This is a genomic window from Tessaracoccus luoxuelianae (assembly GCF_055326245.1).
In genome coordinates this window covers 57672-113235 of sequence record NZ_JBUZNO010000010.1, presented here as the reverse complement: position 1 = coordinate 113235, position 55564 = coordinate 57672, and the positions used below count along the sequence as shown (strand labels likewise).

General features: G+C 70.5%; 52 protein-coding genes, 1 tRNA gene and 1 pseudogene (2 of these 54 only partly in view). 28 read left to right on the top strand and 26 right to left on the bottom strand.

The features are described 5' to 3' along the window. Positions 1 to 487, bottom strand: partial view of a uroporphyrinogen-III C-methyltransferase gene (gene cobA / locus ACZK39_RS14490; protein ID WP_182799206.1) — the 5' portion only. It extends 260 nt beyond the left edge of the window; the window shows 487 of its 747 coding nt (coding positions 1-487); its start codon is at positions 485 to 487; its stop codon lies beyond the left edge, outside the window. 85 nt (positions 488 to 572) lie between these two features. Here cobA and ACZK39_RS14485 point away from each other — a divergent pair, with 85 nt between their 5' ends. The 3 genes from ACZK39_RS14485 to serB all read left to right on the top strand — a co-directional run bounded on the left by ACZK39_RS14485 (position 573) and on the right by serB (position 4039). After that, positions 573 to 1565 (top strand): class I SAM-dependent methyltransferase, encoded by a 993-nt coding sequence (locus ACZK39_RS14485; protein WP_182782032.1) that lies wholly within the window; start codon positions 573 to 575, stop codon positions 1563 to 1565. A 105-nt stretch (positions 1566 to 1670) separates the two neighbouring features. After that, positions 1671 to 3086, top strand: a complete 1416-nt coding sequence (locus ACZK39_RS14480; protein ID WP_463613704.1) for a S1C family serine protease — start codon at positions 1671 to 1673, stop codon at positions 3084 to 3086. 77 nt (positions 3087 to 3163) lie between these two features. After that, the gene (gene serB / locus ACZK39_RS14475) at positions 3164 to 4039 is read left to right on the top strand and encodes a phosphoserine phosphatase SerB (protein WP_463613703.1); all 876 of its coding nucleotides are present in this window, start codon (positions 3164 to 3166) and stop codon (positions 4037 to 4039) included. A 171-nt stretch (positions 4040 to 4210) separates the two neighbouring features. On the opposite strand, the gene ACZK39_RS14470 is transcribed toward serB, so the two are convergent. Then, positions 4211 to 4807 (bottom strand): histidine phosphatase family protein, encoded by a 597-nt coding sequence (locus ACZK39_RS14470; RefSeq protein ID WP_463613702.1) that lies wholly within the window; start codon positions 4805 to 4807, stop codon positions 4211 to 4213. A gap of 240 nt (positions 4808 to 5047) precedes the next feature. Here ACZK39_RS14470 and scpC point away from each other — a divergent pair, with 240 nt between their 5' ends. The 4 genes from scpC (at position 5048) to ACZK39_RS14450 (ending at position 9524) form a co-directional block, all read left to right on the top strand. Then, entirely contained in the window at positions 5048 to 6562 is a 1515-nt protein-coding gene (gene scpC, locus ACZK39_RS14465; protein ID WP_459056121.1) for a succinyl-CoA:acetate CoA-transferase ScpC, read from the top strand. Between the two features lie 78 nt (positions 6563 to 6640). Then, a complete protein-coding gene (locus tag ACZK39_RS14460) occupies positions 6641 to 7234 on the top strand; it encodes a MarC family protein (RefSeq protein WP_182782027.1) in 594 nt (197 codons plus the stop codon). A gap of 12 nt (positions 7235 to 7246) precedes the next feature. Further along, positions 7247 to 8419, top strand: coding sequence for a M20 metallopeptidase family protein (locus ACZK39_RS14455; RefSeq protein WP_463613701.1), 1173 nt, complete (start codon positions 7247 to 7249; stop codon positions 8417 to 8419). Between the two features lie 130 nt (positions 8420 to 8549). Further along, positions 8550 to 9524, top strand: coding sequence for an ATP-dependent DNA ligase (locus tag ACZK39_RS14450; protein WP_463613700.1), 975 nt, complete (start codon positions 8550 to 8552; stop codon positions 9522 to 9524). Between the two features lie 42 nt (positions 9525 to 9566). Here the strand turns inward: ACZK39_RS14450 and ACZK39_RS14445 are convergent, their stop codons facing one another. Then, entirely contained in the window at positions 9567 to 10166 is a 600-nt protein-coding gene (locus ACZK39_RS14445; protein WP_463613699.1) for a class I SAM-dependent methyltransferase, read from the bottom strand. Positions 10167 to 10230: 64 nt separating this feature from the next. On the opposite strand from ACZK39_RS14445, the gene ACZK39_RS14440 reads away from it, so the two are divergent. The 7 genes from ACZK39_RS14440 to ACZK39_RS14410 all read left to right on the top strand — a co-directional run bounded on the left by ACZK39_RS14440 (position 10231) and on the right by ACZK39_RS14410 (position 15458). After that, positions 10231 to 10806 (top strand): hypothetical protein, encoded by a 576-nt coding sequence (locus ACZK39_RS14440; protein ID WP_463613698.1) that lies wholly within the window; start codon positions 10231 to 10233, stop codon positions 10804 to 10806. Between the two features lie 19 nt (positions 10807 to 10825). Further along, positions 10826 to 11386, top strand: a complete 561-nt coding sequence (locus ACZK39_RS14435) for a type II toxin-antitoxin system PemK/MazF family toxin (RefSeq protein ID WP_463613697.1) — start codon at positions 10826 to 10828, stop codon at positions 11384 to 11386. 116 nt (positions 11387 to 11502) lie between these two features. Continuing rightward, positions 11503 to 12516, top strand: a complete 1014-nt coding sequence (locus ACZK39_RS14430) for a methionine ABC transporter ATP-binding protein (protein ID WP_463613696.1) — start codon at positions 11503 to 11505, stop codon at positions 12514 to 12516. After that, positions 12513 to 13193: a methionine ABC transporter permease gene (locus ACZK39_RS14425; protein WP_182782020.1), complete on the top strand. Its 681-nt coding sequence runs from the start codon at positions 12513 to 12515 to the stop codon at positions 13191 to 13193. Before ACZK39_RS14430 ends, ACZK39_RS14425 begins: the two co-directional genes overlap by 4 nt. Positions 13194 to 13286: 93 nt before the next feature. Continuing rightward, positions 13287 to 14135: a MetQ/NlpA family ABC transporter substrate-binding protein gene (locus ACZK39_RS14420; RefSeq protein WP_182782019.1), complete on the top strand. Its 849-nt coding sequence runs from the start codon at positions 13287 to 13289 to the stop codon at positions 14133 to 14135. A 97-nt stretch (positions 14136 to 14232) separates the two neighbouring features. Beyond that, positions 14233 to 14892, top strand: a complete 660-nt coding sequence (locus ACZK39_RS14415; protein WP_459056113.1) for an HAD family hydrolase — start codon at positions 14233 to 14235, stop codon at positions 14890 to 14892. Between the two features lie 11 nt (positions 14893 to 14903). After that, positions 14904 to 15458, top strand: coding sequence for a dihydrofolate reductase family protein (locus ACZK39_RS14410; protein WP_463613695.1), 555 nt, complete (start codon positions 14904 to 14906; stop codon positions 15456 to 15458). Positions 15459 to 15472: 14 nt separating this feature from the next. Here the strand turns inward: ACZK39_RS14410 and ACZK39_RS14405 are convergent, their stop codons facing one another. After that, positions 15473 to 16549 carry a GNAT family N-acetyltransferase gene (locus tag ACZK39_RS14405; protein WP_463613694.1) on the bottom strand — a complete coding sequence of 359 codons (1077 nt, stop codon included), beginning with the start codon at positions 16547 to 16549 and terminating at the stop codon, positions 15473 to 15475. A gap of 225 nt (positions 16550 to 16774) precedes the next feature. On the opposite strand from ACZK39_RS14405, the gene ACZK39_RS14400 reads away from it, so the two are divergent. Further along, on the top strand, positions 16775 to 17719 hold the full coding sequence (locus tag ACZK39_RS14400) for a DUF368 domain-containing protein (protein WP_459056110.1): 945 nt from the start codon (positions 16775 to 16777) through the stop codon (positions 17717 to 17719). Positions 17720 to 17735: 16 nt separating this feature from the next. Here the strand turns inward: ACZK39_RS14400 and ACZK39_RS14395 are convergent. After that, positions 17736 to 17809: transfer RNA gene (locus ACZK39_RS14395), tRNA-Gly, on the bottom strand. An 85-nt stretch (positions 17810 to 17894) separates the two neighbouring features. Here ACZK39_RS14395 and ACZK39_RS14390 point away from each other — a divergent pair. Further along, positions 17895 to 20639, top strand: coding sequence for an FAD-binding and (Fe-S)-binding domain-containing protein (locus ACZK39_RS14390; protein ID WP_463613693.1), 2745 nt, complete (start codon positions 17895 to 17897; stop codon positions 20637 to 20639). 107 nt (positions 20640 to 20746) lie between these two features. On the opposite strand, the gene ACZK39_RS14385 is transcribed toward ACZK39_RS14390, so the two are convergent. After that, positions 20747 to 21874, bottom strand: a complete 1128-nt coding sequence (locus tag ACZK39_RS14385) for a 6-phosphofructokinase (protein WP_463613692.1) — start codon at positions 21872 to 21874, stop codon at positions 20747 to 20749. 427 nt (positions 21875 to 22301) lie between these two features. On the opposite strand from ACZK39_RS14385, the gene ACZK39_RS14380 reads away from it, so the two are divergent. Genes ACZK39_RS14380 through ppgK form a run of 4 tightly spaced genes read left to right on the top strand, consistent with a single transcriptional unit; the run spans position 22302 to position 25711 of the window. Beyond that, positions 22302 to 22964, top strand: coding sequence for a DUF1707 SHOCT-like domain-containing protein (locus tag ACZK39_RS14380; protein ID WP_182781948.1), 663 nt, complete (start codon positions 22302 to 22304; stop codon positions 22962 to 22964). Further along, a complete protein-coding gene (locus tag ACZK39_RS14375; protein WP_182781947.1) occupies positions 22961 to 23452 on the top strand; it encodes a PH domain-containing protein in 492 nt (163 codons plus the stop codon). Before ACZK39_RS14380 ends, ACZK39_RS14375 begins: the two co-directional genes overlap by 4 nt. Next, on the top strand, positions 23452 to 24837 hold the full coding sequence (locus ACZK39_RS14370) for a PH domain-containing protein (protein ID WP_463613691.1): 1386 nt from the start codon (positions 23452 to 23454) through the stop codon (positions 24835 to 24837). Before ACZK39_RS14375 ends, ACZK39_RS14370 begins: the two co-directional genes overlap by 1 nt. Before the next feature lie 49 nt (positions 24838 to 24886). Then, positions 24887 to 25711, top strand: coding sequence for a polyphosphate--glucose phosphotransferase (ppgK, locus tag ACZK39_RS14365; protein ID WP_463613690.1), 825 nt, complete (start codon positions 24887 to 24889; stop codon positions 25709 to 25711). Positions 25712 to 25775: 64 nt separating this feature from the next. Here the strand turns inward: ppgK and argS are convergent, their stop codons facing one another. Together argS and ACZK39_RS14355 are read right to left on the bottom strand one after the other, a co-directional pair. Next, positions 25776 to 27410, bottom strand: a complete 1635-nt coding sequence (gene argS / locus ACZK39_RS14360) for an arginine--tRNA ligase (protein ID WP_182799222.1) — start codon at positions 27408 to 27410, stop codon at positions 25776 to 25778. 163 nt (positions 27411 to 27573) lie between these two features. After that, the gene (locus tag ACZK39_RS14355) at positions 27574 to 29169 is read right to left on the bottom strand and encodes a xylulokinase (protein ID WP_463613689.1); all 1596 of its coding nucleotides are present in this window, start codon (positions 29167 to 29169) and stop codon (positions 27574 to 27576) included. A 157-nt stretch (positions 29170 to 29326) separates the two neighbouring features. Between ACZK39_RS14355 and ACZK39_RS14350 the strand changes: the two genes are divergently transcribed. Next, positions 29327 to 30670 (top strand): UDP-glucose dehydrogenase family protein, encoded by a 1344-nt coding sequence (locus tag ACZK39_RS14350; protein WP_463613688.1) that lies wholly within the window; start codon positions 29327 to 29329, stop codon positions 30668 to 30670. A gap of 55 nt (positions 30671 to 30725) precedes the next feature. Here the strand turns inward: ACZK39_RS14350 and ACZK39_RS14345 are convergent, their stop codons facing one another. The 4 genes from ACZK39_RS14345 to ACZK39_RS14330 form a co-directional block, all read right to left on the bottom strand. Further along, complete coding sequence (locus ACZK39_RS14345) at positions 30726 to 31469, bottom strand: L-ribulose-5-phosphate 4-epimerase (protein ID WP_463613718.1); 744 nt, start codon at positions 31467 to 31469, stop codon at positions 30726 to 30728. A 67-nt stretch (positions 31470 to 31536) separates the two neighbouring features. Continuing rightward, positions 31537 to 32169, bottom strand: a complete 633-nt coding sequence (locus tag ACZK39_RS14340; protein ID WP_182799225.1) for a SanA/YdcF family protein — start codon at positions 32167 to 32169, stop codon at positions 31537 to 31539. A 40-nt stretch (positions 32170 to 32209) separates the two neighbouring features. Beyond that, a complete protein-coding gene (gene pgi, locus ACZK39_RS14335; RefSeq protein WP_463613687.1) occupies positions 32210 to 33883 on the bottom strand; it encodes a glucose-6-phosphate isomerase in 1674 nt (557 codons plus the stop codon). Between the two features lie 151 nt (positions 33884 to 34034). Next, positions 34035 to 35117: a VldE C-terminal domain-containing protein gene (locus tag ACZK39_RS14330; protein ID WP_182783353.1), complete on the bottom strand. Its 1083-nt coding sequence runs from the start codon at positions 35115 to 35117 to the stop codon at positions 34035 to 34037. Positions 35118 to 35285: 168 nt separating this feature from the next. Here ACZK39_RS14330 and ACZK39_RS14325 point away from each other — a divergent pair, with 168 nt between their 5' ends. Further along, positions 35286 to 36497 carry a hypothetical protein gene (locus tag ACZK39_RS14325; RefSeq protein ID WP_463613686.1) on the top strand — a complete coding sequence of 404 codons (1212 nt, stop codon included), beginning with the start codon at positions 35286 to 35288 and terminating at the stop codon, positions 36495 to 36497. Here the strand turns inward: ACZK39_RS14325 and ACZK39_RS14320 are convergent. Beyond that, a complete protein-coding gene (locus tag ACZK39_RS14320; RefSeq protein ID WP_459056100.1) occupies positions 36494 to 37105 on the bottom strand; it encodes a hypothetical protein in 612 nt (203 codons plus the stop codon). The two genes, ACZK39_RS14325 and ACZK39_RS14320, sit on opposite strands and share 4 nt — an antisense overlap. An 87-nt stretch (positions 37106 to 37192) precedes the next feature. Between ACZK39_RS14320 and ACZK39_RS14315 the strand changes: the two genes are divergently transcribed. Continuing rightward, a complete protein-coding gene (locus ACZK39_RS14315; RefSeq protein ID WP_459056099.1) occupies positions 37193 to 38557 on the top strand; it encodes an MFS transporter in 1365 nt (454 codons plus the stop codon). A 45-nt stretch (positions 38558 to 38602) separates the two neighbouring features. Here ACZK39_RS14315 and ACZK39_RS14310 read toward each other — a convergent pair. Continuing rightward, positions 38603 to 38830: pseudogene (locus ACZK39_RS14310) on the bottom strand (VanZ family protein); the annotation flags it as partial. Between the two features lie 131 nt (positions 38831 to 38961). After that, the gene (locus ACZK39_RS14305; protein ID WP_182783349.1) at positions 38962 to 40050 is read right to left on the bottom strand and encodes an LCP family protein; all 1089 of its coding nucleotides are present in this window, start codon (positions 40048 to 40050) and stop codon (positions 38962 to 38964) included. 109 nt (positions 40051 to 40159) lie between these two features. Between ACZK39_RS14305 and ACZK39_RS14300 the strand changes: the two genes are divergently transcribed. Next, entirely contained in the window at positions 40160 to 41014 is an 855-nt protein-coding gene (locus tag ACZK39_RS14300; protein WP_182783348.1) for a cytochrome b5 domain-containing protein, read from the top strand. Positions 41015 to 41021: 7 nt separating this feature from the next. On the opposite strand, the gene ACZK39_RS14295 is transcribed toward ACZK39_RS14300, so the two are convergent. From ACZK39_RS14295 to ACZK39_RS14280, 4 genes are all read right to left on the bottom strand, one after another. After that, complete coding sequence (locus ACZK39_RS14295; protein WP_182783347.1) at positions 41022 to 41414, bottom strand: DUF302 domain-containing protein; 393 nt, start codon at positions 41412 to 41414, stop codon at positions 41022 to 41024. 73 nt (positions 41415 to 41487) lie between these two features. After that, complete coding sequence (gene trxA / locus ACZK39_RS14290; RefSeq protein ID WP_182783346.1) at positions 41488 to 41883, bottom strand: thioredoxin; 396 nt, start codon at positions 41881 to 41883, stop codon at positions 41488 to 41490. Positions 41884 to 41907: 24 nt separating this feature from the next. Further along, positions 41908 to 42363, bottom strand: a complete 456-nt coding sequence (locus ACZK39_RS14285) for a hypothetical protein (protein WP_463613685.1) — start codon at positions 42361 to 42363, stop codon at positions 41908 to 41910. Positions 42364 to 42561: 198 nt separating this feature from the next. Then, positions 42562 to 44436 carry an ABC transporter ATP-binding protein gene (locus tag ACZK39_RS14280; protein ID WP_463613684.1) on the bottom strand — a complete coding sequence of 625 codons (1875 nt, stop codon included), beginning with the start codon at positions 44434 to 44436 and terminating at the stop codon, positions 42562 to 42564. 102 nt (positions 44437 to 44538) lie between these two features. Between ACZK39_RS14280 and ACZK39_RS14275 the strand changes: the two genes are divergently transcribed. Together ACZK39_RS14275 and ACZK39_RS14270 are read left to right on the top strand one after the other, a co-directional pair. Beyond that, positions 44539 to 44994: a MarR family winged helix-turn-helix transcriptional regulator gene (locus ACZK39_RS14275; RefSeq protein WP_463613683.1), complete on the top strand. Its 456-nt coding sequence runs from the start codon at positions 44539 to 44541 to the stop codon at positions 44992 to 44994. After that, positions 44972 to 46069: an alpha/beta hydrolase gene (locus ACZK39_RS14270; RefSeq protein ID WP_463613682.1), complete on the top strand. Its 1098-nt coding sequence runs from the start codon at positions 44972 to 44974 to the stop codon at positions 46067 to 46069. The genes ACZK39_RS14275 and ACZK39_RS14270 overlap by 23 nt, the downstream gene beginning before the upstream one ends. A 99-nt stretch (positions 46070 to 46168) precedes the next feature. On the opposite strand, the gene ACZK39_RS14265 is transcribed toward ACZK39_RS14270, so the two are convergent. The 4 genes from ACZK39_RS14265 to ACZK39_RS14250 form a co-directional block, all read right to left on the bottom strand. Next, positions 46169 to 46978: an isocitrate lyase/PEP mutase family protein gene (locus ACZK39_RS14265; protein ID WP_463613681.1), complete on the bottom strand. Its 810-nt coding sequence runs from the start codon at positions 46976 to 46978 to the stop codon at positions 46169 to 46171. Between the two features lie 31 nt (positions 46979 to 47009). Beyond that, positions 47010 to 47714: a hypothetical protein gene (locus ACZK39_RS14260; protein WP_463613680.1), complete on the bottom strand. Its 705-nt coding sequence runs from the start codon at positions 47712 to 47714 to the stop codon at positions 47010 to 47012. Between the two features lie 107 nt (positions 47715 to 47821). Next, the gene (locus ACZK39_RS14255; protein WP_463613717.1) at positions 47822 to 49222 is read right to left on the bottom strand and encodes a glycosyl hydrolase; all 1401 of its coding nucleotides are present in this window, start codon (positions 49220 to 49222) and stop codon (positions 47822 to 47824) included. A 99-nt stretch (positions 49223 to 49321) separates the two neighbouring features. Then, positions 49322 to 50410, bottom strand: coding sequence for a hypothetical protein (locus tag ACZK39_RS14250; protein WP_463613679.1), 1089 nt, complete (start codon positions 50408 to 50410; stop codon positions 49322 to 49324). A 211-nt stretch (positions 50411 to 50621) separates the two neighbouring features. Between ACZK39_RS14250 and ACZK39_RS14245 the strand changes: the two genes are divergently transcribed. Further along, the gene (locus tag ACZK39_RS14245; RefSeq protein ID WP_463613678.1) at positions 50622 to 51071 is read left to right on the top strand and encodes an HIT family protein; all 450 of its coding nucleotides are present in this window, start codon (positions 50622 to 50624) and stop codon (positions 51069 to 51071) included. 10 nt (positions 51072 to 51081) lie between these two features. Then, positions 51082 to 51942 carry an exodeoxyribonuclease III gene (locus tag ACZK39_RS14240; protein WP_463613677.1) on the top strand — a complete coding sequence of 287 codons (861 nt, stop codon included), beginning with the start codon at positions 51082 to 51084 and terminating at the stop codon, positions 51940 to 51942. Between the two features lie 25 nt (positions 51943 to 51967). Here the strand turns inward: ACZK39_RS14240 and ACZK39_RS14235 are convergent, their stop codons facing one another. The 3 genes from ACZK39_RS14235 to ACZK39_RS14225 form a co-directional block, all read right to left on the bottom strand. Next, complete coding sequence (locus ACZK39_RS14235; protein WP_463613676.1) at positions 51968 to 52570, bottom strand: TetR/AcrR family transcriptional regulator; 603 nt, start codon at positions 52568 to 52570, stop codon at positions 51968 to 51970. A gap of 4 nt (positions 52571 to 52574) precedes the next feature. Then, on the bottom strand, positions 52575 to 55253 hold the full coding sequence (locus tag ACZK39_RS14230) for an MMPL family transporter (protein ID WP_463613675.1): 2679 nt from the start codon (positions 55251 to 55253) through the stop codon (positions 52575 to 52577). Between the two features lie 118 nt (positions 55254 to 55371). Then, a protein-coding gene (locus ACZK39_RS14225; RefSeq protein WP_345580393.1) for a type II toxin-antitoxin system VapC family toxin crosses the window boundary here: on the bottom strand, positions 55372 to 55564 show its final stretch. Its footprint extends 203 nt past the window's final position; only the last 193 of its 396 coding nucleotides appear in the window; its start codon lies off the right edge, out of view — the gene reads right to left on this strand; the stop codon is at positions 55372 to 55374.

Here is a 55564-nt window from a genome sequence, read left to right as displayed (position 1 = left end):
AGTTGACGTCGCTGCGGGGGTCCGACGGCGGCACGTGGCCGGACACCACAACGAAGCCCTGCGTGAGCCCTCGATGGGTGACGGGGATGCCGGCCAGCGCCGGGACCGACACCGCGGAGGTCACCCCCGGGATGACCCGGACCGGAACCCCGGCGGCCCGGCACGCCAGCCATTCCTCGCCGCCACGTCCGAAGACGTAGTTGTCGCCTCCCTTGAGTCTCACCACGCGAAGGCCCCGGTGCGCACGGTCAACCAGGATGGCGTTGATCTCCTCCTGCGGGGTGAAGTCGCCGCGCGGGATCTTGCCCACGTTGATGATCTCAGCCCCCGGCCTGGCCTCATCGATGCACTGGAGCGCGCCCAGGCGATCGTGGACGATGACGTCGGCCTGCCGGATCGCGGCGAGGCCGGCCACGGTCATGAGACCGGGATCCCCCGGGCCTCCGCCGACCAGGATGACGCTGCCGGGCGCGAACTCGTGATGCATGGGGGTCTCCTCGTGACGCTCAGCCCACACCCTAGCGATCGCGGGGACCGGCGCACTCCACGCGTCGCTTCCGTAGACTCACCCCATGCGTGACGCCGTTGATGACCTGATCTGGGACGAAGCCCCCAAGCAAGCCGGGGCGGTGGCGCTGCTGGACTCCCCCGCGCTCGTCGACGACGCCCTCACGCTCACCGCTGATGTGCGGGTGTGGTGCGACGACTGGCGCGACGCCGCCAAGGTCCCCGCCGACCTCCTCGTCGAGCACCCCTCGGACCTTGCCGGGGTGGACGTCGCGCTCGCCCGCCTCCCCAAGTCTTTGGGGGCACTCGACGAGATGGCCGCGCTCGTGCAGGGCGCCCAGGACGTCACCTTCGTGGGAGGCGCCCGGATCCGGCACCTCAACCGCTCCATGAACGAGGTCCTCGGCAAGCACTTCACCGCCGTCGCCGCCAGCCTCGGTCGCTCGAAGTGCCGCGTGCTCCGCGCCTGGGGACCCGAGGGGCACGAGTCGGACTGGCCGAAGGTGCGCGAGCACGCGGACCTCGGCTTCGCCGTCGCCGCCCATGGCGCCACCTTCGGGGGGACCAAGATCGACCCGGGCTCCCGCCTGCTCATCTCGGCTCTCGCGGGCGGCGGCCGCACCGCGGGCCTCGAGGCCGACGATGTCCTGGACTTCGGCTGCGGCAACGGGACGCTCTCGATGTGGCTGGCCAAGGCGGGCATGCGGGTCCTGGCCCGCGACGTCAGCTGGTCCGCGGTGGCGGCCACCGCCGTCGCCGCCGAGGTCAACCGCCTCACCGTCGACGCCACCTGGGGCGCCGGCCTGGACGGCTACGCCGATGGCAGCGTGGACGCCATCGTCACCAACCCACCGTTCCATCAGGGGGTGGCCAAGGAGTCCTCCGACACCCTGGAGATGTTCGACGACGCCCGCCGCGTGCTGCGTCCCGGCGGCCAGCTGTGGTGCGTGTTCAACTCCCACCTGCCGTGGCGAAAGGAACTCAACGAGCGCGTCGGCCCCACGAAGGTGGCCGAGCAGGATCCGCGCTACACGGTCACGGTGACCACGGCCAGGTGACCACCGATCCCCGCCATCGGGGTTATCAGGGACAACTCAGGGGTTTCACAGGCGCCTCATAGACTTGGTGGGTTACCTGAGGGCATACCCACCAGAGGAGCCGCGATGAGCAACGAGCAGAACCCGAATCCGTGGAGCCGAGACGCCTGGAAGGACGTCGACGCCCCCGGCCAGGACGAGCCCACCACACCCGTGCACCCCGCCGCGCAGTCCGGCGAGCAGCCGGTCCAGCCGCAGGGACCCTCCAGCGAGGGGCAGGGCTTCGTCGCGCAGCAGTTCTCCACGCAGGGCTCCCCCACGCAGGGCCCCCAGCGGCTCGACTTCCCACCGCCGGCCTACCCCTTCGGCCAGCCCTCCGCCTCGTTCGGCGCCTCACCCACCCCCACCGCGACCACACGACCCAAGGGGCGCTCGAGGGTCGCGGGCCTCCTCGCCGTCGCGGTGCTCGCCGCGGGCGTCAGCGGAGGTGCCGGGTTCGGGGCCGCCCGCCTCGCCAGCCAGGACGCGGCCAACGCCGCGGCGAGCGCGTCCTCCTCCACGCTCCCCACCGAGACCCAGGTGGTTCAGGCCGACCCCAACAGCCCCAACTGGACGGTCGTGGCGGACGCGGCCTCCCGCGCCGTCGTGGCCATCCAGGTCACCGGCCAGGACGGATCCGGCGGGCAGGGCTCAGGCGTTGTCATCGACGGCGAGGGTCACATCGTCACCAACAACCATGTCGTCTCCGGCAGCGGCAGCGGCGCCCGGATCGTCGTCCTGCTGGGCGACACGTCCTACGTGGCGGAGATGGTGGGCACGGACCCGTCCACGGACCTGGCTGTGATCAAGCTGGTGGATCCGCCGTCGGACCTCACCGTCATGGCCTACGCGGACGAGACGGAGCTGGCCGTGGGCGATCCCGTGATGGCCATCGGCAACCCCCTCGGGCTGGCGGACACCGTCACCACGGGCATCGTCTCGGCCCTCAACCGGCCCGTCACCACGCGCGCGGTCACCAACAGCACCGTCGGCCAGGGACAGCAGGACGTGGTGGTCACGGCGGCCATCCAGACCAACGCGGCCATCAACCCCGGCAACTCGGGCGGCGCGCTGGTCAACGCCGCGGGCGAACTGGTGGGCATCACCTCCTCGATCGCCTCCCTGGCTTCATCGAGCGACAGCGCCGGCAACATCGGCATCGGATTCGCGATCGGCGCGGACCAGGTGCAGTACGTGGCCGAGCAGCTGATCGCCAACGGTGTCGCCGAACACCCGCAGATCGGGGTCAGCGCCAGCGACATCAACACCACCGGCCGGATGGGCGCTGCCATCGCCGAGGTGGTGCCCGGGTCGCCGGCCGAGGCGGTGGGCATGCAGGTGGGTGACCTCGTCACCGCCGTCAACGGCAACCCCGTCACGTCGACGGAGTCGCTGGTGGCGCTGGTGCGCGCCGGCCGGGTGGGCCGCGACATGACGCTCAGCGTGCTCCGCGACGACGAGGAGCTGGAGCTCGTCGTCACCCCCATCGCCGCCGCCCGGTGAGCGGCGGTGGGCGCCGGGCCGTCCCACCGTCGGCCGCCGCGCCGGTGCCGCCCGGCTCCCCCGGATAGCCTGGCCCCATGGAGATTCGCGTCACGCTGGCCGCCATGGGGCCCATCCCGGAGTCGCTCGTCGCGCTCGTGCCTACCACCGGGCACGTCATCAGCGACGAGACCCACTACGGGCAGCGGATCAGCATGTTCACCGAGCACGAGGATCCGGCGGCGCTGCGCAGGGCCCTCCGGGCGGTGGCCGGGCCGGTGGCGGTCGGGGTGGTGAGCGGGCCGTTGGCCAGGGTCCCCGCGAAGCTGATGCTCATGGATGTCGACTCCACCCTCACCACCACCGAGGCCATCGACCTGCTGGCCGAGCACGCCGGGGTCGGCCCGCGGGTGGCGGCGATCACCGAGCGGGCGATGCGCGGCGAGCTGGACTTCGCCCAGTCGCTCGAGGAGCGCGTCGCGACCCTTAAAGGGCTTCCCACCAGCATCTTCACCGCCGTCGGCGAGGCGATGACGCTCTCCAACGGGGCGGCCGAGCTGATTGCCGCGGCCCACGGCTGCGGCGCGAAGGTGGGCGTGACCTCGGGTGGCTTCAGCCAGCTCGTCGCCCCGCTGGCCGAGCGCCTCGGGCTGGACTTCTTCAACGCCAACACTCTCGAGACCGAGCTCGTCGACGGCGAGGAGCGGCTCACCGGAAGGGTGACCGGGCCCATCGTCGATCGGGATCAGAAGGCGCGCGATCTCCTCCGCTTCGCCCACGCGGAGGGCGTGGACCCCGCCCTGACGGTCGCGGTGGGCGACGGCGCCAACGACCTGGGCATGTTCGACGCCGCCGGGCTGTCCATCGCCTACTGCGCCAAGCCTGTGACCGCCGCGCACGCCGACGTGGCGATCAACTTCCCCCGACTCGACGCGGTGGCCGCGTTCGCCTTCAAGAGCGCACCGCTGGCCTAGGGAACCACTGACCAATCATGTCCTGGCTGCGGTGCACCGGGTCGGGCGATCTGACACCCCTCCATCTGAATATGGACGTCAAGTACACGCACCAGATGTAGTGGCGCCATCTCATCCCGCCCGGCACGTCCTCGCCGAGAACAGCATCGATCAGTGCTTCCCAGTGTCTCGCTAGCTGTTCCAGCGGACGATCGCCGGCGAGTCCTTCTCCCAGCCCAGCACGCTCAGCGATCCCGTCAGGAGCGGGAAGCTGGCGGCCAACTCCACGGGGGCACCCAGCCACAGCATGGACAGCACCCGCAGCGCGTGCCCGTGGCCGAAGATCAGCACCCTCTCCTCGCCGGCTGCGCGGGCCCTGTCGATCGCCCGGCCCAGCCGCTCCACCACGTGCTCCTTGGTCTCCCCCTCCGGGAACCCCTCCCGCTCGATGGCAGGGGCGCCGTGGGTCCAGATCCGCCAGCCCGGGACCCGCTCCGCGATCTGCACGCTGGTGAGCCCCTCGCCGGGACCGTAGGACCACTCCACGAGGTCGGGGTCGATCTCAGGGGTGGGGAAGCCGGCGAGCGCCGCAGTCTCCATCGCGCGGCGACGCGGCGAGCTGAGCACCAGACCGAAGTGCTCGCCCTCGAGGCGCTCGCCCATCCGTTCGGCGTCGACACGCCCCTCCGGCAGTAGACCGAGGTCCGTCACGGACGTGTGTCGCCCGACCTGGGACCACTCGGTGGCGCCATGGCGCACGAGCCACAGTTGGGTGCGTGGATTGCTCATCGCTGTCCTCTCCTCGGGCCCGGCTGACCCTGGGTCCAATCTACGTTTGCCCCACCCCCCATAGGGGCAGTGCGGTGCATCCTGCAAAGATGTGAGCACAGCAGCCCAGAGGGGCTGACCACCCCGTCAGTGCACACCGTTGCACTGGTTTGCCCGCCGATCGGACAACTCCCGCGCGGCGGAAATGGCGTGCGTTCGCCGGTAGGGTGAGAGCGCACCGCAAATCTTCAAGGAGGACAGATGTCAGGTCGCATCCGCAACGAGGCATTCAAGCAGAAGGTCATGTCGGCCCACGATGCCGCAGCCCTCGTCGAGAACGGATGGAATGTCGGCTTCTCGGGCTTCACCGGGTCCGGTTATCCCAAGGTTTTCCCGGAGGCCCTCGCGGCCATCATCGAGGCGCGCCACAGCCACGACGAGCCGTTCCGGATCGGCGTCTGGACCGGCGCCTCCACCGCCCCGGAGCTGGACGGCGCCCTCGCGCGCACCGGTGGCATCTCCTACCGCGCGCCGTACCAGTCGGACCCCGACATGCGCAGCGCGATCAACTCCGGCATCTCGTACTACCAGGACATCCACCTCTCCCACATGGGCCCGCAGGTGTCGCAGGGGTTCCTCGGCCATCTCAACCTCGCCGTCGTCGAGGCCACCGCCATCACCGAGGACGGGGATATCGTCCCGTCGTCGTCGGTGGGCATGAACCGCACGTACCTGGACCATGCGGACCACGTGATCATCGAGGTCAACTCGTGGCAGTCCGAAGAGCTCTTCGGCATGCACGACATCTACTACCCCATCGGCGCCCTTCCCCCCAACCGCGTGCCGCTGCCCATCCAGAACGCCGGTGACCGCATCGGCGGCAAGGTGCTCAAGGTGGACGCGAGCAAGGTGATCGCGGTCATCGAGACCAACTCGGCAGACCGCAACACGCCGTTCAAGGCCCTCGACGACGACTCGCGCGCAATCGCCGGCAACTTCCTCGACTTCCTCGGCGCTGAGGTCAAGGCGGGGCGGCTGCCGGAGAACCTCCTTCCGCTGCAATCCGGCGTGGGCAACATCGCCAACGCGGTGCTGGCCGGCCTGCTCGAGGGACCGTTCGAGAACCTCACCTCCTACACCGAGGTGATCCAGGACGGCATGGTGGACCTGCTGGATTCCGGCAAGCTCACGGTGGCCTCCGCCACCGCGTTTTCACTGAGCCCCACGGCCGCCCAGCGGATGAACGACAAGGCCGCCGAATACCGCAACAAGATCGTGCTCCGCCCCCAGGACGTGTCCAACCACCCCGAGGCCATCCGTCGCATGGGCGTCATCGCCTGCAACGGCATGATCGAGGCGGACATCTACGGCAACGTGAACTCCACCCACGTGATGGGCTCGCGGATGCAGAACGGCATCGGCGGCTCGGGTGACTTCACCCGCAACGGCTGGGTCTCCAGCTTCGTCACGCCGTCGACGGCGAAGGGCGGGGCCATCTCCTGCATCGTCCCGATGGTCAACCACGTGGACCACACCGAGCACGACGTGCAGGTGCTGATCACCGAGCAGGGCCTCGCGGACCTGCGCGGCCTGGCCCCCCGCCAGCGCGCGCTCAAGGTCATCGAGAACTGCGCCCACCCGGACTTCAAGGAGCCGCTGCGCGAGTACGTCAAGCTGGCGGAGAAGAAGGCCAACGGGCAGCACACCCCGCATGACCTTGCCACCGCGCTGGGCTGGCACGTGCGGTTCCTCGAGACCGGCACCATGGTCCCGTGACCTGAGCACAGGCCGCTGACGAGGGCCCCCGCCGTTCGACGGTGGGGGCCCTCCTCTGTCCGGCGATAGGATCCGGCCATGGCCTTGATGCTCTCGTCGTTCGTCACGTTTCTCCTGGTGATGGACCCGTTGGGCAACGCTCCCCTGTTCCTCACCTCCCTCCAGCGCACCAAGCCCGAGCGGCGGCAGTGGGTGATCCTGCGCGAGTGCCTGATCGCCCTGGCCGTGATGGTGGCCTTCCTGTTCCTCGGCCAGTCCATGCTGAGCGTGCTGCACATCGACCAGGCCGCGCTGCAGGCGGCCGGCGGCGTCATTCTGCTGCTGATCTCGATCCGGATGGTCTTCCCCACGTCCGAGCGCAACCTGGCCGAGCCCATGACCCACGATGAGCCGTTCATCGTTCCGTTGGCGGTGCCCTATATCGCCGGGCCGTCGCTGCTGGCGGTCATCGTGGTGCTGGTCAGCCAGGACCCCGGAAACTGGCAGTGGTTCCTCGGCGGGCTGGTCCTGGCCTGGCTGGTGACCGCGGTGACCCTGTACTTCTCCGGCTTCCTGCAGCGTGTCGTCGGCACCCGGGCGCTGGTCGCGGTGGAGCGCCTGATGGGCATGATCCTGGTGATCATGGCGGTCCAGATGATGTTCGACGGCACGAAGGCCTTCTTCCTGGCCTGATATGAATTGTCCATGACGCCCGACCTCATCTCCCTGCGCCGCGAACTCCACCAGATCCCGGAGGTGGGGCTGCAGCTACCGGAGACGCAGGCCCGTGTTCTGGAGGCGTTGGATGGGCTGCCGCTGGAGATCACGCTCGGGCAGAGCGTCACCAGCGTCGTCGGCGTGCTGCGCGGCGGCCGACCCACTTCGGGGAAGCGCCCCGTCGTCCTGCTGAGAGCCGACATGGACGCGCTCCCCGTCGAGGAGCTCACCGGGCTGGAGTGGGCGTCCACCAACGGCGCCATGCACGCGTGCGGCCACGACCTCCACATGGCCATGCTGATCGGCGCAGCGCACGCGCTGTGCGCGCGGAGGGACGAGCTGGCCGGGGACGTGGTCTTCATGTTCCAGCCCGGCGAGGAGGGCGTCGACGGCGCCAGGTTCATGCTGGAGGAGGGGCTGCTGGACGTGGCGGGGTCGCGGCCGGACTGGGTCTACGCCATCCACGTGTGGGCCGCGCTGGATCCGCACGGAGTGTTCTCCACCAAGCCAGGCACCGTGATGGCCAGCTCGGATGTGGCGAAGGTGCGGGTCGTGGGTCGCGGCGGCCACGGCTCAACCCCGCAGCTCGCGGCCGATCCCGTGCCGGCGCTGGCTGAGATCACCACCGCCCTCAACACCATGGTGACCAGGCGCTTCGATGTGCAGAACCCCGTCGTCGTGACCGTCGGGTTGCTGCAGGCGGGCACCATCGCCAACGTCATCCCGGAGGAGGGGCGCCTCGAGGCAACGCTGCGGACCTTCGACACCGAGGTGCGCTCGAAGCTGATCTCGATCATCCCCGAGGTGGTGACGGGCATCGCGTCCGCGCACGGCGTCCGCGGCGAGTTCGAGCTGCTGGAGCAGTACCCGGTCACGGTCAACGACGCCGCGGAGGCCGATGTCGTGGCCTCGGCGGTGACGGACCTGTTCGGCGAGCACCGCCACCTCCGGTGGGAGAACCCGCTCGCCGGCGCCGAGGACTTCTCCCGGCTGCTTCAGGAGGCACCCGGGTGCTTCATCGGCCTGTCGGCCTGTCCGCCGGACCTGGACCCGCTCACCGCGCCGTTCAACCACTCCGCCTACGCCCGCTTCGACGACGCCGTCGTCTCCGACGGGGCGGCGCTGTTCACCGAGCTGACGCTGCGCAAGATCGGCGCCTGACCGCCGCCCCCCGAGCACGACACGCCGCCTGACCCGCCCGTCGACCCCGCCCAGGGCCCTCCCCCACGATTGCGACGGCGTTTCGTGCCCAGCGGGGCGGGGCGGCAGTGTCGCGGGCATGATGGGCGGCATGCGCCCCATGCTCGCCACACCGTCGGCCACCCCCGGCCTTCCGCCGGTTGGCCCGGAGTGGGTGCACGAGATCAAGTGGGACGGGATCCGCGCCCTGGGCGAGATCCGCGACGGCCGGCTGCGGCTGACCAACCGCACCGACGGCGAGATCACGGTGGCGTACCCGGAGGTGGCCGCCGGGGCCGTCGGGCTCCCGGAGGGGGCCGTGCTCGACGGCGAGGTGGTGGCGATGGGCCCCGAGGGGACGCCGTCGTTCCATGCGATCATGCCCCGGATGAACGTCCGCGATGCCCGCCGCGCCGCCCGCTGGGCCGTGGAGCGCCCCGTCACCTTCGTCGTGTTCGACCTGCTGCACCTCGCCGGGACGGACCTCACCCCCCGGCCGCTGCACGAGCGTCGCGCCGCGCTGGACGCCCTGGACCTCGACCGACCCGCTTGGCGGCTCTCGGAGCTCTTCGACGACGGCGCTGAGCTGGCGCACTTCACCCGCGAGGCGGGCCTGGAGGGGGTGATGAGCAAGCGGCGCTCGTCGATCTACCGGCCGGGGGTGCGCAGCGACGCCTGGGTCAAGACCCCGCACCGCTCCGAGCTGGTGGTGGTCATCGGCGGGTGGCTGCCGGAGGGCGGCAACGAGCACGCGCTGGGCGCGCTGTGGGTGGGGCAGCCGAGCGACGAGGCCACCTTCGAGGCGCGGCCGGTGCTGTATCCGATGGGGCGGGTGGGCTCCGGACTCGGGCACTCCGACCGGGACACGTTGCTGGCGGTCCTCCGCGACACCGAACGCCCCACTCCCCCGTTCGAGCCCGTGCCCGCGGACCCGGTGGCCCGCCAGGCCCGTTGGGTCGAACCGATGCTGTGCGTGCAGGTGCGCTACCTCAACGTGACGCCCGACGGCGCCCTCCGCCAGCCCGTCCTGCGGGCGCTGCGCCCAGACGTGTCCCCCGTCGAGGCCGCGACTGCGGATCTCCAGTAGCGCACTGGGCCAGGGACACACCGCGACGCTCGGTTCCTCAGGTCAGGGAGCGGCAGTGTCGCGGCGCGCGACGAGCACGATGTCGTCGTGGTGGTGCGCCCCAGCCCCCTCGGCCACGCTCCGTGCGCGCCGCTCGTGCACCAGCACGGTCCAGCCGTCGCCCAGCCGCTCGACCACGTCGTCGGGATAGGCCAGCGTGGCGGGGTCGACGTGCGAGTGCTTCGGGTTGAAGTCCGCGTGGTGCACCACCAGCAGCGCGCCGCCGGGAGCGACGACGGAGGCCAGCGCGTCAACGGCCGGCGAATCCTTGGGCAGGGGCACGTAGAACGCGGAGACGAGGTCGAAGTCATCGTGCGGGAGGGGCGCCTCCCCGATGCTGCCCAGCACCCATTCGACGATGAGGCCGGTGGCCTCCACCGCCCTCTGTCCCCGCTCGATCGCCACCAGCGACGGGTCGAGCGCCGTGACCTCCCAGCCGTGCGTCGCCAGCCAGATGGCGTCGGCGCCCTCCCCGCACCCCACGTCCAGCACGCGCCCGCGGCGAAGCTTCGGCGCCTCCGCGACCAGGGCGGGGTTGGGCTCCCCGCTCCACATTCTGTCGGTGTCGCGGTAGGCCTGATCCCAGTCGTGCTCGTGTGGCATGCCCAAGTATCCCGCCGATCCCGAGCCCCGGGCAACAGTCGCGGGCGCCGGTAGGCTGGAGGCGATGACCGAGCCCCAGCCCATCGCAACGCTCCCGCCCATCGAGGAGCTGCACGGCGACGTGCCCCGCAGCCCGCGCACGGGCGAGCCGACGCGCCCCGCCGTCGTGCTGGTCTCGGCAATCCTGCAGTACCTGGCCGTGGCCGCTCTCGCCGCCGCCTACGGCCGGCACTGGTGGCTGGCGGCGCATCCGGACAGCTACGCCACCTCGGCGCGGCTCATCGAATGGGTGGCGTCCGAGCCCGGAAAGTGGCTGTCGCTCACGCTGGAGGGCGGTTTCGCCGCGGCCCTGGTGCTGGCCGCCGGAGCGTGCGGGGTGGTGGGCTTCCAGGCCTGGAACGGCTGGCGGTGGACGCGGTGGGGCGGCCTCGTGGCCGTTGCGCTGGCCGGCGGCTTCGCCGCGATCCTCAACGACTGGGCGTTCATCGGCCTCGGCCTCGCCGTCGTCGGGTGGGCGCTACTGTTCCTCCCGCCGTCGACGAGGTACTTCGGCCACTGGGAGCAGGTGCGCGCCATCCGGCCGGAGTCGTACCGCAGGCCCAGTTCCATCTTCTACGGCCGGCTGCCGCGGTTCCGGTGAGGGCCTAGGCTCACTGACCATGGCTTCGAACCCCTTCCTCGACGGCGCCCTCCGCGTGGTCCGCGACGTCGCCCTGCGCGCGATCGACCGAGCCACCGCGCCCCAGGCCCGCCGCCGCGCCTCGACCAGGCGGCCCGCTGAACCCACCCGTTCTCCCCGCCCGCCAGCCGCCTCGAGCGGCTATCCGGGCGACTACCAGGGGAGCCCCAGCATCGTCTACAACCCGCACCGCGACGGTCGCCCTGACCCGGGCGAGGTGGTGTGGACCTGGGTGCCGTACGAGGAGGATTTCAGCCAGGGCAAGGACAGGCCCGTGCTCCTCATCGGGCGCGACGGCGGCTGGTTGCTGGGGCTGCAGGTCACCTCACAGGACCACGACGTCGACGCGGCCCAGGAGGCTGACGCCGGCCGCTACTGGACCGACATCGGCATCGGCGAGTGGGACAACCAGCGCCGCCCCAGCGAGGTGCGCGTGAACCGGATCATCCGGATCGACCCGGACGCGGTCCGCCGCGTGGGCGCCATCCTGGACGAACAGATCTTCGACGCCGTGGCGCGCGAGGTCCGCCGCCACTACTGAGCCGGGCGCCTCAGCCACCGATGACGTTGCGCTGCCGGTGAACATCACCGCCGCCGATTCGGGTCTCCGCCACGGTCCCTGATTGAATAGTGGACCAGAAGCAACGAGAGGCGCCCATGATCACCGTGACGGACCTGACCAAGGTCTACCTCCAGGGCAAGCGCGAGGTGCGCGCCCTGGACGGCGTCACGCTGACGGTCCCCGCCGGCTCCATCCACGGCATCATCGGGCACTCCGGCGCGGGCAAGTCCACGCTCGTGCGCTGCCTGACCCTCCTGGACCGGCCCACCACGGGCACCGTCGAGATCAACGGGGTGGACCTCACCGCAGCCCACGCCGACGCGCTGCGCACGGCCCGTCGTCGCATCGGCCTGGTGTTCCAGCAGGCCAACCTCTTCGATTCGCGCACCATCGCGGACAACGTGGGCTACCCCCTCGAGCTGATCGGGATGCCGAAGGCCGAGCGCGACGCGAAGGTCGCCGAACTCCTCCGCGTGGTCGGCCTCCCGGACTCCGGCCCCGCCTACCCGGCGCAGCTGTCCGGCGGCATGCGTCAGCGGGTCGGCATCGCCCGCGCGCTGGCCACGGAGCCGGACGTCCTGCTGTTCGACGAGCCCACCTCCGCCCTGGACCCGAAGACCACCGACGAGATCCTGGACCTGATTCTGAGCCTCAAGGGTCGCGACGGCCTCGCCGTGCTCGTCATCACCCACGAGATGCATGTGGTGAAGAAGATCTGTGATTCGGTGTCTCTGCTCGACGGGGGCCGCATCGTCGAGTCAGGGCCCCTGGTCGAGGTCGTCAACAGCCTTGACTCCCGGCTCGCCGAGGCGCTGCTCGGCATTCCGCCTCACGCCCCGCTGGATGCCGTGCACGGCACCTACGTCGACGTGCTCTCCTCAGGTGAGAAGGCCGCCATGCCCGTGGTGGCGCACACCTCACACGAGGTGGGCGCCGAGCTCAACATCGTGGCCGGGAGCGTGGAGCACCTCGCCGGCACCACCTTCTCCCACCTGCGGATCTCGGTCCCCCCCGGCACTGACCCGCAGCGGGTGATCGAGCTGCTGCGCGCCCAGGGCGCCGACGCGAAGCTCACCTCCCGCAGCGCGATTGAGGGGTCGGCGCAGTGATTCTCCTCGAGACCTGGTTCAACAACCCCGCCCTGCAGAAGGCGCTCCTTCCCGCCATCTGGGAGACGCTCCTCATGATGGGCATCACCAGCCTCGCCACCGTGCTGATCGGGCTGCCGCTCGGCGTGGTGTTGTACGTCACGCAGAAGGGCGCGCTCGGGGAGAACCGTGCCCTCAACTTCGTGCTCTCGAACATCGTGGTCAACATCACGAGGTCCATTCCCTACGCCATCCTGATGCTCGCGCTGATCCCCTTCACGCGCTGGATCGTCGGCACCTCCTTGGGCCCCATCGCGGCGTCGGTGTCGCTGGCGATCGCGGCGATCCCGTTCTTCGCGCGCCTCGTCGAGACCGCGCTGCGCGAGGTGCACCCCGGCAAGCTGGACGCCGCCCACGCGATGGGCTCCTCGAAGATGCAGTCCATAACGAAGGTCCTCATCCCTGAGGCCCTCCCTGGGCTGGTGGCGGGTATCACCACCACGGTGGTGACCATCATCGGCTACTCGGCGATGGCCGGACTGGTAGGCGGCGGTGGCCTGGGGCGCCTCGCCTACAACTACGGCTTCCAGCGCTTCTCGCCCGATGTCATGGTCATCACGGTGATCCTGATCGTCATCCTGGTGCAGGGCGTCCAATGGCTCGGCGACCGGATCAGCCGGGCCGTGGACCACCGCTAAGACCTTCCCACCCTGTGGGAGACCAGCTCCGCGCTGGACAGAAAGAAACTGGCCAACTTGTTGTCGGCCCCGAACAGAGAGGGACTCCTCCTGATGCACAAGATTCTCACCACGATCGCTGCCTCCGTGGCAGCCGCCATGACCCTGACGGCGTGCGGCGGAAGCGCCACCCCGTCGACCTCGGGCGAAGCGTCCTCGGCCGCCTCCGGCGAGGTGATCAGCCTCGTCGTCGGCGCCAGCCCGGTGCCCCACGCCAAGATCCTCGAGTTCGTCCGCGACAATCTCGCCGAGGAAGCCGGCCTGGAGATCGAGATCCGCGAATTCGACGACTACGTCCTCCCCAACGAGGCGCTCGCCTCAGAGGAGCTGGACGCCAACTACTTCCAGCACCTCCCGTACCTGGAGAGCCAGATCGCGGACAAGGGCTACGAGTTCACCGCAGGCGAGGGCGTCCACATCGAGCCGCTGAAGCTGTTCTCGGACAAGCACGACTCCGTCGACGCCATCCCCGACGGCGCCACCATCGCGATCACCAACGACGTCTCCAACCAGTACCGCGGCCTCAAGCTGCTCGAGAAGGCCGGGCTGCTGACCGAGGTGCCGTCGGACGCCACCGTGCTGACCCTCACCGAGGATGCGAACCCGAAGGGGTTCCAGTTCGAGGAGACCCAGCCCGAGGTCGTCGTGCAGCAGATGTCGGACCCCGCCGTCGACGCGGCCGTGATCAACGCCAACTTCATCCTCACCGCCGGCCTGGACCCCAACGAGGCCATCGAGTCCGAAGAGGTTGAGGGCAACCCGTACGCCAACATGCTCGTGTGGCGCACCGGCGACGAGAACCCCGGCATCGCGACGCTGGAGGAGCTCCTGCACTCCACCGAGGTGGCGGACTTCATCGCCGAAACCTGGCCGTCCGGCGACGTGATCCCCGGAAACGCCTGATCCCTGTGACGTTGAGGGGCCGTCGAGCACACTGCTCGGCGGCCCCTCATCACGTCCGGGCCGACGTTGGTGGGCCGGGCGGCATTAGGCTGGCGGGGTGAACAGCTCGCGCGCGGTCCTCTTCGACCTGGACGGCACCCTCGCCGACACGGTCCCCCTCATCGCCCAACACATCAGCGACACCCTGAACTCGCACGGCATCGCGTGCGTGCCGCAGGACGTGTACCCCCTGATCGGGCGGCCCATCGAGGACGCCATGGCCGAGCTGCACGAGTTCGCCGACGACGGGGCCCGCATGCGGGCCATCATCCTGGAGTACCGCGGCGCCCTGCATCAGGCGGTCAATGAGGCCGGCCCGTCGCTGGTCCTGCCGGGCGTGCGCGCCATGCTGCACGAACTGCGCGCCGGTGGCTACGCGATCGGGGTCGTCACGGCCAAGGGCGGTCCGCAGGCGGCCCACCTGCTGACGATCACCGAGCTTCGCCATCTGATCGACACGGTGGTCAGCACCGACGACGTGGACCGCGGCAAGCCGGCCCCCGATTCTGCACTCGTGGGGCTGGAGCGTCTGGGCGCCGTCGCCGCGGAGACCTGGTACGTCGGCGACGCGACCTCCGACATGGACATGGCGCTGGCCGCGGGCATGCGTGCCATGGGCATCACGACGGGCGCCGCGACCCGCGACGAGCTGGAGTCCGCGGGGGCTGAGGTCGTCGTCGATACAGCAGCCGAGGTCAGCCGCCTGATCCTCGATTAGGCTTGACCGGCATGGGACGCATCGTGTTCGACACTGCCACCAGCTTCAACGGTTTCATCGCCGACGAGGACAACTCCCTGGCCTGGCTCTTCGCGGTCGCGGGTGGTGACCAGCCGGATGAGGGCCTCTTCCCGTCCGACGCCGCCGTGATGGTGGAGGGATCCACCACGTATGAATGGGTTCTTGCCGAGTCCGACATCCTCACCCACCCGGAGAAGTGGGCCGAGTTCCACGGCGATCGCCCCACCTTCGTCTTCACCACCCGAAGCCTCCCGGTCCCCGCCGGGGCGGACATCCGGTTCGTGTCCGGATCCGTGTCCGAGGCGCTGCCCGCCATCAGGGAGGCCGCCGGGGACGGCGACATCTGGGTGGTCGGCGGCGGCGATCTGGCCGGCCAGTTCCTGGACGCCGGAGCGCTGGACGAGATCGCGCTGTCGGTGGCCCCGGTGGCGCTGACCGGTGGGGCGCCGCTGTTTCCCCGCCGCGTCGAGTCGAGCCGCCTGCAGCTGGTGTCAGCCACTGCCTTCGGCCAGTTCGCGCGGCTCCTCTACCGGGTGCAGAGCTGAGGGGCCGAGAGCGCTCAGGGCAGGTCTCCCCCGGATGAGAGCTGCGCCTCGAAGCCCCCGCTGATCAGGATGGGGTAGAACCCCAGCGCCTCGTTGACGTCGAGCATGTACCGGTTCTCGGCCGCGTTCCAGGTGACGATCGACGTAGCCGTCGGGACCGTCTGCCGCACCTGCAGGAGGTTGGCAGCCTTCACCAGCATCCCCAGGCGGCGGCCCCGGTGCTCGGGGAGCACGATCGTGTCGTACTGATCCACGAACGCCTCGGGATTGCTGCGGTCCAGGACCATCTCGCTGACCGCCGCGACAGTCCCGCTGGGCACGTGTCGGACGACGGCGTGGAAGAGCCGGTTGGTCAGCAGGGTCACGCGCTCGCGCTCCCGGAGCCTGGCGGCATCCCAGGTGGTCTCGACGACGGCGAGGTCACCCAGCGGCTGGTCCACGGCCATCCGCTCCTTCAGCACCGCCTGGCCGGCCAGCAGCTCCTCGGGGGACGGCCCCTCCCAGGCGAGCACCTCATACTCGTCTCCCGCCCTGGCCTGCGCCTCGGCGAGGGCCCCAGCCGGGTCCACCAGCGGGGTCGCGAAGTCGTAGCGGCTGACCCGCTCGACGATGCCGAGTCTCAGTCCGTGTTTGAGGGCGAGGCGCACACCGGGATGGTCCGGGTCTATCGCGCCGTGGCCCGACGGCGGAGACAGCGTGGCGCCGTCGCTGATGGGGGTCTCCACCCACGCCTTCACCCTGGTCAGGCCTGGCGTCGGGTCGGCCTTGAAGGACTCGATCAGTGCGGTGGCCACGCCCCGGCTGCGGTGTTCGGGGAGGACGTAGACGGCGACGGTGGCGCTGTCCGGGGAGTCGACGAGCGAGGTCCCGGCCGCGAGGAAGCCCGCCGGGGCGCCGTCGACGTAGGCCAGCCACCGCCGGTGCACAGACTCGGTGTCCTCCCGCTCGGAGGCGAGGTGGGATTCGTCGTCGACGTCCCACTGCGGGCCGCCGATGAGCTCGCGTTCGTTGGCGCGGATGAGCGTGCAGAGATCCCGCCACGACGGCTCGGTGTGGGTGTCGGGCAACGGGAGCGGCACGATGTGGAGCACGGAGTCGAGCCTAGCCCGAGGGGGCTGGGCGGGGTCGTGCACGAAACGCCGCGTGTCGCGCCCCCGTCGTCGCAGGGGAACCCGACCGACGGTTCCGACGGCGTGTCGTGCACAGCTGGTGGCGTCGGCTCGACGGTGGGGCGGGTGTGGACGCGGCGGCCGCAGATTGGCACGCGCCAAGCCGGAACGTAGGGTGGGAGCCTTGAAGACAGAGAAGAGGCGCCCATGACCGCACACACCCACCGCGAGTCGGTCGTCGACCGGCCGGACTCCCCCCGCTCGTGGCTCGCTCGGCTGCTGAAGGGGATCGCGGTCGGCGTCGGCGCCATCCTGCCCGGGCTGTCGGGCGGCGTTCTGGCGGTGATCTTCGGACTCTACGACCCGATGATCCGGTTCCTCGCCAACGTCCGTCACCACTTCGTGCGCAACGTGCTGTTCTTCATCCCCATCGGGATCGGCATGGGGATCGGCGTGCTGGGTTTCTCCGTCGTGGTGGAGGCCGCCTTCGCCTCCTACGCGGCGCAGTTCACCTGCCTGTTCATCGGGTTCGTGATCGGTACGTTCCCGTCGCTGTACCGGCAGGCCGGCCGTCACGGGCGCACGCCCACGCACCTGGCGATCATGGGCGCCGCCGCCGCCGGGATCTTCCTGCTCATGCTCGCGGGCGGCCAGATGCTGGTCCAGGTGCCGCCAAGCATCCCCGTCTGGTTCGGTTCCGGCGCACTGATCGGCCTGGGCGTCATCGTGCCGGGCATGTCGCCGTCGAACTTCCTCATCTACTTCGGCCTCTACGACAAGATGGCCACCGGCATCAAGGACTTCGACCTGGCGGTGACCATTCCCCTGTTCCTGGGAGTGGTGGCCTGCGTCCTGCTCCTCGCGAAGGGTGCCGCGTGGCTGTTCGACCGCTACTTCGGCGGCATGTACCACTTCATCCTGGGCATGGTGATTGGCTCATCCCTGGCGATCTTCCCCACGGTCGTGTTCCCCGCCTTCTCGGCGGAGGGTCTGGAATCGAGCGGGTTGAGCCTCACCACCGCGGTGCTGTTCGCGGTGGCCATGCTGGTGGTGGGCACCGTCGCGTCGTTCCTGTTCAGCAAGTTCGAGGACACCGTCAGCGACAAGCGCCACGAGATTGAGGAAGCGGCCGCTAAGGTCGTCGACGCCTGAGGCGACGAGGCCGCTGTGGAGCGGGCGACGGGAATCGAACCCGCGTATCAAGCTTGGGAAGCTAGCGCTCTACCATTGAGCTACGCCCGCGTGGGCCCTAGGTTAGCAAAGAAATCGTGCCCTCCTCCAACCGGCCTCTCGGACTCGCCACCCCACCCTGGGTAGGCTGAACGACGTGGGTAGGGCACAGACCGGAATCGAGCCGGATCAGCGCGCCCTCACCCGCCTCGCCATGGCTCACGATGCCTCGCCCTTCCTCCTGATGCCCTCCGGGGTGGTCACCCCGGAGACGGTGGAGGACGTGGCGGCGCTGATGGTCCACGCCGTGGAAACCCGCCAGCCGATCACCTTCCGGGCCGGCGGCACCAGCCTCTGCGGGCAGGCCATCACGTCGGGGCTGCTCGTCGACGTGCGCCGCCACTTCCGCGACATCGAGGTCCTCGACGGCGGCGCCCGGGTCCGCGCGGGGGCCGGAGCGACACTGCGGGCGGTCAACGCCCGGCTCGCGCGCCACGGTCGTCGCCTCGGGCCGGACCCCACCAGCGACATCGCCTGCACCATCGGGGGCATGGTCGCCAACAACTCCAGCGGCATGCTCTCGGGCGTGGCGCAGAACAGCTACCACACGCTCGAATCCATGGTTTTCGTGCTGCCCAGCGGCCGGATCGTCGACACCGCGGACCCGACGGCGGACATCACGCTGCGCCTCGAGGAGACCCCACTGGTGGGCGGGCTGCACATGCTGCGCAAGCGGTTGCGGACCACACCGTCGTCCATCGCGGACATCAACCGGCTGTTCGCCATCAAGAACACCATGGGCTACGGCCTCAACGCGCTGCTCGAGTTCCACCGACCCGTCGACATCATCGCGCACCTCCTCATCGGCAACGAGGGCACCCTCGGCTTCGTGGCCGAGGCCACGTTCCGCACGGTCCCCCTGGCCCCGCACACGGCGGCCGCGCTGGCGCTGTTCCCCACCCTCGACGCCGCCACCGCCGCGGTGCAGGGGCTCGTCGAGCACGGATTCGAGGCCATCGAGCTGATGGACGCCGCCTCGCTCCGCGTGGCGCGCACGCAGCCCGGGGCACCGGCGCTGCTCCGCGAACGTGAGCTGACCACCGAGGCCGCGCTGCTCGTCGAGCTGCACGAGGTGGACGAGCAGGTCCTGGCCGCGCGCCTCGACGCGGCAGCAGCCGAGCTCACCGGGCTCGACGTGGTGGGCAGCGTGGAGCTGACCACGGAGGTCCGCCACCGCAACGCACTCGTCGAGCTGCGCCGCGGGCTGTACGCGCTGGTCGCCGGAGCCCGCCCCTCAGGCTCCACCACCCTGCTCGAGGACATCTGCGTGCCCCCGAAGGAGTTCGCCGCCACCTGCCGCGACCTCGCGGACCTCCTTCAGCGCCACGGGTACGACGACGCGCCGCTGTTCGCGCACGGCCGCGACGGCAATATCCACTTCCTGCTCAGCGAGCGCTTCGACGACCCCGCCGGCCTTCTGCGCTACCGCAAGTTCACCCGCCAGTTGGTGCGCCTCACCCTCCGCCACCACGGGGTCCTCAAGGCGGAGCACGGCACCGGGCGCGCCATGGCGCCCTTCCTGCGCGACCAATACGGCGACGAGCTGTATGAGGTGATGCGCGAGATCAAGCACCTGTTCGACCGGGCCGGGGTGCTCAACCCGGGCGTCCTCATCTCCGATGACCCGGATGCGCACCTCAAGGACCTCAAGCTCATGCCCACCATCGAGCCCGAGGTCGATGCGTGCATCGAGTGCGGCTTCTGTGAGCCGGTGTGCCCGTCACGGGACCTCACCCTCACGCCCCGGCAGCGGATCGTGCTGCGCCGCGAGCTGACCGCCCGGAAGGACGACGTGGAGCTCCTGCGTCAGGTGGCCGAGGAGTACGACTATGCGGCCATCGACACGTGCGCCGTCGACGGCATGTGCGAGGTGGCGTGCCCATTAGGCATCAACACCGGAGACCTGGTCCGCCGCCAGCGCGAGGAGCGGGTGGGCGGCGTCGAGAAGCGCGCGTGGAATCAGGCAGCCCGCACGTGGGGCCTCGCCACGCGGATGGGCTCGGCCGCCCTCACCGTGGCGAAGTCGACGGGGCCCCTGGCCACCGCCGCCACCAGGCTCGGGCGCAGGGCGCTGGGCGAGGACGCCATCCCCGGGTACGACGAGGACCTCCCCCGGGGCTCCGGGCTGCGCAGGAGGCCCCGTCGCCGCGACCGTCCCCGCCCCGGCGTCGCGGCCGTGTACTTCCCGTCCTGCCTGCAGACGATGTTCGCCCCGACGGGGCAGGGCGTGTTCTCCGCCTTCAACGAGCTGTGCGTGCGGGCGGGCGTGCCGGTGTCGCTGCTCGACGCCGAGGGGCTGTGCTGCGGCTCGCCCTGGCGGGCCAAGGGCTACACCGACGGTTACGAGACGATGCAGCGCCGCGTCCGCTCGGCGCTGAAATGGGGCGGCAACGCCACCGTCGTGGTGGACGCCTCCAGCTGCACGGACGCGTTGACGCGGATGACGGAGGGCTGGACCCCCACCGTCGTGGACGTGGTGACGTTCGCCGCGCAGCAGCTGGTGCCGCGCCTGGAGGTGACCCGCTCCCTGCCGTCGCTGGTGCTGCACCCGACATGCTCGTCGACGCGGATGGACGTCAACGACGACCTGCGCCGGATCGCGGAGTTCATCAGCGACGAGGTGACGGTTCCGCCGTCGTGGGGATGCTGCGGGTTCGCCGGAGACCGGGGCCTGCTGCACCCCGAGCTGACCGAGAGCGCAACCCGGGACCAGGCTGCGGAGGTCAAGGACGGGTTCTTCGCCTACGCGTCGCTCAACCGGACGTGCGAGATCGCGATGTCGCGGGCGACGGGCCGCACCTACGTTCATATCCTTGAGCTGCTGGCCGAGGCCACCCGCTGACCACCCGCTTCACGGGTGGCGCTCCCGCCCGGCCCTGCAGGAATCTACCCAGAGCGCGGTATCTGTGTATATACACAGACGCCGCGCTCTGGATAGATTCCTGCAGGTCAGTCCCCGAGCCCGGTGCCCACTCCGCGGGCGGCTCTGATCCAGGCGTGATCCTTGGGCACGACCTTCAGGTTTCCAGCCACCTCACCCAAGGGCACGGGGACCGCCTCGCCTGCCTGCGACGCCACCGTCACGCCGTACTCCCCCGCAGCGACGAGGTCCGCGCCCGCTGAGCCGAGCAGGGTGCCCAGCAGCCTGTCGTTGGCGTCCGGGATGCCGCCGCGCTGGACGTAGCCGAGGATGGTGACGCGGGACTCGAGGCCCGTGGCCTGCTCAAGTGCGGTGGCCACCTTGAACGCGTTGTCGCGGTGGCTCGCCTCGATGGAGGCCTTGTGGGCCGCAGCGGCCGACTTGGCCTCCGGCGAGGACGCGGCCTTCTTCAGTGCCTCGGCCGCCTGCAGGTCCGCGGTGTCCTGAATGTCGCGGGCACCCTCGGCGATGGCGATCACGGAGAAGTTGCGGCCGGACTGGGCGCGCTTCTTGATGGAGGCGGCCATCGAGTCGATGTCGTAGGGGATCTCTGGGATGAGGATGATGTCCGCGCCGCCCGCGATCCCCGACCCGAGCGCCAGCCAGCCGGCCTTGTGGCCCATGATCTCGGCGATGATCACGCGGTGGTGGGAGTGGGCCGTCGAATGCAGCCGGTCGATGGCCTCCGTCGCGATGCCCAGCGCCGTGGAGAAGCCGAAGCTGGTGTCGGTGTGGGCGATGTCGTTGTCGATGGTCTTGGGCAGATGGATGACGTTGAGGCCAGCCTGCATGAGCCGGTTGGCGTTCTTGGCCGTGCCGCCGCCGCCGATGCACACCAGCGCGTCGAGCTTGTTCTTCTCGAAGTTCTCGATGATGGTGGGCACCATGTCGCGGACCTCGCCGTCGACCATCATCTTGTGTGGCTTGTCACGCGACGTGCCGAGCACGGTGCCCCCGATGGTGAGGATGCCGGACAGTGCGGAGGCGTCGAGAACCTGCCAGCGGTCCTCGGCGAGCCCGCGGATGCCGTCGCGGAAACCGATCAGCTCCATGCCGTGCTCGCCGATCGCGGACTTTCCGAAACCCCGGATGGCGGCGTTCAGGCCGGGCGAGTCTCCGCCCGCGGTCAGGATCCCCACTCGCTTCTTCGCACCCATCACAGGCCTCCTCGTGTCGTGGCCCAACCCTACCGAGCGGGCCTCGCACCCGCGGTGAATCCCAACCACCGGGGCCGAGCCCACATCACCACTTGAGACTGCGCCGCGACACCGCGACACCGCACCGTGCGCCAGAAGTTTCGACGCGGTCGGCGGCGCTCCGCGCCCGACCGGCTCAACCGGCGGTAGAGCGGCGCCGCCCGAGGCGACAGTGGACTCACCCAGCGGGCGCGGGAGACGATCGCAGGCGGTGGGTGGTGGGGGTCGGGGCAGGTTGGGTGGGCGTTGATGACGGCGTGGCTGCGCGAAGCGCCGCCGCCGGCATCATGGGCGGCCCGGCCCCCACCACCCACCGCCAGCTCGACCACAAGCCGCAGACGGGTCCACCAGGGATTTTGCCGAACGGAGACGGTCCTAGACTGGGGGTATGTCCGAACCGAACCGCCTCGACGTGCTGCGCTGCGCAGACCAGGACCGCGAGGTCGTCGCGACACTGCTCAACACCGCCTACGCAGACGGCCGCCTCACCTTCGACGAGCACGCCGAGCGGATCGCACGCGCCTACGACGCGAAGACCTTCGGCGACCTGAACGGCCTCACGACGGACCTCGTCGCGTTCGAACGACCCGCCCCGATGGCTCCTGCACCCCACTACTCCGCGCCGTCGCCCGTACCCCCGCACCTCCCCGCGACACCCCCGCCCGGCGTCCTCACCGCCGGCGCCTTCACCGGCGGCAACTCCTTCATGTCCACCTACAACCCGGGCCGCGTGGCCCTGGTGGGCTCCTCCGTCCAGCTCAACGCCTGGCTGGGCGAGATCCGCCTGGATCTGATCGGGGCGGCCTTCGAACAGCGCGAGGTCACCCTGCACGTCGGCGGCGGCCTGTGCGAGGTGAAGATCCGCGTGCCTGAGGGCGTGGACGTGAACCTGTCGGGGATGAGTCTGATCATGGCCGAATCGAAGGTTCAGGGGTTGATGCCCCGCCCGGACGGCATCCGGATCAATCTGATCGGCACGGTGTTCATGGGCGAGCTGAAGGTGTACGGGCCTGGTATGGACCGCCGTCGCTACGAGCGGTTCATCCGGTGAGCGAGACCCTCTTCGCCCCGCCGGACACGCACTGGCAGCGCCTCTCCCCCAACTATCTCCGGATGAAGCTGATCCTCATCCCCGTGGTGTGGACGCTGATGTTCGTGGCCCCGGCCGTCGTCGCCTTCCTGTTCGGCCCGTCGTGGCTGGGCTGGGCGGTGGTGGCCGTCTGGGCGGCGCTGCTCTCCTGGCGGCTCATCCGCGCTCCGCGGGCCTTCCGACGGTGGGGCTACGCCGAGCGTGACACGGACGTCTACCTCACCAGCGGCCTCTTCTACCGCCGCCTGGTCTGTGTGCCCTACGGCCGGATGCAGCTGGTCCAGCTCCACTCGGGCCCGATCGACCGCCTGTTCAAGCTGGCGACGGTGGAGATGATCACCTCCTCGACGCAGGGCAGCGTGTCCATTCCCGGCCTCGCCCCAGACGATGCGGCGGCGCTGCGCAACCGTCTCATCGAGCGCGGGGAGACCCAGCAGGCCGGGATCTGATGACCGATTTCACCCCAGTGCCCGTCGTCCCGGTCCCGGATGCGCCCCCCAAGGTGGTGGAGCATCCCAGCCCGCTGACCGGTCTGGCGCACAGCGGGATCGTGCTGGCTGCGTCGCTGGTGTTCCTGGTCCGGGAGCTGGACAACGGACTGGCGGACCTGTCGAGGCAGGCGCTTCTCTTCGGCCTCATGGCGCTGGGTGCGGCCCTGGTGGCCGGGGTGTACGGCATCTTCGCGTGGAAGACCACGGCGTTCATCGTCGACGATGAGGAGTTCCGCGTGGAGCGGGCGTTCATCTCGCGCTCGTCGTCGAGGCTGGACTACACGAAGGTGCAGTCGGTGGACATCGCCCAGCCCCTCGTCGCGCGGCTCCTCGGCCTCGCGAAGGTGCACATCGACGTGGGCGGTGCCGGAGGCCTGACGCTGGCTTTCCTCACGAAGTCGCGGGCCGAATCGCTGCGCGAGCATCTGCTGGCCCGGATGAGCCTGGCCAGGCGCGGACGCGTGCCCGTCTCGACACCCGACGGCATCGAGGCCCCAGAGGCCGTTGCGTCATCGACGGTCGACGACGAGCCGGAAGACCTGATCCACGCCGTCACCCCGGCCACGCTGATCCTGGGCACTGCGGTGTCCTCGCCCGCCGTGGCCGCCCTGCTGGTGGCCGGCCTCGTGGTGGGGATGTCGCTCTGGTCCGAGACGTCGATCACCGCCTTCGGCGCCCTGCTGGCCTTCGGCGGGTGGGCGTGGTCCAACGTGGGCCGCAACTGGGGTTTCCGGATGACGCGTCGGGGGGACACCCTGCGCATCTCCCGGGGGCTCGGGTCCACCACCGCCCAGGGGCTGCGCCCGGACCGCATCCAGGGGGTGGTCATCCACCAGGACCTGCTGCAGCGCCTCACCGGGCTGTACCGGGTGACGGTCACCGTGCTCGGCTACGGAGATCCGGGCGGCGAGGAGAGCGGCTCGTCGAACTCGATCGTGCTCCCGTTCGGGACGTGGCCCGACGTGATGACGGTGCTGCACGCCATCTGGCCGGAGATGGACCTGAACCTGATCCAGCCGACTCCGCAGCCGGACCGGGCGCGCTGGCTCACCCCGTTCTCCCACGCGCAGCACACGTGGGGCGTGGGCGAGGATGTGCTGGTGGCCCATCACGGGCTCATCGAGCACGCGATGTCGATCGTGCCCCACCGACGGATGCAGTCCCTGTCGCTGCACCAGGGCCCCGTCCAGCGGAAGCTGAGGCTCGCCACCATCGCGGTGCACACCACCGACGGGCCGGTGTCGCTGCGCCTGTACCACCTGGATGATTCGGTGGCACGGCGGCTGTTCGACGAGCAGCTGGCCCGTGGCCGGGCGGCCCGTGCCGCTGTCTCGGTAGCCTGATCCGGAAGCCGCTGCCTACACCGGTGGCGCTCACGCTACGATTTCGCGCATGAGCATCTTCCTGGGTATCGACGTTGGCGGTTCGGGCATCAAGGGCGCGCCCGTTGATCTGGAGCGGGGAGACTTCGCGGCTGACCGCCTGCGGATCCCCACTCCCGAGAAGTCCACCCCGAAGGCCGTCGCCGCCGTGGTCGGCGAGATCATCGAGCACTTCGCGGGAGTCATCGGCGACAACCCGGTGGGGCTGACCATCCCCGCGCCGGTGCTGCACGGGCGGGTGCCGTTCATGGCCAACCTGGACCAGAAGTGGAGCGGGTTCAAGGCCGACGAGTACTTCGAGGACAAGCTGGGCCGCAAGGTGGTCCTCGTCAACGACGCCGACGCCGCGGGTCTCGCCGAGGTGCACTTCGGCGCCGCGAAGGACCACCCGGGCCTGGTCATCCTCACCACGCTGGGCACCGGCATCGGCGCGGCGATCATCTACCGCGGGGTCCTCATCCCGAATGCGGAGCTCGGCCACATCGAGCTCGACGGCCACGACGCGGAGAAGCGGGCCGCGTCGTCGATCAAGGACAAGGAGGGGCTCAGCTACGAGGAGTGGGCCACCGAGCGTCTCCAGCCGTACTACAGCCACATCGAGATGCTGTTCTCCCCGGATCTGTTCGTCACGGGGGGCGGCGTCTCCAAGGACTGGGACAAGTGGGGCCCGCTCCTGAAGCTGAAGACCCCCATGGTTCCGGCGAAGCTGCGCAACCGGGCCGGCATCATCGGCGCGGCGCTGGCCGCGAAGGACGCCGTCGAGCACCCCGACGTGCTGTCGATGATCCCGGCGGTGGCAGACGCCAACCCGGCCGACGTGGCAGATACCGAGTAGCCCTCAGACCACACACCAACGCTTCGACGGCGGGCACCCATCAGGGTGGCCCGCCGTCGGGGCGTCACATGCGTTCTGGCGCGTCGATCCCCAGGAGGTGCAGGCCGCGGGCGAGGACCTGCTGCGTGGCCGCGCACAGCGCCAACCGCGAGGAGCGCACGTCGCCCTCGGACCGGAGCACGGGGCACGCCTCGTAGAAGGTGGCCAGCGCGCCGGCCAGGTCGTAGAGGTAGGCGCACAGCTTGTGGGGCTGCAGGGACTGGGCCACCTCGTCGACCACGTCACCGAAGCCGCTCAGCCTGAGGGCCAGCTGCTGCTCGGCCGGCTCGTCGAGGGTGGTCACCGAGCCCCAGCCGATGCCCTCGGCCTCCGCCTTGCGCAGGATCTGGCTGACGCGCGCATGCGCGTACTGCAGGTACGGGCCCGTGTCGCCGGTGGTCTGCACCATGCGCTCGGCGTCGAAGGTGTAGTCCTTCTGCAGGCCGTTGGAGAGGTCGGCGTACTTGATGGCCGCCAACGCGATGTTGGGGGCGGCCACCTCCTCGGCGGCGTCCAGCAGGGAGCCGAGGGTGGCGGCCGAGCCGTCGCGGGTCTTGAACGGCTTGCCGTCGCGCCCGAGCACCATGCCGTAGCCGACGTGCTGGGCCGTCACGTCGCCGGGGAGGAAGCCGGCCTTGCGGGCGGCGGCGAACATCTGGGCGAAGTGGCCGCCCTGGCGGGCGTCGGTGACGTAGATGATCCGGTCCGCCTTCAGCTCGCGGACCCGACGGCGGATGGCCGCGAGGTCCGTGGTGGCATAGCCGTAGCCGCCGTCGCTCTTCCGGACGATGAGCGGGGCCTCGAAGCCTTCGACGAACACGCACAGCGCGCCGTCGTCGACCACCGCGACCCCGGACTCTTCGAGTTCCTTCACCAGGACCGGGAGGTCGTCGTTGTAGGTGGATTCGCCGGCGAGGTCGTCGTCGGTGAGCAGGATGCCGAGGCGGCGGTAGGCCTCGTTGAAGGCGGGCTTGGAGATCTCGACGAGTTGGCGCCAGATGGCCAGCGACTCCTCGTCGCCGCCCTGGAACACCGACACGCGGGCGCGGGCCCTGGTGGCGAACTCCTCGTCCTCGCGGAAGCGGGCCGCGGCCCGCTTGTAGAGGGCGTCGGCCTCGTCGAGGGTGAGCGCACCGGCGTCGATGCCCTCGTCGAGGACCTGCTCGATCAGCATGCCGAACTGCGTGCCCCAGTCTCCGATGTGGTTCTGGGGGATGACGGTGTGGCCGAGGGCGCTGAGGACCCGGTTGAAGCAGTCCCCGATGATGGTGGTGCGCAGGTGACCGACGTGCATCTGCTTGGCCACGTTGGGGGCCGAGTAGTCGATGACCACGCGCTGCGGGTAGGCCACCGGGTTGAGGCCCCCGTGGGGATCCTCGAGGAGGGCGGTTGCCGCGGCGGCGAGAACGTCGGAGCGCATGCGGAAGTTGATGAAGCCGGGGCCGGCGATGTCCAGCGGCTCGCACAGGTCCTCGACGTCCAGCCGGGCGACGATGTCTGCGGCGACCTCGCGGGGCGGGCGCCCCTCCTTCTTGGCGAGGCGCAGCGCGACGTTGGACTGGAAGTGCCCGAACTGGGGCTTGGTGGCCGGACGCATCTCGGGGTCGACGCCGGTGAGGTCCCGGAGACGGGTGTCGAGGAGCGCGGGGAGGGATTGCATGGGCGACATTCTCGCATTGACGGCGCGACGGCCCCAAGCCGGCGCCGCCTCGCCGCCCACGACGTCACCCGACCCGCGTTCCGCGGGGTTGCGTGGTTGGGGGGGTGAGGTCCGGGGCTCCGCTCCTCACCCCTCGGCGGGCCGGAGCGGGAGCGCCCGCGCCTCAGTGCAGCGAGTCCACCGCAGCCCTCTCGATCGCGAGACCTGCGCGGTAGCGTTCCATGAAGACGTCGAAGCCCTCCACGTCGGCAGGGACAGGCTGCTCGGTCTCGATCTCGGCACCGCCGAACACCGACGACGCCAGCCAGTCCGCCAGCGGCCCCTCGCCGGAGCGCTGGAACGCGGCGAGTAGCGCCATGCCCCAGGCGCCGCCCTCCCCCGCGACCTCGCCGACCGAGACCGGCGTGTTCATGGCGGCGGCCAGGAACCGCTGCGCCACACCCTTGGTCTTGAACAGGCCACCATGGGCGAACATCGAGTCAAGCTCCACGCCCTCATCCTTGAGCAGGATGTCCATCCCCACCCGCAGCGCCCCGAGCGCCGCGAACAGGTGGGTGCGCATGAAGTTGGCCAGCGTGAACGAGCTGTGCGGGGTCCGCACGAACATCGGCCGACCCGCCTCCAGGCCGACGACGTGCTCGCCGGCCAGGTAGTTGTAGGCCAACATGCCGCCGCCGTCGGCGTCGCCGTCGAGGGCGGCCGTGTAGAGCGTCTGGAACAGCGCGTTGGTGTCCACCTGGGCGCCGAGCGCCGCGGCGGCCTCGCCGAACAGACCCACCCACGCCTGCAGGTCGACGGCGCCGTTGTTGCAGTGCGCCATGGCGACGAGGTCGCCGGCCGGGGTCGTGACCAGGTCGATCTCCTCGTGGAGGGCCTTCAACGGCCCCTCGAGCACCACCATGGCGAAGATGCTGGTGCCCGCGGACACGTTGGCGGTGCGACGGGCGACGGAGTTGGTGGCCACCATCCCGGTGCCCGCGTCGCCCTCTGCCGGGGCGAACGGGATCCCGGCCCGGAGCCGGCCCGACGGGTCAAGCAGGCGGGCGCCCTCGTCGGTGAGCGCTCCGGCGCTCTGCCCGGCAGGCAGCACGGCGGGGAGGATGTCGGCCAGCTTCCAGCCGTAGCCCCGATCCGCCACGAGGTCGTCGAACTGGGCGAGCATGTCTGTGTCGAACTGGCCGGTGGTGGTGTCGATGGGGAACATGCCGCTCGCATCGCCGACGCCCAGGGAGCGCTCGCCCGTGAGGCGCCAGTGGACGTAGCCGGCCAGTGTGGTCAGGTAATCGATCGAGCCGACATGCTCCTCCGCGCCGAGGAATGCCTGGTAGAGGTGCGCGATGCTCCACCGCTGCGGGATGTTGTGCTGGAACAGCCGCGTGAGGGCGTGGGCCGCCTGGCCCGTGGTGGTGTTCTGCCAGGTCCGGAAGGGCACCAGCAGCTCGCCGGCCGCGTCGAAGGCCATGTAGCCGTGCATCATGGCGGAGAAGCCCATAGAGCCCACCGTCTCCAGCGCGACGCCGTGGCTGGCCTGCACATTCGCCGCCAGGTCCGCATACGCGGCCTGCAGCCCCGCCCAGACCGCGTCGACGTCGTAGGTCCAGAATCCGCCCTCGAGCTTGGACTTCCACTCGTGGCCACCGGTGGCCAGCGGCTGGTGGTCCGGGCCGATGAGGACGGCCTTGATGCGGGTCGAGCCCAGCTCGATGCCGAGCGACGTGTTGCCACTTTCGATGGTGTCGCGCGCGGTCAAGTTTTCCACGATGTAAACCTCCGTTGTTGTACCCGTACCCCATCATTGCCTGCCCAGGCCGGTTCCGCCACGGGGGGCCCCAAAAGGGGCACCCGCCAGCCGGATGGGACCATTCTTCATGGTGTCCTCGGCTGTGGTGGGGGTCCGGTCTGGCACCCTTAGGGCCATGCGAATCTCTGTCATCGGATGCGGATATCTCGGCGCTGTGCACGCGGCCTGCATGGCCGAACTCGGCCACGACGTCGTCGGGCTGGACGTCGACGAGGCGAAGGTGGCACTGCTGGCCCAGGGGAAGCCCTCGTTCCACGAGCCCGACTTCCCCGAGCTGCTTGCCAGGCATGTGGCCTCAGGGCGGCTCCGGTTCACCACCGACCCGGCCCAGATCCGCGACGCTGAGATCCACTTCATCGGCGTCGGCACCCCGCAACTTCAGGGTCGGCTGGGCGCCGACATGACCTACGTCCGGCAGGCGGTGCAGACCATTGTCGAGCACGCGGAGGCGCCCGCCGGGGGCCGGCCGGTGCTGGTGGCCGGGAAGTCGACCGTGCCCGTGGGCACCGCGCAGGAGATCGAGGTGGCGCTGGCGGAGTCCGGCAAGGGCCTGCTGCTGGCGTGGAACCCGGAGTTCCTGCGCGAGGGCTACGCGGTGGCTGACACGCTCCACCCCGACCGCCTCGTCTACGGCCTGCCCGACGACCTGGCCCGGGGCGCCGTCGCCAAGGAGATCCTCGACGAGTGCTACGCCGGTCCGCTCGCGGAGGGCACCCCGCTGGTGGTGGCCAACTACCCGACCGCCGAGCTGGTCAAGGTGGCCGCGAACTCGTTCCTGGCCACGAAGATCTCCTTCATCAACGCGATGGCAGAGCTGTGCGACGCCACGGGCGGAGACGTCACCAGGCTCGCCGAGGCCATTGGCCACGACGACCGGATCGGGAAGAAGTTTCTCCAGGCCGGCATCGGCTTCGGCGGCGGCTGCCTACCCAAGGACATCCGGGCGTTCATGGCACGCGCCGGGGAGCTCGGCGTCGACGAGGCCCTCACCTTCCTGCGCGAGGTGGACGCCATCAACCGGCGCCGCCGCGACCATGCTGTCTCGCTCGCGGAGCAGGCCGTCGGCGGGCGTCTGGCCGGCAAGAAGGTGGCTGTCCTGGGCATCACGTTCAAGCCCGACACCGACGACCTGCGCGACTCGCCGGCTCTGGACATCGCGGGACGGTTGTGGTCGCGGGGTGCGGAGCTCGCCGTCGTCGACCCCGCCGCGGGAGATCTGCTCCGCGAACGGCAGCCGGAGCTCAACGTGAGCGACACCGTCGACGAGGCGGTGCGCGACGCCCACGTGGTGATGGTCCTCACCCAGTGGCGGGAGTTCGTGGAGCTTGACCCGGCGGCGCTGGTGTCACTGCCGGCCTCCCCCAATGTGATCGACGGCCGCAATGTGCTGAACCCGCGCCGATGGAGCGACGCGGGATGGCACTACTACGGGATGGGTCGCGGCGTCTCCATCTGGTGACGCCTCGTCGTCGTGCGAGCGACGAGGAGGTCTTCGAGGCCGCTGTGCGGGCATCTCAGCCGGCGGGGGTGGGCTGCCCGTAGACGTTCTGGTACCGGTCGAACAGCGAGTCGATCTTCTCCTGCGGAATCGGGATCAGCTCGCCCAGCTGGCGGGCGATGTGCACCGTGCGCGCAACCTCTTCGACCATCACCGCCGCCTTGACGGCGTCGCGGGCGTCCTTGCCGATGGTGAACGGGCCGTGGTTCTGCATGAGGACGGCGCGGCTGCGGGAGTCCTTCAACGTCTCGACGATGCCCTGGCCGATCGAGTCGTCCCCGATCAGCGCGAACGGGCCCACGGGGATGTCGCCGCCGAACTCGTCGGCCATCATGGTCAGCACGCACGGCACGGACTCCCCGCGCGCCGCCCACGCCGTCGCATAGGTGGAGTGCGTGTGCACCACGCCGCCGATGTGCTCCAGGTTGCGGTACACGTAGGCGTGGGCGGCGGTGTCACTCGAGGGCTGCAGCTTCTCGGGCGTGCCGTCGTTGATCTTCACGCCGTCGAGCGTGCAGACCACCATCGCATCGGCGGACAGGTCGTCGTAGGACACGCCCGACGGCTTGATCACGAACAGTTCCTGGCCGATCACGTCGGCGCAGCGGATGCGCTGGCTGACGTTGCCGGCGGTCCAGACCACGAGCTCCCAGCGGGGCAGCTCTGCGTGCAGCTTGGCGACGATCTCGCGGGTGCGCGCCACCTCCTCCTGGACGGCGGCGGGCAGGTCGGTGAGGGTGAGCGTCACGGTTTCCTCCATCGTTGTAAACAGCATGAATTCTAAGCCAGAACCACCTCGCGCGGATGGTTGGTCCAGGCTGAGCCCATCAGGCCTCGACGGCGCTCCCGAGCGACGGGTCCGGCGGGTCCTGTTGGGGCCGGCGCGCAGAGAACACGTCCCACTCCATCTTGAGGTTGGCCGCCCACTCGCGGCTCACGCCCTTGAACCAGTTGAGCGGGTAGCGGCGCAGCATCGACGTGTCCCCCACACCCACCGCGTCGACGCCCACCAGCGAGCAGATCGCGATGGCCCGGCCCAGGTGGTAGTCCTGCGTGATGACGGTGAGCTCCCGCACCCCGTACACGTCGCGGGCGCGCACGCAGGAGTCGTAGGTGTCGAACCCAGCGGGGTCCTGCACGATCTTCTCGGCCGGGACGCCCCGCTCAACAAGGTAGTCGCGCATGACGTCGGTCTCGTGATTGGATCGCGCCATGCCGTCACCGCTGACCAGGATGGCCTTGATCCTGCCCTGCTCGTAGAGCCGCTGCGCAAGGTCCAGGCGTGCGGCCAGGAAGGCCGAGGGCCTGTCCCTGTCTGCCTTGGCACCCAGAACGAGACCGACGTCGCGGGCGGGCACCGTCTGGACCGTGGCGGTGCGCCCGTGGGACAGCCAGGCCACCCGCACGCCGCTGACCACCACGGGGACCAGCCCGAGGGTCAGCAGGGCGCCGAGGATCAACGCGGCACGGCGCCGTCTGCCACGCCCCCCGGCCGGCGTCTCAGAGGCGATGATCGCGGTACCAGCGCACGAGCGACTGGGTGGACGGGTCCTGCTTGGCTAGAGCCGCGGCATTGCCCAGCACCGCCGGCGCGATCTCCATGGCCAGCTTCTTGCCCAGCTCGACACCCCACTGATCGAAGGAGTCGATGCCCCACACGATGCCCTGCACGAACGTGATGTGCTCGTACAGCGCGATGAGCTGGCCCACCACAGACGGGGTGAGGGCAGGCGCCATGATGGACGTGGTGGGTTTGTTGCCGGTGAACACCCTGGCCGGCACGATTGCCTCCGGGGTGCCCTCCGCGCGGACCTCGTCGGCCGTCTTACCGAAGGCCAGCGCGGCGGTCTGCGCGAAGAAGTTGGCGAGGAAGAGGCCGTGGACGTCGGTGTCACCGTCGAGGGTGGGGTGCGCCGGGTTGGCCACGGCGATGAAGTCTGCCGGGATGAGGCGGGTGCCCTGATGGATCAGCTGGTAGAAGGCATGCTGGCCGTTGGTGCCGGGCTCCCCCCAGAAGATCTCGCCGGTGTCGGTGGTGACGGGGGTACCGTCCCAGCGCACCGACTTGCCGTTGGACTCCATGGTGAGCTGCTGCAGGTACGCGGCGAAGCGGTGCAGGTACTGCGCGTACGGCAACACGGCGTGGCTGTGGGCGCCCCAGAAGTTGACGTACCAGACGTTCATGAGGCCCATGAGCAGCGGCACGTTGCGCTCGGGCACCTCGGTGCGGAAGTGGACGTCGACGGCATGGAAGCCCGCAAGGAAGTCGCGGAAGCCCTCCGGGCCGATGGCGATCGCAACCGGCAGGCCGACGGCGGAGTCCACCGAGTAGCGGCCGCCCACCCAGTCCCAGAACCCGAAGGCATTGGCGGGGTCGATACCGAAGGCGGCCACCTTGTCCAGCGCGGTGGAGACCGCCACGAAGTGCTTGGCGATGGCGCCGCGGCGGGCCTCGTCGGAGTCCTCGACGACGCCGGCCTCGGCGAGCCTGGACAGGAACCAGTCGCGAGCCATCCGGGCGTTGGTGAGGGTCTCGAGCGTGGTGAACGTCTTCGAGGCCACGATGAACAAGGTGGTGGTGGGGTCGAGGTCCGCGAGGGTCTCGGCGCAGTCGTTGGGGTCGATGTTGGAGACGAAGCGGCACTCGAGGCCGTCCTGCTTGTAGGGCAGGAGCGCCTCATAGACCATGACCGGCCCGAGGTCTGAGCCGCCGATGCCGATGTTGACCACCGTCTCGATCCGCTGGCCGGTGACGCCCGTCCACTCGCCGGAGCGGACCTTGTCCGCGAACGCGTACATCCGGTCCAGGACCTCGTGGACGTCGGCCACCACGTCCTGGTCGTCGACGACCAGGCTCGCCTCGCGCGGCAGCCGCAGAGCCGTGTGGAGGACCGAGCGGTTCTCGGTGACGTTGATGCGCTCGCCGTCGAACATGGCGTCGCGGCGGTCAGCCAGGTTGACCTGATCGGCGAGCCGCAGGAGGGCGGCGACGACGTCCTCGTTGATGAGGTTCTTGGAGAGGTCGATGTGGAGGTCCGCCATGTCGAAGGTGAGCTCGGCGGCCCTGTTGGGGTCCGCCTCGAACCAGCCGCGCAGGTCCGGGAGGAGCGCGTCGTGGAGGATGCGGAGGTCCGCCCAGGCTTCAGTGGTGGTGGCGTCAACCGGAGTGATCATGACCCCAGCCTAGGGGGCCTGCTCCGCCCGCGACCATGGGCCCGGGTGGGCATTGAGCAAATGGGAGGGTTCAACGCGGAAACAGGGGGTCTTGATCGTTCAAGGGATAGGCGAACCGTGCCATTTGCTCAACGCCCACCCTCCCCCGGGGTCAGCGGACGCTGATGTGGACGTGGTCGTAGTGGTTGGCGCTGACGCTCCCGCGGTCGGAAAAGCTGCGCCACCCGTCGCCGGAGCGCTGTGCCGTCCAGATCTTCTGGGCGTAGAGCACCTCGATGACACCCAGCGACGATGCGTTGGCACGCGCCCACCTGGCGATCTCCCAGCCGGCCTCACCTGAGACCATGACATCGATGGCCTGCCCGGAGCTGTGGTACGAGCCGCTGTCCGCGCGGTAGCCGCCGTAGCTGTCAACCGATGGGAACTCGGCGCACACCGCCCGCAGGACCGCGCGGGTGCGGGAGGTGAGCCCGGACTCGATGCCGGAGGCCGCTGCGCACGCCTCCGTCGAGAATCCGGACGAGCTGCCGCCGGATGCGGCCGCGGTCTTCGAGGGGGCCGCGGCAACCACCGGCTTGGTCTCGGTCAGGAAGCTCTCCTTGATCCAGCCGGACTTCTCCGACCACACCACCTGGCGCCAACCGTCGACGGCCCACTCGGTGATCTGCACGGACCTGCCCTCGCTCAGCGTGGTGCGGGCGTCGTAGCCCACGCCGGGACCGACGCGGAGGTTGACGCCGGCCGTGGTGTAGCGGGTCCCCGCGCCCTCCCGCATGGCGGTGTAGTCCACGGGCTCGGGGCTGGGCGTCTCGACAGCCGCGGGCACGCTCGCGGTCGCGGTCGTCGCCGCTACCTCCGCGGCCGTCGCGCTGGGGATTGTCGAGGCGGTCGGTGTCGCGGACGGGGTCTGCGACGCGGCGGCGCTCGTAGACGCGGAGGGCGTCGGGGAAACGGGGGCGGTGAGCGACGGGCGGGCATAGTTGCGCGACACACCGAACGGGCTGGACGCCGCCAGGCTCGGGTCCGTCAGCTCGAGGCCGGCTTCGGTGCCGGGGAGGGCCATGGCCGCAGCCGCCAGGCCCACCACACCGAGGAAGGTCACCGGCGCCAGCACGCGACGCACCAGGGCACCGCGCGGAGCCGATCCGGCGGCGCGACGGGCGGGCACAGAGCCCGCGACTTCCACCACGTCGCCGTCGTCGCCTGGCATCGTGGCACGTCGCGCTCCAGCCATGCCCACCTCATTCCCTGAGAACTTTAAGAAACCTTAAGATTCATCTCAGGATACGTGTTCACCGGCGAAACGCAAGCCCGCGTTCCGGCGTCGGCCCAGTGGTCGTCCTCAGCAAATCCTCAGCAGTCGGATACGATTCCCCCACCTGATGCAGGAATGGAACCATCGATGCTCCCCACCCCCGTGCGCGCAGCCCTGGCCGCGACCCTCGTGTCGGTCTTCGCGCTCCTGGCACTGCCTGCGCACGCTGCCCCCTCCACCCTGAAGGCGAGCTTTGCGGTCGCGGGTGATGAGGTCGAGATTGCCGGCACCCTCACGTCGGAGGGAGAACCGGTGAAGCGGGCAGACCTGGTGGCCACGCTGGACGGGCGTGAGATGGAGTCTGACCGCACCAACAACGACGGCGAGTTCGACATGAACTTCGACCTCCCCGACACGCTGGCCGCCGGTCAGCACGTGGTGGCCGTCGTGTTTGGCGGGTCGCGCGGCGTGGACCCAGCCCGGGCCGAGACCACCATCACAGTGGGCACGCCAGCCGACAACAACGACGATGACGGGAACAACGGCGGCGGAAACGACGGCGGCGGAAACGACGGCGGCGCCACGCCGAAGCCCACGCCCACCGCGACACAACCCGGCGCCACCCAGCAGCCGGGCACCGACGGCGGCGGCACGGCCACTCAGGAGCCCGCCAAGCCGGCCGCGCTGACCCTCACCGCCCAGGCCCCCGGCGGCGCCGTCAACGGCTCGGTGATCACCATCACGGGGCGCCTGACCGACGCCAACGGCAACGGCATCGGCTCCGCCGGCATCAGCGTCGCCGACGCCGGCGGCCAGGTCGACGAGTCCTTCACCGTCACCACCTCAACCGGCGCCTACGAGGCCCTCTATGCGATTCCCGAAGCGCAGCCCGCCGGCACACTCACCCTGACCCTGTCCTTCGCGGGCACGGCACAGCTGAGCGCGGCCAAGGCCCAAGCCGCCATCGCCATCGAGCACACCGTGGTGGCCACGGCGACCCCCACCCCCACGGGCTCACCCACCCCGTCGACCTCTGCCACGCCCACACCGTCGGCCTCGCCCTCACCCTCCGAGGATGACACCACCCCTGCCACGCCCCCGACCGATGCCATCGGCCCCGTCTCCTGGTTCCTCGTGGCCTCCGTCGTGGTGGGCGGGTCCGCCCTCATCGCCACGGCGGTCATGGTCTTCCGTGGCGCGAAGGCCTCTCGACTCGGGGACGACGAGGGCACCTCCATCGACTTCCTCGACGACACGCTGAGCCAGACCGAGACGCTGCACGGGATGCTCGGCCCAGATCCGGCCGGCGAGGCGCCCCCGGGCCAGCGCCCTGCGCGGGCCATGCCGGAGGATCTCTAGGCCCTACCGGCCATCGCATTCTCGACGGTGAGGAAGGAGCCGCACCGGTCACGCAGCATGGACAGCGAGCCGCCGCTCACGGCGTCGCCCAGCAGCGCGTTGTCCACGCACGCGGCTGCCGCCCCGGCCTTCCCCCACTCCCCCGCGGCGTAGGCGCCGAGCCCGCCGAGCGGAATCACGCGACCCGCCATCCCCAACTCGGCCAATCGCGGAGCCATGGCGTGCCCGATCACGTCAGCGGGATACAGGAGCACTCCGGTGGCCGAGGTGTCCAGCGCCGCCCGCACCTCCGTCGGCGTCATCGCGCTCAGATAGCAGGGCAGCTCCAGGGCCGACGCCGCGTCCGCGATCCGCCCGGAGGCCACGTCGCTGAGGACGAAGCGCGCCCCGGCGGCAGCGGCGGCCGTGACCTGGTCCACCGACGCCACCCTGAGCGCCCCCAGCGTGGCGCGCTCGCCGAAGATGGCCACCATGTCGTCGAAAGCGCCGGCCCCCACCGGGAGCGCGAAGAAGGAGAAGCCCTCCTCGATGAGGACCTCCACCACGCCGACGAGGTCGTCGGCGGGGGCATCGGGCAGGCAGACGATGAGGCCGCGGAGCGTGAGCATGGCCCAATTCTGCCCCACCGCCCGCCGCTCGGGATCGCGCCCGGCCGCGGCCGCACACCAGGGTCCCGCGCTCCCTAGACTGCGGGCATGTCTGGTCTCCTCACCCGCACGCAACGCCTCGACGAGCTGCCCTACACCCGGAAGCACAACAAGCTCCTCTTCGGCTCCGGCGTCGGATGGGCGCTCGACGCGATGGACATCGGACTGATCTCCTTCATCATGGCCGCGCTGGCCCAGGAGTGGAGCCTCACCGGCGGGGAGTTGTCGCTGCTGGGATCGGTGGGGTTCGTCGGCATGGCGTTCGGCGCCTCGCTCGGGGGGCTGCTCGCGGACCGCATCGGCCGCAGGCAGGTCTTCGCCCTGACCCTGCTCGTCTACGGCGTGGCCACCGGGCTCTCCGCGCTTTCGGGCGGGCTGGCCGCGCTGATCATCTTCCGGTTCATCGTCGGCCTCGGCCTGGGCGCCGAGCTGCCGGTGGCCTCCACCCTGGTCAGCGAGTTCGCGCCCCGCAGGATCCGAGGGCGCGTGGTGGTGGCGCTGGAGTCGTTCTGGGCAGTCGGCTGGCTCGCTGCGGCCACCATCGGATTCTTCGTGGTGCCCAACGAGAACGGCTGGCGGTGGGCGTTGGCCTTCGGCGCCGTGCCGGCCGCCTACTCCCTGGTGATCCGCTACGGCCTGCCCGAGTCCGTGCGATTCCTGGAGGGCAAGGGCCGCCACGCCGAGGCCGAGGCCGTCGTCGCTGACTTCGAGCGCGAGGCGGGCGTCACCGTCCCGGAGGACGCGAAGGCCCCCGATGTCACGCTCCAGGCGGTCGCCGTCGACAAGAGCGAGCTGTGGGGTGAGCGGTTCAAGCGCCGCACCGTCGCGCTGTGGCTGACCTGGTTCGGCATCAACTTCGCCTACTACGGCGCGTTCATCTGGCTGCCCACGCTGCTCTACGACGGGGGCATGACGCTGGTGAAGTCGTTCGAGTTCACGCTGTACATGACGCTGGCCCAGCTGCCTGGCTATGCGGTCGCGGCGGTGCTGGTGGAGGTGTGGGGCCGCCGGCCCACGCTGGTGACGTTCCTCGGCGGCTCCGTGGTGGGCGCCCTCGCGTTCGGCATGGCCCCGCAGGTGGCCGAGTCCGTGGCTCCAGGCTCGGAGTCCGCGGCCTTCGCCATCACGCTGGCGGCCGGCTGCATCCTGTCGTTCTTCAACCTGGGTGCCTGGGGCGCCCTCTACGCCATCACCCCCGAGGTGTACCCGACCGCGATGCGCGCCTCCGGGGCCGGGGCCGCGACGGCCTTCGGCCGGATCGCGGCGATGCTGGCTCCGCTACTGGTCCCGTGGATCGTGGCCGGCTTCGGCCGCCCCGCGCTCTTCGCCCTCTTCGGCGTGATGTTCAGCATGGCGATGGTTGCCGCCTGGTTCCTTCCGGAGTACACCGACCGGGCGCTCGACGAGACCTGACCCATCCGCCGCGGCCCTGTTCACGGCGGCGCCGGCGAGGGCGCCCAAGGCAGCGCCGAGGGTGTTGAAGGCCAGGTCGTGGCCGCTTGCGTCGCGGTCGGTGAAGTACTGAACCGTCTCGATCGCCACCGAGGCCCCCGCCCCGAGCGCCACCCAGACCCACCACCGCACGCGCGGCAGCCAAAGCGAGGCGAAGAAGGCCGACGGGAGCAGCATCAGGGTGTTGAGGACGCCGTCGGTCTGCTCCGGTGTGAGGTCCGCGCCCAACGCCACGGCCCGGCTCCAGATGTCCACCACGAGCCTATTGATCGTCCAGCCGTCGGCCACGAACACCAGCCATCCGATGGGGACGGCGGGTGCGACGGCGAGCCCGAGGGCCCACCAGCGGCGGCGCGGCGGGCGGCTCACTCCTCTGGGTCGACCTCGGCCACCTCGCCCAACGACCCGTCGAGGTTCGCGGCGTGGTACTCGTCCATGGTGTCCTCGGCGAGGGCCCGCGACAGCTCGGCCAGGCCGTCGTCATCCACGACCACCACCGACTGGCTGCCCACCATGCCCGTGCCGGAAACAGGCGCCTGCAGCATGCCGATCGAACCCGTCCCGGTGAGCCGCATGGACAGCGCGAGATCGGTGACGAACTGGTTGGTCATGCCGTCATCGACGGTCATCGTGTCCGCCATCTGGCCCACCACGTTGGAGAAGGTGACGGGGTTGGCCAGCGTGGCAGGCGTCATGATCTCGCGGATGATGGCCTTGACGACGGTGCGCTGCCGGTAGGCGCGGTCCAGGTCGCCGTTGGGGAGCGGGTAGCGCTCGCGGACGTAGACCAGAGCGCGCTCGCCGTCGAGGTGGATCTCACCCTCCTCGAACCGGGTGCCGGGGTTCTGCTCGGTGGCCCACGGGTTGTAGACGTTGATGCCGCCGACGGAGTCGACGAGTTGGATGAAGCCCTCGAAGTCGATCAGGACCGTGTGATCCATCCGGACCCCGGTGAGTTGCTCCAGGGTGCGGACGGTCAGCTGGGGGCCGCCGAAGGAGTAGGCCCAGTTGATCTTGCCCTTGCCGTGTCCGGGGATGTCCACCCACATGTCGCGGGGGAAGGACACCAGGTAGACGGCCTGCCGGTCGCCGGTGACGTGGGCGATCATGAGGGAGTCGCTTCGGCCCTCCTCGATGTCGCCGCGTGAGTCACTGGCCATGAGGACGAAGTTGAGGGGGGCCTCGGTCTGGGCCTCGCCCGACGCGGCGGGCGCGGGGGTGGCCGCTTCCGGGCGTCCCTCGTAGTCCTGGGGCGTCAGCTGCTGGTCGCGGTCGATGGAGTCCAGGGCCGAGAGGCCCCGGACCGCGTAGTACCCGGCGACGCCCAGCGCGAGCACCAGCACCCCGATGCAGGCCATGAGAAGCGCGAACATGGGGCCGCGGCGGCGCTTGTGCCTGGGCGGGGTGCCGTCGTCCAAGACGTCGAGTCCCTGCTCGTCTGCTGCTCTCTTCATGGGGCCATTGTCCACTGTCGCGGAATGCGGACCAACACGGGCGGGTCCTCGGCCGGATCGCGGGCGGCGGGGTGTTCCTTCTCGACGTGGTCCCGACTACCCTGTCCGCATGCTGGATACCGTGCTGGGCCTGCCTCTCCATCCGCTGGTGGTGCACGCGGTGGTGGTACTCCTGCCGCTCGTCGCGCTGGGTGTGATCGCCCTGGCCGCGGTCCCGAGGTGGCGTCCACGGTTTGCACTGGTGCTGCTCGGCCTGCTGGCTGTGGGGTCGGCTTCGGCGGTGGTGGCGATGCTCGCCGGCAACGCGCTGGCCGAGCGCGTGGGCCTGCCTGCCACGCATCAGACCTGGGGCACGGCGCTGGCGTTCACCTCCGTGGCCTACCTCGTCCTCGCCGGGGGGTGGCTGTGGTGGGTCCACAGTGACGAGGAGGAGCCGACGGCGGCGCAGGGCGCACTGGGGTGGGTCGCGGCGGTGCTGTCGGTGGTGATCCTGGTGCTCACCGTGGGCGCCGGCCATTCGGGCGCGACGGCGGTGTGGGGCGGGGTCGTGGCGTCGCCGGCCGCGACTGTGTCGCCGAGCGCGTCAGCCTCTGTGCCCTCAGTGACGCCGTCAATATCCTCCGCGCCGGCGGTGACCAGCGCCTCCCCTGCGAGCACGCCAGCGCCGGAGCCCAGCTCAACGCCGTCGCGGATCGGCACGCCGCCGGCCACCAGCACGTTCGTGCCCGAGGAGGGCTACTCGATGGCGACGGTCGAGGCGAACAACACGGCGGAGTCGTGCTGGGTGGCGGTCAACGGGTTCGTCTACGACGTGACGGACTGGATCCCGCAGCACCCCGGTGGTCCGGAGCGGATCATCCCGCTCTGCGGAACCGACGCCACGACGGCCTTCGGGACCCAGCACGGCGACGCGGACCTGCCGAACCAGCGACTCAGTCAGTTTCTCCTCGGCCCCCTCGCCTGACGATGGGTCAGGACGCCGCGACCCGCTCCAACGCCGCCTTGAGGCCGGCCCGGACCTCGAGCGCCACGGCTTCCATCTCCGGGTTTCCGGTCAGGGTCACCATCGTCTCCGGGTCGATCGTCTCCACCACCGTGACGCCGGCGCTGTGCCGGACCACCACGTTGCAGGGCAACAGCAACCCGAGCGACGGCTCCACCTGAATGCCGCGGTAGGCGAAGCGCGGGTTGCAGGCGCCGAGGATCACCTGGTCCTCGATGTCGACGTCGATCTTGTTCTTCAGGGTCTTCTTCAGATCGATCTCGGTGAGGATCCCGAACCCGCTCTCGGCGAGCGACTCCTTGATCATGGCCACGGCCTCGTCGAACGGGCGCTCCAGGTCGATTCGCAGTGCATAGCTCATGGGGTGCACCTCCTGAGACAGATCATGCCCGCCCAGCCGCGAACGCGCGGCGGGCGGGCATGATTCGTGCGGGTCAGGCGCGCTGTGCCTCGTCGAGCTGGGCCTCGGCGGCCTGTGCCTCGTCGAGCTGGCGGCGGACGTCGTCCATGTCGAGCGCCTCGATGGCGTCGATGACCTCTTCGAGGGCCTTCGCCGGCAGGGCGCCGGACTGACGGAACACGAGGATCCCGTCACGGAAGGCCATCAGGGTGGGGATGGCGGAGATCTCCGCGGCGCCGGCGAGCGAGCGCTCGGCCTCGGTGTCCACCTTGCCGAAGCGGACATCGGGGTGGGCGTCGGCGGCCTTCTCGAAGACGGGGGCGAAGGCGCGGCAGGGCATGCACCAGTCGGCCCAGAAGTCGACGAAGGTGATCCCCTCGCTGGTCACGGTGGATTCGAAGTTCTCGGAGGTCAGTTCAAGAGTGGGCATGGGGGTTCCTTTCGAGGGGATTGATCAGCAGGATGCGTGGTCGGTGATGCGCTTGGCGGCGGCCATGCCGTAGCAGGCCAGGAGCACCACCATCGGGAACAGGGTGGCCGGGGCCTGAGCGAGCATGACCGGAGCCAGCAGGGTGGCCGCGGCCGGGATGATCCCGCATGAGCCGCCCGTGAGGTGCTCGCGTGCGGCAACCCCGACAGGCGGAATGTAGGTGGCCAGCGTGACAGCGCCGATCAGCGCGGCCAGCGACAGGCCGGTCAGGTCCAGTGCGCCGGGCAGGGCATCAACACCCAGCGCATTCTGACGGGCAGAGATCAAGGCCACGAACAGGGCCGTGGCCGAGGCGAGCGCCGCCACCGTGTGACGCCGCGACCAGGCCGCCCGCCAATAGGCCGGCCCGCTGGCCGCGACCGTCACGTCGCCCAGAACCTGGTGCGTCCGGGGCGCGATGTCGTGTCCTGAAGTACTCACACCACCAGTATGCCATACCCCAGGGGGTATCCAGATCGTCCATCCGAGGTCCGTGACCCACCCCGGGCTGGGACCCCCCTGCAGAGTGTGGGCCCAGGGACGGTCTACCCTCCCCGAAGCCCCACTCCAGGAGGGGTGCCCTGCGGGGATCCGACCCCAGGCTAGTCCGGCCGCCGAAACCTGGTGTTGGGGAGGGGCTCACGCCGCGTGGGCGAGCCCCCGGCCGGCCTCGTCCACGGTGACCTGCTGAGCCCGCTGCCGGGCGGCCAATCGTGCGAAGGCGCCGCCCGCGGCGAGCAGCGCCGCGTAGCTGCCACGCTCAGCGATCCGGCCGGCCTCGAGGACCACCACCTGCTCCGCGTGCTCGACGGTGGAGAGGCGGTGCGCGATCGTCAGGGTGGTGCGCCCCTCCGCCAGCCGGTCGAGCGCCAGCTGGACCTCCGCCTCGGTGGTGTTGTCCAGAGCACTGGTGGCCTCGTCGAGCACCAGTACCCTGGGGTTGCGCAGGATGGTGCGGGCGATGGCCAGCCGCTGCTGCTCGCCGCCGGAGAAGCGGTGGCCGCGCGCGCCCACCATGGTGTCCAAACCGTCGGGCAGGCCGGCGATGAGCGCCGAGATCCGCGCCGACTCCAACACCTCCCACAGGCGGTCCTCAGCGGCAGCCGGGTCAGCAAGGAGGAGGTTCTCCCGGACCGTGGCGTGCACGAGGTAGGTCTCCTGGCTGACCACGCCGACGATGCCCGCAAGGTCCTCGGGCGCGATGTCACGTACATCAACGCCATCGATGGTGATCCGGCCGACGGAGGGGTCGTGGAGGCGCGGGATGAGGGCGCCGAGCGTCGACTTCCCGGACCCGGTGGGCCCGACGACGGCGGTGGTGGTGCCGGCGGGGATGGCCAGGTCGATGCCTCGCAGCACGGGGGCACCGTCGCCGTAGGAGAAGGCGACGCCCTCGAAGCGCACCTCCCCGCGGACCGCCGAGGGGTCCAGGCGGACGGGGCGGGCAGGCGGCTGGACCTCGGGGACAAGGTCGAGGAATTCGAAGATCCGGCTGAACAAAGCGGTCGCGGTGACCCACTGGACCCCGACATTGAGCAGGCCCATCACGGGCCGGAACACGCTCGTCTGCAGCGCGGTGAACGCCACCAGCGTGCCGATGGTCATGCCGCCCGAGACCGCGGGGAAGCTGGCGGCGAGGTAGATGGCGGCCGGGATGGCCGCGAAGATGATGCCCATCGTCGCCATCCGCCACTGACCGGCGAGCTGCGAGCGCAACTCCAAGCCGACGAGGCGGTCAGAAGACTCGGTGAACAGCTCCCCGTTGCGGCCGGTGGTGCCGAGCGTCTTGGCCAGCCGGATCCCGGAGACGGACAGCCCCTCCTCCACCTGCGTGTGCAGGGTGGCGAGCTCGCGCTGGCGCTGGCTGGTGATGTCGCGGCGCAGCAGGGCGACGCGACGGCTGAGGAAGATGGCCGGCGGGAGAACCACCAGGGAGATCAGCGACAGCCGGGGCGAGAGCGCCACCATGGCGGCGGCGGTGGCGACGGCGGTGGTGAGGTTGGAGGCCACCGACGTGGCGGTGCTGGTCACCACGGACTGCATGCCGGAGATGTCGTGGGTGAGACGGGACTGGACGTCGCCGCCGCTGGTGCGGGTGAAGAAGCCCAGCGACTGACGCTGCAGGTGGGTGAACAGCGACGTGCGCAGGCTGTGCATCACCTGCTGGCCCATCCGGGTGGCGAGCCAGGTCTGGATCACGCCGATGCTGGCCGTGACGGCCGCCACCGCGACCATCGCGCCGGTGAGGAGGCCGAGCAGGCCGAGGTCCCGGTTGGGGAGGGCGTCGTCGATGACGCCTCGGACGAGGAACGGTTGCGCGAGGCCGACGATCGAGGACGCGCTGATCAGCAGCACGACGATGAGGATCGTGAGCTTGTGGGGGGCGAAGAGGGCGGCGACGCGCCGCAGATCGACGGGGTGCTGGGCGAGCTGGCGCTTGTCAGCGGGGTTGACCCGGGCCGGACCGCGCCCGCCTTCGGACCCGCCGCCGGGTGAAGTGTGGGGTGCTGCCATGAGGCATCGACCTCCTGCGAGAAAGGCGTGGAGTGGTTCGCACGCATTACTGAGGTTACCTCACTATGAGGCTGGAGGGCAACTCTGCAGTAGGCTGGCGAGATGGACACCTCGCACCCGGCTCACGAGCCGCAGGACCTGGGCTCGCTGTTTCACGCAGCCTTCCGCGGGCTGCGGAGCTCCTGGGCTGACCAGCTCTCGCCGTGGGAGATCACGCCGTTCCAGTGGCGCGCGCTGCACACACTGGCGCGTGCCGACGGCGGCCTGCGCCTCAAGGACCTGGCGGAGCGGCTGCGGATCGCGCCGCGCTCAGCCACCGAGGTGGTGGACCAGTTGGAGTCCGCGGGCCTCGTCGACCGCACTCCGGACCCGGGCGATCGCCGCGCGGTCATCGTCGCCCCCACCTCGCACGGCCTGGAGATCCACGACGCGGTGATGTCGCAGCGCAAGGAACGCTCCGAGGAGTACTTCGCGGTGCTGTCGCCGGCCGAGCAGGACCAGCTCGCCGCGCTCCTGACGCTGCTGGCTGGGCCTCATGGGGAGCATCTCCCGCGGTAAGTCGCCGCCAGTGGGCACCTCCCTGCCCACCCCACCATCGCTCCCTGAGGAATCCCGCATCGCGCAGCGATCGTGGGATGTCTCGAAGGGTCGGATCGCAGGCCGTGAGCAGGACTGGGGCCTGCTGCCCCGCGGCTGGACGCTTCACACCTGCGCCGAGGGTCGCGGCTACGGTTGCGCAATGGTGTGGACGCGAATCCTTCCGGGCGCGGCTCTGGTGGTGGCAGTGGTGGCCGGCGTGCTGAAGGCGGGCAGCGCCGTCGTGGCCGGGCATTGGGCCTACCTGCTGTGGCTGATCATCGCCGCGACACTGGGAGCCGGCCTGCTCTGGTGGGGCGCCAAGGGTTCGAGGCCGAAGCCAGGCGCCGCAAGGACGATCCGGCGCTGGGCCGCCGCCGCGCTGGGTGCCGGCTTCGCCGCCGCGACCTTCTGGCTGGCCCCGTATCCCGTCGACGTCGCGGACAAGGCGATCATCGAGGCCCCACCAGGAGTGGTGGTCACCTCGGACCTCACCTCGATCCGCCTCGACCCCTCTGAAGCGGATCCGCAGAGTGCCGGCGTCGCGTTCATCCCCGGCGCCCTGGTGGACCCCCGCGCCTACATCCCCCTCCTCACTCCCCTGGCGCAGGCGGGCCACCCCGTCTACATCGCCAAGCCGCCGCTCGGGATCGCTTTCCTCGCCACCGGTGTGGTCGCGCGCGCCGAGGCCGCGTTCCCGGACGTCACCGAGTGGATAGTGGCTGGTCACTCACTGGGCGGTGCCGTGGGATCACAGCAGGCCGTCGACGACGGCGCCGCGGGCCTGGTGCTGCTCGCGTCGTTCCCCATCGGTGACCTCTCCGGGTCGGACCTGTCCGTGCTGAGCGTGTCGGGGAGCAACGACGGCCTCGCCACTCCCGCCGACGTCGAGGCGAGCAGCGCGAACCTCCCCGCCGACACCGAGTTCGTCGTGATCGACGGCGGGGTCCACGCGTTCTTCGGCGACTACGGACCGCAGGGCGGCGACGGCACGCCGGAGACCACCCGCGAGGAGGCCCAGGCCGAGACGGTCGCGGCCATCCTGGCGTTCCTCTGAGCGCACGCCTGCGCAGCCCATGAGATGCCACCGTCGAGGTGCGCCCCTCGCGTCCGGCTCAGTGTCTCGAACCCTAGCCCAGCCGGGCCGGGAGGGCAGTCAGGCGCCGCCGAACAGGGCTTCGACGTTGGGCAGCTGGTCGAACCGGGTGAACGTCCCCTCGCCGGCGATTTCCGTCGCAGCCGCGAGGAAGCCTCCCCAGGCGGTGCGCGCGAGGGTGCCGCCCACGCTGATCCGCCGCACCCCAAGCCGGGCCGCCTCAGCCACGGTGGTGAACGGGGCGTTGATCAGGAGGTTGACCGGCCTGGGCGACACGGCCGAAACGATCGCCGACACATGCTCCAACGAGGTGATCCGCGGGGCGTAGAGGCAATCGGCGCCGGCCTCGGCGTAGGCGACCAGCCGGCGGATGGTCTCGTCGATGTCGGGGCGCCCGCACACGAATCCCTCGGAACGTCCGGTCAGCAGGACCCCGCTGCCGCTTTGGTCGATCGCGCTGCGAGCGGCCCGGATCCGGTCGACGGCCAGGTCGAACTCGAACAGCGGGTCCGCCGCATCGCCGGAGTCGTCCTCGATCGACAGCCCCGCGATCCCCGTCGCGGCCGCCAGCTCCACGTTCGCCGCGACACTCTCCGGATCGACGGCGTAGCCGCCCTGGAAGTCCGCGTTCACCGGCACGTCGACGGCGCCCGCGACGTCGCGGAGATGGGCGAGCGCCTGTTCGAGCCCGAGTTGGGCGTCGGAGCGGCCCACCGTCCAGGCGAAGCCGGCGCTCGTCGTCGCCAACGCCGGGAAGCCCAGCTGCTCCAGGGCGCGGGCGCTGCCGACGTCCCAGGGATTCGGCATCACGAAGCACCCCGAGGAGTGCAACCGGTGGAACTCAGCCACCCGGTCTGGCTTTCCGTTCATAGCGAACCTCTCTCCTTGTCAGGAGCCAGTGTCACCGCGTCACGAGCCCGCGCTCGGCGCGTTCCTTGATCCCCAGCAGCATCCGGCGTTCCATGACGAAGCCGATGGGTTCGACCACCCTCCACAGCAGGCGTTGCACAGGGGGATGGGCGTTGAGCTGGCGGGCCACGAGCCGGGTGGCGCGTCCCTCGCGGACCGGGTTGAGCACCCACTGCCAGGTGGCGCCGGTGCCGTCCACGACGGGCGTGGGGACGGCGATCTCGGTCACGTTGTCCGCGCTGATCAGGACCAGCGACCGCCCGCGGTCCACCGACGCCACGCGGAAGCACGGCGACCCGGGCTTCCCCAGCCGGATGAGGTCGCCGGGGCCCGGTTGCTGGTGGAGGGGCAGGATCTCGTCGGCGCTGTTGATGTCGAGGCCGAGCAGGTTCTCCAGGTCGTCGTAGCTGTACAGCCCGCCGCGACCCTGCCCGATCTGCGCCAGCCAGGGCCAGACGGCGCCCGGGGGCGCGGCGACGGTGACAGCCCGAGTCGAGGTCAGCACCGGAGCGGGCACCAGCTCGTCGCCCGGCATTGCGGTGGAGCACTCCTCGTCGGTGGCGCCCCAGCGGTTGTACCGGCCCCTCAGAAGCGGCGACCCGACGAGCATCGCCGCGATCGCCGCGGCGCCACCCGCAGCGTCAAGAATCCTCCGGCCGCGCGAACGCACAACGCGACCCGTCGTGGTGGTGCCCATGATTCGACCTCCACCTGGATGGTAGGCCGATTCATGGGCTCCGCGCGGGTCGCGCCTCAATCGGTGGCCGTCGGCCCGCCGGGTTCTGGCCGGCGGGCCGACGGTGCTCAGCCCTCCAGCGACATCAGCCACGCCAGCAGGTAGGTGCGCGTGTTCCCGTCGTCGACGGCGTCGAGAGTCCGAGCCTCCTCCAGCGCCGCGACCCTCGCCTCCTCCCCCGCCAAGGCGGAGTACATGAGGAGGTAGTCGCCGTAGGTCTGGTTGAACCCCGCGGTCGATGTCGCCTCGGCGACGTTGCGCTCGATCCGCTCGGGGTCGCCGGCCAGGTGGTCCGACGACGGGCTGACCGGGATCAGGAGGATGGCCAGCATGGCGGCCGGCTCGGGCGAGAACCAGGTGGCGTAGTCGCGCTTGCCGCCGAAGTTGAGCGGCAGGACCGTGTGACCGAACCCGTCGTAGACCGGGTCCGACTCGTCGAAGTCCGTCCAGTACGCCCGCGCGGACTGCGCCTCGAGCGCGTGCATCCACGTGGCCTCCCGCTCGAGATCGTCCTGCCCGGAGGCCTTCGCCCACAGCGACAGCCCCGCCCAGGCGAGCACCGCCTCCGACGACGACTCCTGGTTGTTCCCGTCCGCGAACGGCGAGGTCCCCGAGGCCCACGAGTGCGACGCGTAGACGTCGAACGTGCGCCGGCCGGGGAAGTACTCGTTGGCCGGAGACGACGCGATGTCCGCGGCGAGCAGGTCCATCACCGGACGGATCTCCTCGACCAACTCGGGGTCGTCTGCGCCCAGCACGCCTGCGGCGTAGAGGAAGTAGCCGTAGTGGAAGTGGTGGTCGTTGAACTCGTCCGACCCGAACGACGGGGTGAGCCCGACGATCCCGCGGTTGACCTCGTCGTAGCCGAAGCAGAACGCGGCCTCCGTGGTGCAGCCCTCGAGGTTGGCCCAGCGCACCAGGGTCTCCCGGACCCGGTCGCGCACCGCCGTCGCCTCCTCCTCGGCACCCAACTGACGGGCGATCGAGTAAAGCTGCGCGTCGCGGTAGAGGGCCTTGCCGCCGAAGTAGGTGTCGGCCGGGTAGTCCTTCGCGGCCGCGATGTCGGCCGTCAGGGCCTCCCGCAGCTCGTCGGCGTCGCCGTCGGAGAGTCCGGACAGGTCCAGCTCACCCCGGGCCTCGTAGGCGTTGGTCTCCCACGAGATCTCGTTGCCCTCGCACGCCTGCATGGTGCCGAAGCTGCTGGCATAGGTGCCGAGCTCGCAGGTGGCGGCGTCGTCGCTCTGGTGCGGCATCCGCGCCACGACGGTGGGCTGGTCCGCCTCGTAGGTCAGCGAGGTCCGCACCTCGGAGCCCACCTCGTAGGAGGTGCCCGTTGCAGTCACCGGGCCCGCAAGCTCGGCGATCCTCGCGGCGTCGCCGCCCTCGGGCACGGCTCCCCAGGTGACGGAGGCGCCCTCGGGGAGGGTGACGTTGGTCGCGTCGATGGACCCGCCGTCGGTCACCGCCACGTACAAGCGCGGAATTGTGCCTACAGTGAGGGTGCCCCGGCTCAGCCCTGAGCGGGGAGGGTGGCACTGGGGGCACGATTCCGCGCTTGGGGCCGGCCACTAGCGAGACCCCCGAGGCCTCCAGCTCTCAAGTGACGGATTCCAGGCCCACTCCACCGCGACACCGGTCTCCCGCGGCCGCGACGTCAACCAGAACGCGGCGTCGGGGTCCCACCCGGCCAGCACCGAGGCCACGCCGTCGCTCACCTCCACCGCGACACCCGCAGTCCGCAGCCACCCCGCGACACTCACATGCACGACGTCGGCCTCCACCGCGACTCCGGCCCAGTCCGGCACCACCCACTCCACGTCGCCCCGGCCTGTGGTGCGGAACCAGTCGTGGCGCCGCGACGCCGTCACCGGGAATGGGTGCCGACGGCACAGCGCGGCCCAGTCCTCCGGGCCTCCGATCTCCAGCACCCGCAGGCCGGCCGGCGCCTCCACCGTCGAGGTCCGCACATCCAGCCCGGAGGCGTCCTCCACCAGCCACATGCCCACGGGCCCGCTCTCTGGGAGCGAGCGCGTGGTGCGCGGCAGCCCGTGCGGAGGGATGGACCACCACTCGCCCGAGTAGTTCGCCGTCGGGTCCGATGGCCGCTCACTGACCGCCCGCGACTCCTGCTCGGCGGCGGCCCTGCGCCACTGAAGCAGCACGTCCCGCGGCGCCGTGGCGACGGGCCGCGGGGAGCCGAGCGTTGTCGAGAGACTCTGATCAGCCGCGTCGAAGGGCGCGCTCCACCACGCGCTGTCTGCCGATTCGACGACGGCGCGGGCCAGCGGCTCCAGGCTCCGCCGGACTGCGGGTGTCGCGGCGAGGACGTCCTCGCCGTCGGGCTCCTGCCAGTAGCGGGCGCTGTCGACGGCGGCGCGGAGCGCCTCCCACAACTGTCCGCCCGCCAACTCCGGCAGGTCCGACCGCTCGATCGCCGACGCGACATCGTCCGCAGTCACCCTCGGGTGGACGAGTTCGCCGACGATCGCGAACATCACCCGGGAGGTGCCCGCACCCGGATCCAGGTCGTGGGCGGCATGGAGGATCGCTTCGGCCACCCCCAGCCCGAGGAGCCGGCTCGCCAACTCCAGGCACAGCCGCCTTCCCCGCGGCCCCGACAACAGGTCCGCCGCCGTCATCCCTGACGCCTTCGACATGCGACGAGGCTACCTCCGGCAGGAGTCTTCAGGCTGAGCCAGTTGTCGCCCCCGCCACCGTCGGGTCCTCTCCCCTGCAACTTGCTATCCAGAGCGCGGTTTGTGTGCATATACGCAGAAGCCGCGCTCTGGATAGCAGGATGCAGACCCTCCCTCTGCCCGAGGCGCCCACCCGGCGATCTCGCTCGCCTTGCCGCGGCAGAATGGCGCCATGGAGAAGCATCTCGACGCCGAGGACCTGGTGTGCGGGATTGTCGCGGGCGAGGTGGCCGCTGAGGTGGTCTACCGCGACCGTCACGTCATCGCGTTCCTCGACCACCGGCCGGTGTTCAAGGGCCACGTCCTCGTCTGCCCCGTCCAGCACGTCGACACCTTCACCAACCTCCCTGCCGAGCTCCTCGCGCCCCTGTTCGCCGTCGTCCAGCGGGCAGCTGCCGCCGTTACGGCCGCGTACGGCGCCCAGGGATCCTTCACCGCCATCAACACTGTGGTCAGCCAGTCCGTCCCCCACCTGCACGTGCACGTGGTGCCGCGGACGAAGGGCGACGGCCTCCGCGGGTTCTTCTGGCCCCGGACCCGGTACGCCGACGGCGAGCAGGCGGCCTACGCCGCCCGGCTGCGCGAGGCCCTCGCAGCTCCCCAGGACGCGTCGGACGGGTAACCTCGCGGGCGTGAGGATCGCCACCTGGAACGTCAACTCCGCCAAGCAACGGCTGCCCCGACTGCTGCCCTGGCTGGAGGAACGCAAGCCGGACGTCGTCTGCCTCCAGGAGACCAAACTCACCGACGCCACCTTCGGTGAGCTCTTGGCGGGCCCCCTCGCGGAGCTGGGCTACGAGGCCGCGCACCACGGGCACGGCGGGTTCAACGGCGTTGCGTTGCTGTCCCGCGTCGGGCTGTCCGCCGTCGAGCGGGACTTTCCCGGCCAGCCCCGGTACGGGGGCGTCACTGAGGCCCGGGCCATCAGCGCCACCTGCGGCGGCGTGCGCATCCACAGCCTGTACGTGCCCAACGGCCGCGAGGTGGGCTCGGACCACTACGCCTACAAACTCGACTGGTTCGACGCCCTGGCGGCCGCGGTTGCCGCGGGACCGCCGGACGTGGCGCTGTGCGGGGACATGAACGTCGCGCCCGCCGACGCCGACGTGTTCGATCCCGCCGCCTACCTCGGCCACACCCACGTGACCGGACCCGAGCGGCAGCGGCTGGAGGCCTTCGGGCTGGTCGACGTCGTGCGGGCCCGCTGGCCGGAGCGCGAACGCGTGTTCTCCTACTGGGACTACCGCGCCGGAATGTTCCACCAGGATCTGGGAATGCGGATCGACCTGGTGCTGGCGTCGCAGCCGGTGGCGGACCGGGTCACGGCCGCCTGGGTGGACCGGGCTGCCCGGAAGGGCAAGCTGCCCAGCGACCACGCGCCGGTCATCGTCGACCTCGACGAGGCCCCCGACGGCGACATCGGCCCCGTCGTGCCCCCGCCGTCGAACCCGAAACGGGGTGGCCGGACGAGGCTGCCCCAATCGAAAGACTGACGCGACGACGGCGCCGGTTCGGGGCTCATCCCTCCGAGGCTGCGGGCCGGCCGAGGCCGGTCCCGAGCCGCGCGATCCCCCGGTGCACCGCTCCCCGGAGGTTGCCGGCCCCCGACCGGTCGCCCGAGCCGATCAGGCTGGCGCTGACAATCCCGAACAGGGCGCCGACGGCCAACCGGACCGTCTCCACGTCGTCGTCGCCCGCCCCGGGCAGCACGTCGAGGACCCTGTCCCCCACCGCCACCCAGAGCTGCCACTGAGCCTCCCGGACGAAGGGCACCAGCTGGGGATGCCCGACAGCGAGCGCCGCGACCTCGGTCAGCGACCCGAAGGCACCCACCCGGATCTGGTGGTCAACCAGGTCGCTGACCAACGTGAGGGGATCGGCCGCGGTGGGCGGCTGCCACTCGCGCAGCGCCGCCTCCACCCGGTGCACGACCACCGCCGCGACCGCCGCCTCCTTGCACGAGTAGTAGTTGGAGAACGTCCGCCGCGACACCTCCGCCTCGGCCACCACGTCGTCCACCGTCACCTCGCCGAACCCGCGCTCGCGCACCTGGTCGAAGGCGGTGGCGGCGAGCCGCTGCGCCACGGCGGTGCGCTTCGCGTCGCGTAGTCCGGGTGCCATGGGTTCAGTGTCCCACCCCGGCCCCGACGGGCGCCTCCTCGCGTGGGGCGTCCTCTACCACCGCGTCGGCCACCTCGAGACGCGTGCCCTCGACGTCGACCTCGGGAAGGATCCGGTCCAGCCACCCCGGCAGCCACCAGGCGTGGTCCCCGGCCAGGTGTAGCACCGCCGGGATGAGCGCCATGCGGATGACGAAGGCGTCGATGAGGATGCCGACGGCGAGCGCGAAGCCGAACTGCCGGATCATGGAATCGTCGCTGAGGACGAAGCCACCGAAGACGGAGACCATGATGATGGCCGCCGCGACGACGACCCGGCTCGCGTGATGGAAGCCGTCCACCACGGCCAGCCGCGCGGTCTCGCCGTGCACGTAGGCCTCGCGGATCGACGTGCCGAGGAACACCTGGTAGTCCATCGCCAGGCCGTAGAGGATGCCGGTGGCCATGATCGGCAGGAAGCTCAGTACCGGACCGGCCCGATCCACCCCCACGAGCCAGGTGAAGCTGGGATTGCCGAAGGCCGTCACGACGAGCCCCATGGTGGCGCCGATGGACAGGAGGAAGCCGGCGGTGGCGGCCAGCGGCACCACCACGGACCGGAACACCACGAGCAGCACGATCAGCGACAAAGCGGCCACCAGGGAGAGGTAGACGGGAATGGCCTCTGCCAGCGACTCGGACAGGTCGATGTTGATGGCGGTGAGACCCGTGACGCCGACCCGCTCAACCCCGTCGAGTTCGGCGGCACGCACCGCCGTGACCAGGGTGGCCGTGCTTTCATCGGTGGGTCCGGCGTCCGGGACGACCGTGTAGAGCACGAGCGAGCGGTCCTCGGAGGTCCCCATCAGCTGGACGTTGGCCGCCGTCTCGTGCGTGGCAAGTTCGGACTGCCAGGCCTCCAGGCGGTCCTGATCCACAGCGGCCGCATCCGAGGGCGTCAGCGCGACGATGAGCGGCGCGTTCGCCCCCTCCCCGAGGGCGTGGGTCACGGAGTCGTAGGCGACCCGCTGATCCGAGCCGGGCGCGGCCACCGCCCCCGACGGCATGCCGAGCTGCATCTGCGCGGCCGGCAGCGACAGGGCGCCCAGGCCCAGGACGATGAGCACGATCGTGAGGATCGGGCGCGCGGTGACGGCCTCGACCCAGCGCTTGGCCATCCGGCCGAACCGGGAGTGCTCGTGGCCGCGGTGGGCGCGCACCGGCTGGGTGCGTGCCCGACGCCCGCGACCGAGCAGCCCCAGCAGGGCCGGGAGCGCGGTGAGCGACAGGGCGATGGCCAGGATGACGGTGACGGCTGCCGTGACCGCCATCGTGGAGACGAACCCCATGCCGAGCGTCAGCAGCCCGAGGAGCGCGATGACGACAGTGAGCCCGGCGAACAGGACGGCGCCGCCGGCGGTGGCGACAGCGCGGGCGGTGGCCTCGACCGCGTCGAGCCCGAGCCTGGCCCGCAGGGAGCTGTGCTTGTGGATGATGAAGAGGGCGTAGTCGATCCCCACGGCCAGGCCCAGCATCAGCCCGAGCGCCGGCGTGGAGGTGGTCATCTCGAAGTTCGCGGACAGCGCGTAGGCGCCGCCCACCCCGATGAACACGCCGACGAGGGCGAGCAGGATGGGCAGGCCGGCCAGCGTGAGCGAGCCGAGGGTCAGCAGCAGCACGACGGCGGCGATGGCGAGGCCGATGGCCTCACTCCCGCCGATGGGTGGCTCCATCGGCTGAAGGGCGCTGCTCGCGGCCACCGCGAGGCCCTCCCCTGCGACCTCTCCGTCGACGGCGGAGAGCAGGTCGTCGAGGCTGCCGTCGGGGAGATCGGAGATCTGCTCGGTGAGCTGGATGGAGGCGATGGCGACGGTGCCGTCGTCCGAGACGACGACCGTCCGACGCTCCCCGTCGGAGGCCACCAGTGAGGTTCCGCTCGGCGACGTGCCGTCCAGGAGTCCGTCCAGGCGGCCAAGGGCCTCGTCAGTGGCGGCCATGGCCGCGTCATCGACGGCCGCGGCAGGGTCGGTCATGCCCGGCTCGGGAGCCGGGAACCCGTCGACGGGGACGCCCATGGCCTGCAGCTCGGCCCGCAGCTGCCCGACCTCGGCGAAGAACGCGCCGGACTCGGCGATGAGCTGCTGGTCAGGGGCGGCGACGAGGGCGCGGGCGGTCGTCATGACCTCGTTCAGCCGCGCGCCGAGCGCCGCCATTGATTCCTGTTGCGCCGGCGACGCGGCGGGTGCCCCGCTGGGGACTGCCCCTTCGAGGGCGGTGATCAACGACTCGAGCTGGGCACGGACCTCGTCGGCCACCTTGCCCTCGACGGTCGCGCGGACGGTGGTCTCCACCTCGGCGCGCTGCTCCTCCAGCCGGGCATCCCGGTCAAGGACGATGCCGGTGCCGACGGCCGCGTCGAGCGATCGGGAGATCGCGTCGGCGCGGTCAGGGCTGTCCACGCGCCCGCCGTCGTCGGCGGAGAAGACGAGGGTTCCCTGCGTGCCACCCGCCTCGGGGAGCGCTGCGGTGACCTCGTCCAGCACCAGCTGCGCGGGGGCGTCGTCGAGGGTGAGGCGCGAGGAGATGGACGGGGTCTGCGTGAGGAGCAGGCCGACCACGGCAGCGATGACGAGCAGCCAGGCCGCGAGGAAAGCCAACGGCCGGGTGGCCGCCGTCCTGCCGAGGCGGTAGAGGAAGGCGGACATGCGGGGCCCTTCGGTCGATGACGGAGACGTCCCCAGAGTAGGTGCTTTATTGCCCATTAGGCAAATTTGCCCATTGAGCATTCGGGTGCCGTTCTGCGTGCCCTGAGCCCGCTGACAGCTACACGCGGATCACCTCGAGAGCGCCCAGCTCAGCGAGCACGTCGAACCCCGAGTCCTGAGTGACCACCGGCAGTCCGTTGGCCAGCGCCACGGCCGCGATCCACAGATCATTGATCCCCATTGATCGACCGGCCTCGTGCAGCTGCACCCGCAGCGACGCCCACTGCCTGGCCACCGCCCCGTCCACCGCC

What these genes read in the sequence shown, in the direction of transcription:
- trxA (WP_182783346.1), bottom strand. Translation starts at nt 41,883, where the DNA reads ATGCCCACTCTTGAACTGACCTCCGAGAACTTCGAATCCACCGTGACC.
- ACZK39_RS14260 (WP_463613680.1), bottom strand. Translation starts at nt 47,714, where the DNA reads ATGGGCACCACCACGACGGGTCGCGTTGTGCGTTCGCGCGGCCGGAGG.
- ACZK39_RS14450 (WP_463613700.1), top strand. Translation starts at nt 8,550, where the DNA reads ATGCGCCCCATGCTCGCCACACCGTCGGCCACCCCCGGCCTTCCGCCG.
- ACZK39_RS14305 (WP_182783349.1), bottom strand. Translation starts at nt 40,050, where the DNA reads ATGAAGAGAGCAGCAGACGAGCAGGGACTCGACGTCTTGGACGACGGC.
- ACZK39_RS14330 (WP_182783353.1), bottom strand. Translation starts at nt 35,117, where the DNA reads ATGGCTGGAGCGCGACGTGCCACGATGCCAGGCGACGACGGCGACGTG.
- scpC (WP_459056121.1), top strand. Translation starts at nt 5,048, where the DNA reads ATGTCAGGTCGCATCCGCAACGAGGCATTCAAGCAGAAGGTCATGTCG.
- ACZK39_RS14470 (WP_463613702.1), bottom strand. Translation starts at nt 4,807, where the DNA reads ATGAGCAATCCACGCACCCAACTGTGGCTCGTGCGCCATGGCGCCACC.
- ACZK39_RS14420 (WP_182782019.1), top strand. Translation starts at nt 13,287, where the DNA reads ATGCACAAGATTCTCACCACGATCGCTGCCTCCGTGGCAGCCGCCATG.
- ACZK39_RS14400 (WP_459056110.1), top strand. Translation starts at nt 16,775, where the DNA reads ATGACCGCACACACCCACCGCGAGTCGGTCGTCGACCGGCCGGACTCC.
- ACZK39_RS14445 (WP_463613699.1), bottom strand. Translation starts at nt 10,166, where the DNA reads ATGCCACACGAGCACGACTGGGATCAGGCCTACCGCGACACCGACAGA.
- ACZK39_RS14265 (WP_463613681.1), bottom strand. Translation starts at nt 46,978, where the DNA reads ATGAACGGAAAGCCAGACCGGGTGGCTGAGTTCCACCGGTTGCACTCC.
- pgi (WP_463613687.1), bottom strand. Translation starts at nt 33,883, where the DNA reads ATGATCACTCCGGTTGACGCCACCACCACTGAAGCCTGGGCGGACCTC.
- ACZK39_RS14320 (WP_459056100.1), bottom strand. Translation starts at nt 37,105, where the DNA reads ATGCTCACGCTCCGCGGCCTCATCGTCTGCCTGCCCGATGCCCCCGCC.
- ACZK39_RS14440 (WP_463613698.1), top strand. Translation starts at nt 10,231, where the DNA reads ATGACCGAGCCCCAGCCCATCGCAACGCTCCCGCCCATCGAGGAGCTG.
- ACZK39_RS14345 (WP_463613718.1), bottom strand. Translation starts at nt 31,469, where the DNA reads ATGGAGGAAACCGTGACGCTCACCCTCACCGACCTGCCCGCCGCCGTC.
- ACZK39_RS14245 (WP_463613678.1), top strand. Translation starts at nt 50,622, where the DNA reads ATGGAGAAGCATCTCGACGCCGAGGACCTGGTGTGCGGGATTGTCGCG.
- ACZK39_RS14230 (WP_463613675.1), bottom strand. Translation starts at nt 55,253, where the DNA reads ATGTCCGCCTTCCTCTACCGCCTCGGCAGGACGGCGGCCACCCGGCCG.
- ACZK39_RS14380 (WP_182781948.1), top strand. Translation starts at nt 22,302, where the DNA reads ATGTCCGAACCGAACCGCCTCGACGTGCTGCGCTGCGCAGACCAGGAC.
- ACZK39_RS14430 (WP_463613696.1), top strand. Translation starts at nt 11,503, where the DNA reads ATGATCACCGTGACGGACCTGACCAAGGTCTACCTCCAGGGCAAGCGC.
- ACZK39_RS14300 (WP_182783348.1), top strand. Translation starts at nt 40,160, where the DNA reads ATGCTGGATACCGTGCTGGGCCTGCCTCTCCATCCGCTGGTGGTGCAC.
- ACZK39_RS14325 (WP_463613686.1), top strand. Translation starts at nt 35,286, where the DNA reads ATGCTCCCCACCCCCGTGCGCGCAGCCCTGGCCGCGACCCTCGTGTCG.
- ppgK (WP_463613690.1), top strand. Translation starts at nt 24,887, where the DNA reads ATGAGCATCTTCCTGGGTATCGACGTTGGCGGTTCGGGCATCAAGGGC.
- ACZK39_RS14435 (WP_463613697.1), top strand. Translation starts at nt 10,826, where the DNA reads ATGGCTTCGAACCCCTTCCTCGACGGCGCCCTCCGCGTGGTCCGCGAC.
- ACZK39_RS14480 (WP_463613704.1), top strand. Translation starts at nt 1,671, where the DNA reads ATGAGCAACGAGCAGAACCCGAATCCGTGGAGCCGAGACGCCTGGAAG.
- ACZK39_RS14485 (WP_182782032.1), top strand. Translation starts at nt 573, where the DNA reads ATGCGTGACGCCGTTGATGACCTGATCTGGGACGAAGCCCCCAAGCAA.
- ACZK39_RS14275 (WP_463613683.1), top strand. Translation starts at nt 44,539, where the DNA reads ATGGACACCTCGCACCCGGCTCACGAGCCGCAGGACCTGGGCTCGCTG.
- ACZK39_RS14370 (WP_463613691.1), top strand. Translation starts at nt 23,452, where the DNA reads ATGACCGATTTCACCCCAGTGCCCGTCGTCCCGGTCCCGGATGCGCCC.
- ACZK39_RS14315 (WP_459056099.1), top strand. Translation starts at nt 37,193, where the DNA reads ATGTCTGGTCTCCTCACCCGCACGCAACGCCTCGACGAGCTGCCCTAC.
- ACZK39_RS14455 (WP_463613701.1), top strand. Translation starts at nt 7,247, where the DNA reads ATGACGCCCGACCTCATCTCCCTGCGCCGCGAACTCCACCAGATCCCG.
- ACZK39_RS14410 (WP_463613695.1), top strand. Translation starts at nt 14,904, where the DNA reads ATGGGACGCATCGTGTTCGACACTGCCACCAGCTTCAACGGTTTCATC.
- serB (WP_463613703.1), top strand. Translation starts at nt 3,164, where the DNA reads ATGGAGATTCGCGTCACGCTGGCCGCCATGGGGCCCATCCCGGAGTCG.
- ACZK39_RS14385 (WP_463613692.1), bottom strand. Translation starts at nt 21,874, where the DNA reads ATGGGTGCGAAGAAGCGAGTGGGGATCCTGACCGCGGGCGGAGACTCG.
- ACZK39_RS14350 (WP_463613688.1), top strand. Translation starts at nt 29,327, where the DNA reads ATGCGAATCTCTGTCATCGGATGCGGATATCTCGGCGCTGTGCACGCG.
- ACZK39_RS14235 (WP_463613676.1), bottom strand. Translation starts at nt 52,570, where the DNA reads ATGGCACCCGGACTACGCGACGCGAAGCGCACCGCCGTGGCGCAGCGG.
- ACZK39_RS14280 (WP_463613684.1), bottom strand. Translation starts at nt 44,436, where the DNA reads ATGGCAGCACCCCACACTTCACCCGGCGGCGGGTCCGAAGGCGGGCGC.
- ACZK39_RS14270 (WP_463613682.1), top strand. Translation starts at nt 44,972, where the DNA reads ATGGGGAGCATCTCCCGCGGTAAGTCGCCGCCAGTGGGCACCTCCCTG.
- ACZK39_RS14460 (WP_182782027.1), top strand. Translation starts at nt 6,641, where the DNA reads ATGGCCTTGATGCTCTCGTCGTTCGTCACGTTTCTCCTGGTGATGGAC.
- ACZK39_RS14295 (WP_182783347.1), bottom strand. Translation starts at nt 41,414, where the DNA reads ATGAGCTATGCACTGCGAATCGACCTGGAGCGCCCGTTCGACGAGGCC.
- argS (WP_182799222.1), bottom strand. Translation starts at nt 27,410, where the DNA reads ATGCAATCCCTCCCCGCGCTCCTCGACACCCGTCTCCGGGACCTCACC.
- ACZK39_RS14250 (WP_463613679.1), bottom strand. Translation starts at nt 50,410, where the DNA reads ATGTCGAAGGCGTCAGGGATGACGGCGGCGGACCTGTTGTCGGGGCCG.